The organism is Streptomyces smaragdinus, from assembly GCF_009604385.1.
In the GTDB taxonomy this organism is placed as follows: domain Bacteria; phylum Actinomycetota; class Actinomycetes; order Streptomycetales; family Streptomycetaceae; genus Streptomyces; species Streptomyces smaragdinus.
On record NZ_WEGJ01000040.1, the window covers coordinates 1 to 55,491 of the forward strand.

The window sequence follows — 55,491 nt, forward strand, 5'->3', positions numbered from 1 at the left end:
CCCGCCCAGCCCCTCCCCGCCGCCCTCCTCGAGGTGACCGACCTCCTCGTCCCCAACGAACACGAGGCCACCGCCCTCACCGGCGAGACGGACCCGTACCGGGCGGCAAGAGCCCTCCTGCGCCAGGTCCCCGAGATCGTCGTCACCCTCGGCGCGGCGGGCTCCCTCTACGCGACCCGCGACAGCGCCCCGCTGACCGTCCCGGCCCCGAAGGTCCGCGCGGTGGACACGACGGCCGCCGGCGACACGTTCGTGGGCGCCCTGGCCGCGGCGACCGCCGGGGGCCGCCCGATGCCCGAAGCCCTCCGCTGGGCGTCCGCGGCGGCGGCCCTGTCCGTACAACGCCCGGGCGCCTCCGCCTCGATGCCGGCCCGCGAGGCGATCGACGAACTCTCCCGGAGCACCCCATGACGACCGACCCGATGACAACGGCCCCGCCCCTCCAGGGCCTCCGCGTCCTCGACCTGGCCACCCTCTTCGCCGGCCCCCTCGCCGCCACCATGCTCGGCGACTTCGGCGCCGAGGTGATCAAGGTCGAGCACCCCGGCAAACCCGACCCCTCCCGCGGCCACGGCCCCGCGAAGGACGGCGTCGGCCTCTGGTGGAAGCTCCTCGGCCGCAACAAACGCGCCATCACCCTCGACCTCAAGACGGACGGCGGCCGCGAGGTCCTCCTCAGACTGGCCGCCGAATCCGACGTGATCATCGAGAACTTCCGCCCCGGCACCCTCGAGCGCTGGAGCCTCGGCTGGGGCGACCTCTCCGCCGCCAACCCCCGCCTGGTCCTGGCCCGCGTCACGGGCTTCGGCCAGTTCGGCCCGTACGCCCACCGCCCCGGCTTCGGCACCCTCGCGGAGGCGATGAGCGGCTTCGCCGCCACGACCGGCGAGCCGGACGGGCCGCCCACGCTGCCCCCGTTCGGCCTCGCGGACTCGATCGCCGCGCTGTCGACCGCGTACGCCGTGATGACGGCGCTGGCAGCACGTGAGCGGACGGGCCGCGGACAGATCGTCGACATGGCGATCATCGAACCGATCCTGACCGTGCTCGGCCCCCAGCCCATCTGGTACGACCAGCTCGGCTACGTCCAGCCCCGCACCGGCAACCGCTCGGCGAACAACGCCCCGCGCAACACGTACCGCACCCGCGACGACGGCTGGGTCGCCGTGTCGACGTCCGCCCAGTCGATCGCCGAGCGGGTGATGCGCCTGGTCGGACGGCCGGATGTGGTGGCGGAGCCCTGGTTCGCGACGGGCACCGGGCGGGCGGGGCACGCGGCGGAGCTGGACGAGGCGGTCGGCGGGTGGATCGCGCGGCACACCCGGCGGGAGGTGATCGACGCGTTCGAGAAGGCGGAGGCGGCGATCGCGCCGGTCTACGACGTACGGGACGTGCTGGCGGACGAGCAGTACGCGGCGCTCGGCACGTTCACCACCGTGCCGGACGAGGAGCTGGGCGAGGTACGGATGCAGAACGTGCTGTTCCGGCTCTCGGAGACCCCCGGCGCCATCCGCTGGGCGGGCCGCCCGCACGGCGCGGACACGGACGCGGTGCTGGCGTCGCTGGGCTACTCCCCCGAGGCGGTCGCGGCGCTGCGCTCGGGCGGGGCCTTGTGACGGCGGACCCCGATGACGTCATCCTGACCTGGCTCTACGCCCCCGGCGACCGCCCGGACGTCGTCGCCAAGGCGCTGGCCTCGGGCGCGGACGTGGTGATCGTCGACCTGGAGGACGCCGTCGCCCCCGACCGCAAGGCCTACGCCCTGGACGCGACGGCGGAGCTCCTGGCCGCCCGCCCCCCGGTCCCGGTGCACGTCCGGGTGAACGCCCTGCACGGACCGTGGGCCCGCGCGGAGCTGGCGCGGCTGGCCGGGCTGCCCGGGGTGTCGGGGGTGCGGCTGCCGAAGGTGACGGGGCCCGAGGACGTCCGGGAGGCCGCCGGGCTGGCACCGGGCGCGGCCCTGTACGCGCTGCTGGAGTCCGCCCGGGGCGTCGAGGAGGCATACGCGATCGCCCGCGCGGGCGTGCACGGCGTGGCCCTGGGGGAGGCCGATCTGCGGGCGGAGCTGGGGGCGTCGGGCGAGGCGGGGCTGGCGTACGCGCGCGGCCGGGTGATCGTCGCGGCACGGGCCGCGGGGCTGCCGGCGCCCGCGCAGTCCGTGTACCCGGACGTACGGGACCTGGCGGGGCTGGCCCGGTCCTGCGCCGCGGGGCGGGGGCTGGGGTTCCTGGGGCGGGCGGCGATCCATCCGCGGCAGCTCCCGGTGATCGAGGCGGCGTTCCTGCCGTCGGAGGCGGAGGCCGGGGCGGCCGGGGAGATCGTACGGGCGGCGGCCGGCGATCCGGGGGCGCTGGCGCTGCCCGACGGGCGGTTCGTGGACGCGGCGGTGGTGGCCGGAGCGCGCCGTACGCTGGCGCTGGCGGCGCGCCGTAAATGATCGCGCAATACCGCGCGACCTGATCATTTACCGGAACAGAAAGATCGAATTTCTCGACCCACGAGAATTCGATCATGTTTTCCGGCCAAGATCGATAAGCGAAAAGCCCGATCCGCGACCGGCGCCCCACTGGCTCCGCTCTGCACCGATTCCCCCCGCCGCCGGACCCATGCAACTTCCGCGTAACCCTCCCGGCATGCAGCTTTCACGTCGATAACGATGCCGAACTTGTTTAGACCAGGGGCTTGCAGAACTCCGTTGAAGTGACGGTATGTTCACGACCTACCGAACGCGCGCACCAGTTGTTCAAGCCATGGAACCCCTTGGGGGACCTCTCCTACGCGGAGGGTGGATGAGCACAACCGCACCAGACGTAGCGTCAGTCCGGACCGGTGAACGCACGACCGGCATCGCCCGTCGGATTCTGCGCAACTACGTCGTACGACGGGTGTTCCGCAGCCTGTTCGTGATCTGGGTCGTCACGACCGTCATGTTCTTCATGCTCCGCCTGCTGCCGGGTAATCCGGTCGACACGTACATCGCCACCCAGATGCGTGCGGGAGGCTCGTACGAGTCGGCCGCGGCAACGGCGGCGGGCCTGTTCACGTTCGATCCGTCGACCCCGCTGATCCAGCAGTACGGCGACTATCTCTGGGCCCTTCTCCACGGTGACCTGGGCAATTCGCTGACCGGCACCACGGTCGTGGAGAAGATCTCCTCGGGTCTGCCCTGGACCCTGTTCAGCGTCGGGTACGCGCTGCTGATCGCCATCGGCGTCGGCCTGCTGCTGGGCGTCCTGATGGCCTACCGGCGCGGCGGCGTCCTCGACCACACCGTCTCCGTGATCGGCTCCGTCCTGCACGCCATCCCCAACTACCTGTTCGCGATCATCCTGGTGGTGTTCGGCGGCGTACAGCTCGGCCTCTTCGACGTGGCCGACATCCGTGGCACGTACACGGCCGGCGTCGAGCCCGAACTCTCCTTCACGTTCGTGTCCGACGCCTTCTACCACGCGTCCCTCCCGGTCACCGTCTACGTGCTGACGACGTTCGGCACCTGGGCGCTGGTGATGAAGGCGTCCACCATCACCACCCTGGAGGAGGACTACGTCACGGTGGCCCGCGCCCGCGGTCTGTCGGACCGGCGTATCGGCACCCAGTACGTGGGGCGCAACGCGGTGCTGCCGATGATCGCGCAGATCGCCACCCAGGGCAGCTTCGTCTTCGGTACCGCGATCTTCGTCGAGCTGATCCTCAAGTACGACGGCATCAGCGCCGAGTTGTTCGCCGCGATCAACGACCGCGACTACGCCACCGTGCAGGGGATCCTGCTGCTGATGACGTTCGTGGTCGTCTTCTCCAATCTGCTGGCCGAGCTCGTCAACAGCGCGCTCGACCCGCGGATCCGCGAATCGGCGAACGGAGCCGGGGGATGACAGCGATCGCACCCGGCGTCGCCGAGCCGGCGCTCGCGGCCCCCGCGCCCCGTACGGACGGCGTCTGGCGCACGATGGTCCGCAGCAAGTCGGGCCTGGCCGGGCTGGTCCTCGTGGTGCTCATCACCGGGATGAGCTATCTGGCCCCGCTGTTCGTCGACGACCACAACCCCGTCGACGCGCAGAACCGCTGGCAGGGCCCCAGTGGCGAACACTGGCTGGGCACCGACCACTCCGGCAAGGACGTCCTCAAGCAGGTCGTCCTCGGCGGGCAGACCATCATCTACGTGGGCTTCCTGGCCGCGGTGATCACCCTGGGCGTGGCCGTGGTCCTCGGCTCGCTCGCCGCGTACTACCGTGGCCGGCTGGACTCCGCGCTGCTGCAGCTCACGGACATCGTGATGACCGTCCCCGCGGTGGTCCTGCTGGCCGTCGTGGGCGCGTTCTTCGGGCTGACCACGCCGACCACCCTGGCCCTGCTGCTGGGGCTGATCACCTGGCCGGTGCTGATGCGCTCGATCCGGGCCCAGGTGCTGTCGCTGAAGGAACGGGAGTTCGTCGAGGCGGCCCGGCTGCAGGACCTCGGGAACATGCGGATCATCTTCGTCGAGATCGTCCCGAACATGGCCGGCTACATCCTGATCAACTTCATCATCGCGGTCACCAACGCCATGTACGCCCTGGTCGGCCTGTACGTCCTGGGCCTCGCCCCGCTGGCGGGCGCGAACTGGGGAATCATGATCCACCAGGCCTGGACCTACGGGGCGATCTATCTGCCCGAGGGCCGCGCCTTCATCCTCGCCCCGGTGTGCGCGATCGCGCTCTTCCAGCTCGGGCTCGTGATGCTCACCCGCTCCCTGGAGGAGATCTTCAACCCCCGGCTGTCGAAGGGATGACGTGATGACCGAGACGGCACTGCTGTCCGTACGGGATCTGCGCGTCGCGTACCGCACCGGCGGCGGGCGCATGGTCGAGGCGGTGCGCGGCGTGGACTTCGACCTCTACCCGGAGCAGACCCTCGCCCTGGTCGGCGAGTCCGGCAGCGGCAAGTCGACGCTGGGCCTGGGCCTGCTGCGGCTGCTGCCGCGTACCGGGCACATCACCGGCGGCGAGGTGGTGTACCGGGGGTCGGACCCCGAGGGCACCGACGTGCTGCGGATGGAGGGCTCGCGGCTGCGGCGCTGGCGGTGGAGCGAGGTCGCCATGGTGTTCCAGGGCGCCATGAACGCCTTCAACCCGGTGCTGAAGGTGGGCGACCAGTTCGCCGACACCATGCGGGCCCACCTGCCGCGCCAGCGGCTGGGCAAGGCGCAGGTCCGCGAGCGGTCGGCGGAGAGCCTGCGCGCGGTGCGGCTGGAGCCCGGCCAGGTGCTCGACTCGTACCCGCACGAGCTCTCCGGCGGGATGCGCCAGCGCGCGCTGATCGCGCTGGCGCTGATCCTGGAGCCGCGGGTGCTGGTGCTGGACGAGCCGACCACCGCGCTGGACCTGCTCACCCAGCGGGCCATCGTGGACATGCTGCAGGAGCTGCGGGCGGAACGCGGCTTCTCGATGATCTTCATCTCGCACGATCTGGCGCTCGCCTCCGAACTCGCCGACCGGGTCGCCACGATGTACGCGGGCCGGATCATCGAGTCCGGCACGACGCCCGACCTCTTCCGCGCCCCCCGCCACCCGTACACGGTGGGCCTGATCCGCGCCGTCCCGCCGGTCCGCGCGGGCGCGGTGGAGCCGGTGTCCATCCCGGGCGCCCCACCCAACCTGGCGCAGCTGCCCCCGGGCTGCTCGTTCGCCCCGCGCTGCGGCCACGCGACGGACGCGTGCGAGGCGACGGACCCGGCGCTGCGGACGGTCGAGGCCCGCCCGGCCGGGCAGCCGTCGCACGAGGCGGCGTGCCTGCACTGGGAGTCGGTACGGCTGGACACCGCACCCGCAGCCGCACAGGACGGCACCCCGAACGACGCCCCCGCGAAGGAGGTCGCCCAGTGACCGGTGAGCCCTTGCTGTCGCTGAAGCACGTCTCGCAGACCTTCGCCTCCAAACGTGGCGACCTGCCCGCCGTCCGCGACGTCACGCTGTCCGTGGCCCGGGGCGACGTCCTGTGCCTGGTCGGCGAGTCCGGCTGCGGCAAGACGACCACCGCCCGGATGGCGGCGGGGCTGGCGAAACCCACGGCCGGCACGGTGGAGTTCGAGGGCGCGGACATCAACCGGATGGACCGGGAACGCCACCGGGCGTACCGCAAGGCCGTCCAGTTCATCCACCAGGACCCGTACGCCTCCCTCAACCCCATCCGTACCGTCTTCGCCACCCTCTCCGCGCCCCTGCGCCGGCACGGTCTGGCGAAGAATCGCGACGAGGCCTGGGAGCAGGCCTCGGACCTGCTGCGCCGGGTCGAGCTGACCCCGCCGGCGAACTATCTGGCCAAGTACCCGCACCAGCTCTCCGGCGGCCAGCGCCAGCGCGTCGCCGTCGCCCGGGCGCTGGCCCTGAACCCCCGGCTGATCATCGCCGACGAGGCCACGTCGATGCTGGACGTGTCCATCCGGGTGGGCGTGCTGCGCATGCTGACCCGGCTGCGCGAGGAGCTGGACGTGGGGTTCGTGTTCATCACCCACGATCTGGCCATCGCCCGCTACTTCGGCGCCGGCGGCCGGATCGCCGTGATGTACCTCGGCGAGGTCGTGGAGTACGGGGCGACGGCCGACGTGATCGACGACCCGCGGCACCCGTACACCCGGGCGCTGCTCTCCGCGGTACCCGACGTCGACCCGGGACCGGAGGGACGCCGCGACCCGGGACTGCGCGGCGTCGACATCCCGAGCCTGACGGCACTGCCCTCCGGCTGCACCTTCCACCCCCGGTGCCCGCTGTTCGTACCCGGTACCTGCGACACGGCGGCGCCGGCGCTGCGGGCCGTGCCCGGCGCCGGGCAGGAGGTGGCCTGCCATGTGGTCGCCGGCAAGGCGGGCGATCCGGACGCCGTCGGGCAGCCGGCCGGGAGCGGCGCCTAGTGGAGCTTCTCGCCCGTATGACGCTGACCGTGGCGTCCTTCCTGGTCGTCGGGTCGCTGCTGATGCTGGTCACGACGAAGCCCCACACCCCGGAACACACCATCACCGTGGTTGCCCTCATCGGTGGCGTCGCCGCGATGGCGGCCGCCGTGGCCCTGATCCGGTTCAGCCACCGGCGGGGACGATCTCCTCAGGAGGGGAAATGACAGGAACAGCACCATCCGACATCTCACGCCGGCGGCTCTTCCAGGTCCTGGGGCTCGGCGCGGTGGCCGTCGCGGGCGTCCCCGGGCTGGCCGCCTGCAGCAAGGCCGACCCCAAGGACGACGACAAGAAGTCGAGCGGCGAGTTCCACGGCGCGTACCCCTTCAACAAGCCGCCGGACGGCCACTTCAACCGCGGCGGCGGCCCCAACGGCCTGGCCCCGGTTGCCATGTACCTGCTTGACGGCCCGTACTCGGACCTCATCCACATGCCGGGCGCCCTGTGGGAGTGGGAGGCCAAGAAGTGGGTGTACTACCTGGCCGAGAGCTCCGAGTTCTCCGCGGACTTCTCCACCTTCACGGTGAAGCTGCGCGCGGGCCTGAAGTGGTCCGACGGCAAGGAGCTCACGTCGCAGGACTATCTGACGACGATGTACGTCCAGTGGATCCAGAACTCGCCGTCCTGGGCGTCGATCGACAAGATCGAGGCGCCCGACAAGCAGACCTTCGTGGTCACGCTGAAGTCCCCGGCGGCCATCATCGACCGCTACATCCTGAAGAGCGCCGTCATCGACACCGGCACCTACGGTGACTTCGCGAACCGGGCGAAGGCGCTGGTCGAGTCGGGCAAGGCGACCGACAGCCCGGAGGCCGTCGCGCTGAACAAGGAGTTCAACGCGTTCCGCCCGAAGGGGATCGTGGCGTCCGGCCCCTTCACGGTGGACCCGAAGCTGATCACCGCCGCCAAGCTCACGCTGGTGAAGAACGAGAACGGCTACCGCGCCGGCGACGTCAAGTTCGACAAGATCATCCTGTTCAACGGGGAGACCCCGGACGTGGCGCCCCTGGTGGAGTCAAAGGACGTCGACTACGCCACCCACGGCTTCACCCCCGCGCAGGAGAAGGCCTTCGAGAGTGTCGGCTACCGCATCATGCGCCCGCCGACGTACAGCGGCCCGGCCCTGTTCATCAACCACGACAAGGTGAAGGCGTTCTCCGACAAGCGCGCCCGGCAGGCCCTGGCGCACGTCATCAAGCGCGGCGACGCGGGCGCGGTGGCCCTCGGGGACTCCGGAAAGGCCGTGGACTTCATGGCCGGCTTCTCCGACGTCCAGGTGCCGGACTGGCTGTCGGCGGAGGACCAGGGCAAGCTCAACAAGTACGAGAACGACCTGGCGAAGGCCGAGGACCTGCTCACCCAGGCCGGGTGGAAGAAGAAGGGCGACAGCTGGCAGACGCCGGACGGCAAGACCGCCGAGTTCGTCATCTCCTACCCGTCGGACTTCGCCGACTGGTCGGCCGCCGGGGACAACGTGGCCGAGCAGCTGAGCGACTTCGGCATCAAGGTCACCCCCAAGGGCCAGAAGTTCGAGTCGTACAACCCCGAGGTCGACAAGGGGAACTTCGAGCTGGCGATCCACGCCTGGGGCGCCTCGCAGCACCCCCACCCGCACTTCTCGTTCTCGGCGGACCTCTTCGTCCACAACATCCCGATCGCGCGGAACGCGGGCGGCCGGGGCATGGGCTTCGAGCTCAAGGTGGACTCGGACACCATGGGCAAGCTGGACCTGGAGGCCGTGGTCAACGACGCGGGCCGCGGTCTGGACGAGGCCGAGCAGAAGAAGAACGTCACGAAGGCGGCGCTGGTCTTCAACGAGCTGCTGCCGATCATCCCGCTGTTCGAGCGGTACGGGAACAACCCGGTGCTCGAGGGCACCCGGGTGGCGAAGTTCCCGGCGGACAGCGACCCGATGATGAAGAACGCCCCGTACGGCGACAACGCCGTCGTGATGGGCATCCTGGGCGGCACGATCACCCCCGCCTGACAGGTACGCGAGAGGGGGCCGGCGCACGATGCGCCGGCCCCCTCTCGGTGTCCGGGTCGGGCCCCTGGCCCCGCGGATCAGGACTTGGACGCGGCGTCCGCACCCTCGTTCTCGGCGGGCGAGTCGTCGCCCTCGGCGGCGTCCTTGCCCTCGGGAGCGTCGTCGCCGTCCTCGGAGCCGGCAGCCTCCTCATCGGCGTCGTCACCCTTGGTGAGCACCACGGACTCGTCGTCCCCGTCGTCCCCGTCGTCCTTCCCGCCCGTCTCGGCGGCGGCCTTGGCGTCGGCTCCCCGCTCGGGCTCCACGACGGCCTCCCGCCCCGGACGCATCCGGGCGGAAAGGATCATGTAAACGACCGCGAGGACGAAGACGACGATCGACGTCCACACGTTCAGCCGGATGCCCAGGAACGGCTCGTGCGCCTCGTCGATCCGCAGATACTCGATCCAGCCGCGGCCGGCGCAGTACAGCGCGACGTAGAGCGCGAAGGCCCGCCCGTGACCCATCTTGAAGCGGCGGTCCGCCCAAATGACGACGAGGGCCACACCGACGCACCACAGCGACTCGTACAGGAACGTCGGGTGATACAGACCGGGCACCCGCTCACCGTCGGCGCGGGTGATCTTCAGCGCCCAGGGAAGCGTGGTCTCCCTGCCGTAGAGCTCCTGGTTGAACCAGTTGCCCCACCGGCCGAGGGCCTGGGCGAGGGCGATACCGGGCGCGACGGCGTCCGCGTACGCGGGCAGCGGGATGCCGCGCAGCCGGCAGCCGATCCAGGCTCCGACCGCGCCGAGGGCGATGGCGCCCCAGATACCGAGGCCGCCCTCCCAGATCTTGAAGGCGTCGACCCAGTTGCCGTCCTTGCCGAAGTACGGCTCGTACGTCGTGATGACGTGGTAGAGCCGGCCTCCGACGAGGCCGAAGGGGACCGCCCAGATGGCGATGTCGGTAACGGTGGTCCGCTTGCCGCCGCGCGCCTCCCAGCGCCGTCCGCCGAGCCAGATGGCGACGAAGATGCCGGCGAGGATGCAGAAGGCGTAGCCGCGGAGCGGAACGGCGCCGATGTGCCACACGCCGTTGTCAGGGCTGGGGATATAAGCGATGTCCATGGCGCTCCGACCGTATCGTGCCGGGCAGGGCCTGTGACAACCCGCCTCACAACGTCTGGATAACTCCTGCGGCCCCGCCCGGGTTCCGGACGGGGTCGCGGGACCGCAAGTGTCAGGCCTTCCCGGCCTCGGCGACGAGCGACTTCAGCCTGTCGGGGGTGAGGTCCGAGCCCTGCCCGTAAATGTTCTTGCCATCCAGAAGCACGGTCGGCGTCCCGCTGTGACCGGAGTCACGGAAGGCGTTGTCGGACCGCTTGACCCAGGAGTCGTACGTACCGTCGTCGACGCACTTGCGGAAGGCGGCGCCGTCGAGCCCGCCGGCCGTCTTCGCGAGGTCCAGCAGCTTGCCGTTGTCGGCGAAGGCGTCATCGGTCTCCGGCGGCTGGTTGGCGTAGAGCACATCGTGATAGGCCCGGAACCGCCCCCGGTCGGAGGCACAGGCGGCGGCATTGGCCGAACGCAGCGACCCCTCACCACCCAGATTGCCGTCGATCAGGGTGACCAGCCGGTACTCGGTCTTCAGCTGCCCGCTGTCCACGAGCTCGTGGATGGTCTTGCTGAAGCCCTTCTCGAACGCGGCACAGGCCGGACACCGGAAGTCCTCGTAAACGGTGAGCGTCGCAGGCGCACCACTCTTCCCGTCGAGAATCGCCAGCCGGTCCTTCCCCGTGACCCCCCGCGGATAAGCCTGGGGGCTGCCGCGCCCGTCGTCCTTGCTGTTGGTCACCACGGCGGCGGCGATCCCGGCGACCGCCAGCACACCCACGACGGACAGCAGCGCCAGCAGCGTCCGCCTCCGCCGGTGCGCAGCCGCCTGCCGCTCCCGCTCGACCGCCAGCCGCTCCCGGGCGGCCCGTTTGCCCTCGCTGTTCTTCGCACTCACGTGGGGCTCAACGAGAACGCCCCGGGCACGTCACGGCCCCCGCGCTATCGTGACGGCACGAACCGTTTGGGGGACGTGATGGCGGAGAGCCCGCAGGACGACAAGCTGCCCGACGACATATGGGCGAAATTCCAGGACGACTCCTGGGCGCGGACATCAAACGCCCCGAAGGAACCCTCGGCCAGAGCCCGCATGGTCACGGACCGCCTCCGCCACGAGGAGGCATCGACCCCCCGCCCCCGCAAACCACGCAAACCCCGCCCCCGCTACCTCCGCTGGCAGGGCGGCCTCCGCCCCTGGGCCATAGGCACGGCAGCACTGGGAGGCGTCGTACTCCTGTCCTGGCTGGCGGCGCAGATCCCCCCGCACTGGATCTTCTGACCGGAAAAACACGAACCGCACCCGCCGACGCAACAAGACGCCGGGCCGCAGCACTGCCGGAAAAGAAACAAACCGCACCCGCCGACGCAACAAGACGGCGGACCGCAGCACTGCCGGAAAGAAGCAAACCGCACCCGCCGACGCAACGAGGGGACGGGCCGCAGCAGTGGCGGAGCGTGGCCCGGCACCGAGACCAAGATCTCCACGTCCAGCGGAGCCACTGCTGCGGCCCGTCCCCGGACACACGACGCCGATCAGCCCGCCCGGCGTTTGAGGGCAAGGCGCGAAGCGCCGACGGGGTCTGGGGCGGAGCCCCAGAAACGTCACCCCCTGCGGACCCCCGCAGCAAGCTCACCGGCAAGCGCCCGAACCGCCGCCAGCCCCGCCGAACGATCGGAACCGGCGTCAAGCAACCGCGCGACAAAGGCGGAGCCCACGATCACGCCATCGGCAAACGACGCCACCTCCGAAGCCTGGGCAGCGTTGGAAACCCCCAGCCCCACACACACCGGCAACGCCGTAACGGCCCGAGTCCGCCGCACAAGATCGGCCGCCTGCTCCCCCACGGAGGCCCGCGTACCGGTAACCCCCATCAGGGAAGCCGCGTACACGAACCCCGACCCAGCAGCAGTGATCTTCGCCAGCCGCGAATCCCGGCTGGACGGCGCGACGACAAACACCGTGGCCAGCCCGAACTTCTCCGCGGCGGCCCGCCACACAGCGGACTCCTCCACCGGCAGATCCGGCAAAATGCACCCGGCCCCCCCGGCGGCCGCGAGATCTTCGGCAAACCGCTCGACCCCGTACCGGTCCACAGGATTCCAGTACGTCATCACCAGCACAGGCGCGGACGTCCGCCGATAAACCTCGGCCACGGTCCGAAGCACATCAACGATCTTCAGCCCACCCCGCAGCGCGATATCGTCCGCGGTCTGAATCACAGGCCCGTCGAGCACCGGATCGGAGTGCGGCAGCCCGACCTCGACCACATCGCACCCCCCCTCCAGCATGGCGACGAGCGCCTCGATCCCCCCGTCCACATCGGGGAACCCGGCCGGCAGATACCCGACCAGCGCCGCCCGCCCCTCGGCCGAGGCCGAGGCGAGGACCGAGTCCAGCGAAGAAATGTTCCCGCGAGTCACTGAGCCGCCCCCTCGTCGTACAGCCCGAAGTACCGGGCAGCCGTGTCCATGTCCTTGTCACCGCGCCCGGAGAGATTGACCACGAGCAGCCCCTCCGGCCCGAGCTCCCGCCCGAGCTCCAGCGCACCGGCGAGCGCGTGGGCGCTCTCGATGGCCGGAATGATGCCCTCGCTGCGCGACAGCAGCCGCAGCGCCTGCATCGCGGCGTCGTCGGTGACCGCGCGGTACTCGGCCCGCCCGGTGTCCTTCAGATACGCGTGCTCCGGCCCGACGCCCGGGTAGTCGAGGCCGGCGGAGATGGAGTACGGCTCGGTGATCTGGCCGTCCTCGTCCTGCAGGACGTACGACCGGGAGCCGTGCAGGATCCCGGGGTCGCCCTGGCTGAGGGTGGCCGCGTGTTCGCCGGTCTCGATGCCGTGGCCGGCGGGCTCGCAGCCGACGAGGCGGACGGCGGAGTCGTCGAGGAAGGCGTGGAAGAGGCCGATGGCGTTGGAGCCGCCGCCGACGCAGGCGACGGCGGCGTCGGGGAGCCGGCCGGCGCGTTCGAGGAGCTGGCGCCGGGCCTCGACCCCGATGACCCGGTGGAAGTCGCGGACCATGGCGGGGAAGGGGTGGGGGCCGGCGACCGTACCGAAGAGGTAGTGGGTGCGGTCGACGTTGGCGACCCAGTCGCGGAACGCCTCGTTGATGGCGTCCTTCAGGGTGCGGCTGCCGGAGGCGACGGAGACGACCTCGGCGCCGAGCATCCGCATCCGGGCGACGTTGAGCGCCTGGCGCTGCGTGTCGACCTCGCCCATGTAGATGGTGCAGTCGAGGCCGAAGAGGGCGCAGGCGGTGGCGGTGGCCACGCCGTGCTGGCCGGCGCCGGTCTCGGCGATGACGCGGGTCTTGCCCATCCGGCGGGTGAGCAGCGCCTGCCCCAGCACATTGTTGATCTTGTGCGAGCCGGTGTGGTTGAGGTCCTCCCGCTTGAGGAAGACCCGCGCGCCGCCGGCGTGCTCGGCGAACCGGGGCACCTCGGTGAGCGCGGAGGGCCGGCCGGTGTAGTTGACGAGGAGGTCCTCCAGCTCGGCGGCGAAGGAGGGGTCGTGCTTGGCCTTGTCGTACTCGACGGCGACCTCGTCCACGGCGGCGACGAGGGCCTCCGGGATGAACTTGCCGCCGAAGGTGCCGAAGTAGCCGCTGGGGCTGGGGACGACACCCTGTGGGTCGGGAATGAAGAACTCGGACATCCGAGGCTCCTTCTGCGCTGCATTATTCCGGGGGCAACCCCCGGACCCCCGGCCGACAAGCAGTGGTCGGCCGGAGTGATCGGAGCACCGTCACAGAAACGGGGCGACGGTGGCGTAGGGGACAGGTCTGCGGGGCGTCAGCCCCGCCGTCCCCCGCGCCATCGGCGCCCGTTGATCTGTCCGGGCTCGGCCCCGATGTGGTAGCGGACGCGCCGGCCGCGGATCCGGCGCGCGGGCGCGCGACAGCCACGGGGCCGGCAGCCCCGGGCGAGTCGCGCACAGATTCTCATACGAAAAGTCAGCTCCGCCCGTGCCGCAGCGCCGGGTGCGCGCCCGCCGCCACCAGGTCGGCGACCGCGGTGCGCGGGTCCTTGCCGGTGACCAGGGACTCGCCGACGAGGACGGCGTCCGCGCCGTCGTTGGCGTACGCGATGAGGTCGTGCGGCCCGCGGACGCCGGACTCGGCGACCGTGACGATCCCGGCGGGAATCTCGGGGGCGACGCGGCCGAAGGTCGAGCGGTCGACCTCGAGCGTCTTGAGGTTACGGGCGTTCACGCCGACGATCTTCGCACCTGCGGCGACGGCCCGTTCGGCCTCCTCCTCGTCGTGCGCCTCGACGAGCGGGGTGAGCCCGATGGACTCGGCCCGCTCGATGAGGGAGACGAGGGCCTCCTGCTCCAGCGCGGCGACGATGAGCAGCGCCAGGTCGGCGCCGTACGCGCGGGCCTCCCAGAGCTGGTAGGCGGTGACGATGAAGTCCTTGCGCAGGACGGGGATGTCGACCTTGGCGCGGACTGCCTCGAGGTCGGCGAGGGAGCCGCCGAAGCGGCGCTGCTCGGTGAGCACGGAGATGACGGCCGCGCCCCCGGCCTCGTAGTCGGCGGCGAGCGCCGCGGGGTCGGCGATGGCGGCCAGCGCGCCCTTGGACGGGCTGGAGCGCTTGACCTCGCAGATCACCCGTACCGAGTCGCCCTTCAGGGCGGCGACGCCGTCACGGGCGGACGGTGCGCGGGCGGCACGTTCCTTGAGCTCCTCGAGGCTGACCCGCGCCTGCCGCTCGGCGAGGTCCTCCCGGACGCCGTCGATGATCTCGTCGAGCACACTCACGGGAGCGGACCTCCTTGAGGGGGGTGTGGGGCATCTGTGATGGTATCCGGCCACGGGCGAAGGGCCCGCATCCGGTTGACGGCGTCCCGGGTGGTGGACACGGACGGGTGCCCCGGGGGCGGCCGGCCAGGGGGTTCAGGGGGCGAGGACATGGCCGAAGGGGAGGTTGCGTACGACGGTGAACGCGACCATGAGGGCGCCTGCCGCCCAGCCGTGCGCCGTGCGCACCGGGAGCGTGAGCTCGCGGTCGCGGGCGGCGGCCAGGGCCCAGGCGGTGAGGACGAAGAGGGTGGCGGCGACGGCGGCGAGGGCCAGCGCGTTGGCGCCGGCGGCTCCGGCGAGGTCGCCGTGGGTGAGGGCGTGCACGCTGCGCAGACCGCCGCAGCCGGGGCAGTACCGGCCGGTGAGGGCCAGGACGGGGCAGCCGGGGTAGTGGCCGGGCTCGTTCGGGTCGACGGCCGCGACATAGGCCGCGGCCCCGGCGGCCAGCGCCAGGGCCGTCCCGGGTCCCGCCAGCCGGCGGACGAGGGCGGGAGCGGGGCGGGGGGTGTCGGGCACCCCCCGATTCTCCCGCCGCACGCCTCGTACCGCTACGCGGTCGCCGCCGGCGAGGTCCCCCGGAGGGTCACTCCGCGGTGCGGACCGGGGTGGCGTCCGGCTTGCCCATGCCCGCGGCGCTCATCACGCCGCCGACGACGGCGGCGAGGCCGATGACGCCGATGCTGGCCCAGAAGCCGACCGGCGAGCCGGCGACCAGGAAGTAGCCGCCGGCGAGGAAGCCCACGAACGCGATGATCACGCCGGTCCACGCCGCCGGCGTGTGGCCGTGGTCGGTGCCGTGGCCGTTGCTGTCCGCCATGAGTGCTCCTTGCCGAGGTACGAGAAGGGTTGACGTGTGTGTCGGTCGGGGCCGGTACACGGCCCCGGTCGGGGCGGCTGTACGGCTCCCCTCTCATTGTCCCCGATCGGAGTAACGCCCCGGCCCCCGGGGGTCAGCTCGCGGCCGTCGGATCCTCGCCGCGGTCGAGTGCCTGCCACAGCTCCTCGGGGCGTGCGGGGCCCGAGGACGGGGTGGCGCGGCGGGGCGCGGGGGCGCCGGAGCGCTCGTAACGGCCGGACATCGCGGGCCAGTTCGCCCCGTGGCGCAGGGCGAGGGCGCCGGCGAGCAGGAGCAGGAGGCCGCCGGCGGCGGCGACCCAGGGCCAGGCGGTCTGTGTGAGGTTCTCCACATTCGCCCCGGTCAGTCCGGAGGTCCGGGAGGCCTTCTCGGTCAGCGCCCCGCCGTCGCCGCGGACGGCGAGGGAGACGGCGGTCACCCCGGCGCCGGAGAGCGTGAGCAGCGCGGCGACGATGCGGCGTCCGGTACGGCGGACGGCGAACACCGCGACGAGGGCGGCGAGGCCGACGACGGCGAGGGCGGCGGGCAGCTCGGTGACGTCCCGCCCGCTGGCGACGACGTGCAGCGCGCCCTCGCCGGTCACGGCGGGGGCCTCGCCCTCGATCCAGACGCGCCCGGCGGACGCGAGCACGACGGCGGCGCCCGCCGCACCGCCGAGCAGTGCGAGGGCGAGGGGCTTACGGGGGGTGGGGGGCGGGGTGGTCACGTCCTTCAGTGTGCCTCAGCCGTCCCGGGGGCCGTGGACACCCCCCGTCGGAGCGCTGAGGGAAACGTTTCACCGAATTTACGATCACCCTCTGTTCGAGCATGACATGTACGCGTAATATCCCGCCGACTGCGGGAAACCCCCGCCGACTTCCCTCACCGAGGAGACCGATGCGCACCCTCTCCCTCCCCCGCAAGCTGCTGGGCGCCACCGCCCTGGCCTGCACCCTCTCCCTCGCCCCGCTCACTACCCCGAGCGGACTGGCCGCAAGCGCCCCGACCGCCTCGGACTGCGCGCCGACCGACTCCTTGGCCCGCAAGGCGGACACGCACAAGTCGAACGGCGCGCACGAGCCGAACGAGGTGACCGAGGCCAAGGCCGCCGCGATGGACAAGGACCTCAGGGCCCGCCTCGCGGACAAGCGGCGCACGGGCGAGAGCACCGCCATGGTGGCCGCGACCGTACCGGTGTACTTCCACGTGATCCACAACGGGTCGGCCGGCAATCTGACCTCGGCGGACATAGCCGCGCAGATGGACGTGCTGAACGCCGCCTACGCGGGCGGGGGCACCGGGAACACGGACACCGGCCTGCAGTTCACGCTGGCCGGCACCGACTGGACCGACAACGCCACCTGGTACAACCTGACGGACGGCTCCACCGCCGAGCGCGCCATGAAGACGGCGCTGCGCCAGGGCGGCGCCAACGCGCTGAACGTCTACACGGCGAACCTCGGCGGCGGGCTGCTCGGCTGGGCGACGTTCCCCAGCTCGTACGCCTCCAACCCGGCGATGGACGGCGTGGTCATCCTCGACGAGTCGCTGCCGGGCGGCTCGGCCACCAACTACAACCTCGGTGACACCGCCACCCACGAGGTCGGCCACTGGGCGGGGCTCTACCACACCTTCCAGGGCGGCTGCAACGGCAAGGGCGACTACGTCGACGACACCGCGGCGGAGAAGGCTCCGGCGTACGCCTGCCCGACCGGTCAGGACAGCTGCGCCCGTCAGGCGGGCGTGGACCCGATCCACAACTTCATGGACTACACGTACGACTCCTGCATGTACCAGTTCACCCCGGGCCAGGTGGCGCGGATGCAGGCCGCCTGGACGGCCTACCGCGCCTAGGACCCCAGGCGGTTGGCCGTGTCCACGGCCCTGAGCACCGCCGCCGCCTTGTTGCGGCACTCCGTGTCCTCCGCGGCGGGGTCGGAGTCGGCGACGACTCCGGCCCCGGCCTGGACGTACGCCGTCCCGTCGCGCAGCAGCGCGGTGCGGATGGCGATCGCCGTGTCGGCGTCCCCGGCGAAGTCCAGATAGCCCACGCAACCGCCGTACAGCCCGCGGCGGGTGGGCTCGAGCTCCTCGATGATCTGCATCGCCCGGGGCTTGGGCGCGCCGGACAGGGTGCCGGCCGGGAAGCACGCGGTGAGCACGTCGAAGGCGGTGCGGTCGGCGCGCACCGTGCCGGTGACCGTCGAGACGATGTGCATGACGTGGCTGTAGCGCTCGACGGACATGAAGTCGACGACCTCGACGCTGCCCGGCTCGCAGACCCGGCCCAGGTCGTTGCGCCCGAGGTCGACGAGCATCAGATGCTCGGCGCGCTCCTTGGCGTCTCCCAGCAGTTCCTCCGCGAGCGCCGCGTCCTGCCGCGGCGTCGCGCCGCGCGGCCGGGTGCCGGCGATGGGGTGCAGCATCGCGCGCCCGTCCTCGACCTTGACCAGGGCCTCCGGGCTGGAGCCGACGACGTCGAAGCCGTCGAAGCGGAACAGGTACATGTACGGGGACGGGTTGGTCGCCCGCAGCACCCGGTAGACGTCCAGGGCGCTCGCCCGGCACGGGGTCTCGAAGCGCTGCGACGGGACGACCTGGAAGGCCTCCCCGGCGCGGATGCGCTCCTTCACGTCCTCGACGGCCTTCTGGTACTCGGATCCGCCCCACTGCGCCGTGAACTCCGGCACCACGGACGGCGGGAGCGGCGCGGCGCCGGCGGCGACCGGGCGGGCGAGGTCCGCCTCCATGGCGTCGAGGCGGGCGACGGCGTCGGCGTGGGCGTCGTCGACGCCGGTGTCGAGGTCGTTGTGGTTGATGGCGTTGGCGATCAACAGGACGCTGCCGTCCCAGTGGTCGAGCACCGCGAGGTCCGAGGTGAGCATCATCGTCAGCTCGGGCAGGCCCAGGTCGTCGGTGGCCGAGTCGCCGACGCGCTCGAGGCGGCGGACGATGTCGTATCCGAGGTAGCCCGTCATCCCGCCGGTGAACGGGGGCAGTCCGAGGTCCTGGTCGTGCAGGTCGCGCGGGGTGTGCAGGGCCTGGATCGTGGCGCGCAGGGCCTGCAGCGGGTCGCCCGAGGCGGGGACGCCGACGGGCGGGGTGCCGAGCCAGTGCGCCTCGCCGTCGCGGACCGTGAGGGTGGCGGAGCTGCGGACGCCGACGAAGGAATAGCGCGACCAGGAGCGGCCGTTCTCCGCCGACTCCAGCAGGAACGTCCCCGGGCGCTCGGCGGCCAGCTTGCGGTACAGCCCGACGGGCGTGTCCCCGTCGGCGAGCAGCCGGCGGACGACCGGAATGACCCGGCGGTCCTTCGCCAGCGTGCGGAAGGTGTCGAGGTCGGGAGTCGTCATGGCCCCAGACCTTAGCGCCCCAGCGGCAGGTCCCCTTCGTCGAAGCAGGTGCGGGTGCCGCGGTGGCAGGCGGCGCCGACCTGGTCGACCTTCACCAGGATCGTGTCGCCGTCGCAGTCCAGGGCCACGGACTTCACGTGCTGGACGTGGCCGGAGGTGTCGCCCTTCACCCAGTACTCGCCGCGGGAGCGGCTCCAGTACGTGGCCCGGCCGGTGGTGAGCGTGCGGTGCAGGGCCTCGTCGTCCATCCAGGCCATCATCAGCACCTCCCCGGTGTCGTACTGCTGCGCCACGGCGGCGACCAGCCCGTCGGCGTTGCGTTTGAGGCGGGCGGCGACGGCGGGGTCGAGGCCGGACGCGGGGGGCTGCGGCGAGGTGTGCATGGGCACATTCTGCCAACGAAAGGGGGACTCCCTGAATCGCACCTGCTCCGGGTAGGGCATGCTTCGGCCATGTCTTATCCTCCGCCGCCCGGTCCGAACGACCAACCCTCGCAGCCCCCCGCGGGCGGCTTCGGCCCGCCCGGGAGCTTCGGCCCGCCGGAGCAGCCCACGGTGCAGGCGCCCGGCGGATACGGCTACCCCGGGGCTCCCGGCGGTCCCGGCTACCCCGGGGGCGGCGGCGGTTACCCCGGTCCCGGCGGCCCGTATCCCCCGCAGCAGCCCGAGGGCGGCAACGGGCCGAAGATAGCGGCCGCGGTGATCATCGGCGCGCTGCTGGTGGCGGCGATCGTGGTCAGCGTCGTGCTGCTCACCCACACCGACGACAAGGGCGACGACGCGGACGGCAAGCACTCGCCCACCCCGACGGACACCGCGACGGGGGATCCCTCGACGGACCCCACGGACAGCGCGTCGCCGACGCCGAGCGAGTCGGAGTCCGAGACGGCGCTGCCCACCGGCGATCCGACCGACCCGTTCATCCCGTACGTCGTCCTCGAGCCCGGGACCTGCTTCGACCATCCGCTGCTGGACTCCAGCGTGAAGATCGTCGAGCGGCGCAAGTGCACCGAGCCTCACGACGGGCAGGTCATCACGAACCACACCCTGACCGGTGAGTTCAAGACGGAGAAGCTGCTGCAGGACAAGGTCCTGGAGCTGTGCAAGAAGGACGCGAACGAGCGGCTCCAGACCATCGGGGACGGACGGTTCTACTACTTCTACGCCCTCTACCCGCGGCTGGCCTCGTACCAGTACCAGAACCAGGACGTCGTCTCCTGCGCCCTGACCCTGAGCAACAGCAAGGACGGCAAGAAGCTCGATGCGCCGCTGAGCGGTTCGTGACCCGGTGGCCGGCGGGCGCCGGACGTAGGCTGGCGTCATGACCACTCACGCGAAACGCGAACGCCTTCTGCTCGCCGATCTGCTGGAGACGGCCGGGCCCGACGCCCCCACCCTGTGCGGGGGATGGACGACCCGCGACCTGGCCGCCCATGTGGTCGTCCGGGAGCGGCGCGGCGAGGCGGCGGGGATCCTGCTGCAGGCGCTCGCACCGCGGCTGGAGCGGGTGCGGCAGGAGTTCGCCGCGAAGCCGTACGGGGAGCTGCTGGACCTGGTGCGCCAGGGGCCGCCGCGGTGGTCGCCGTTCGCGCTGAAGCAGATCGACGAGGTGTCGAACACCGTGGAGTTCTACGTCCACGGCGAGGACGTCCGCCGCGCGCAGCCCGACTACCCGCCGCGGACGGTGGACCCGGTGCTGGCGGACACGCTGTGGAAGCGGCTGGAGCGGATGGCCCGGCTGATGGGCCGCAAGGCGCCGGTGGGGATCGTCCTGCGCCGCCCCGACGGCCAGACGACGGTGGCGCACCGCGGTACGCCGGTGGTCACGGTCACCGGTGAGCCGGCGGAGCTGCTGATGTTCGCGTACGGGCGGCAGCAGGTCGCGGACGTCGAGGCGGAGGGCGACAAGGACGCGGTGGCGAAGGCGTTCGGGGCGTCGATGGGGGTCTGAGGCTCACGCCCCGGGCAGCTCCGCCCGGCGGACCGCCCGCGACGACAGTCCCCCGACGACGCCCAGCGCGCTGAAGGCGCAGCCGGCGACAAACACCGGCCGTACGCCCCACTGCGCGAGCGCGGCGCCGAACAGCGGCAGGCTGAGCGGCGCCAGTCCGACGCCGGTGAGGCTCATCGCCGAGGTGACCCGGCCCAGATAGGCGGGCGCCGCGGAGGTCTGGATGAGGGCGATGGCCAGGCCGCCGCACAGCCCCGAGCACAGCCCGGAGACGAAGGACACCGCGACCGCTCCCCCGAGCCCGGGGGCGAAGACGACCGCCGCGACGGCCGCGGAGCTGACGACCAGCATCACGTTCTGCGTCAGCCCCGCCCGCGGCACCCGCCCCCGCACGGCGAGGAGGCCGGCCGTCAGGGCCTGCCCCAGCCCCGTGGCGCCGACCAGCAGCCCGTAACCACCGGCGCCCCAGCCCCGCTCGTCGCTGAGCACGATCAGCCCCACGCCGATCAGCCCCGTCAGCCCCAGCTCACTCATCGCGCCCGACACCATCAGCGGCCCGATCACCTTGTGCCGCCGGATGTACCGCAGCCCGTCCACCAGATCACCCCAGGCCCCCGTGGAAGGCGCGTCCCGCTCCGGCGGCGGCCGGTGCAGCCGCAGCGTCGTCAGCAGCGGCACGGACACGGCGAACAGCAGCCCCGCCACGCCCAGCGCGGCGGCAGCCCCGCCGTGCACCATGGCGAACCCGCCCACCGGCGGCCCCACGATGTTGCTCACCCGGATGGCCAGCAGCCGCAGCCCCTGGATCCGCCCGAACTGCTCTGTCCCCGCCAGCCGCGGCGGCAGCGCCCCGACGGCCGGCATGAACAGCGCGTCCACCACCCCGAACACCACCGCCCCCGCCACCAGCACCCACAGCCCCGGCGACCCCAGCGCCAGCGCGGCGGCGACGGACAGCACCACGACACAGCGCACCGCGTCGCTGCCCACGACCACCCGGCGCGGCCCGAACCTGTCCGCCACCACCCCGCCGCCCAGCATCAGGAGCGCCCGCGGCACCGCCCCGGCGGCCATCACCATGCCCACCTGCGTGGGCCCCGCGACCTCCTTCGCGGCGAACCCGAGGGCCACCAGACAGACGAAGTCGCCGATCAGGGAGATGGCGTAGGAGGCCAGCCAGCGCAGGACGTTGGGGTCGCGGTAGGCGGGTATCTCCCGTACCGGAGCCCCGGTCTCGTACGTCGTCACGCGGATCCCCCTCAGGGCCGGAACGGATAGCCGTACATCTGCAGCTCGACGTGCTCGCGGCCCTCGGTGTCGCCGGCCTCCTCGGCGGCGCGGCTGCGGGCGAGCCAGCGGTCCTGGAACGCCGCCGCCTCCTCGGCCATCTCCTGCAGCTCGGCGGCGGTGAGCTTGAGGAGAAAGCCGCCTCCGAAGGCCGCGGTCGCCCAGACCGTGGGCCAGGCGGCCTGGTTGTCGACGTACGCCATGAGGTTGGTCATCCGGGCGGACACGATCTGGTGGCTGGTGCCGACGTACGCGGCCACGCCCTCGGGATCGTCCGCGAAGTCCTTCCAGTGCATGTTCACGACGTCGGCCGCCGGCTGCCACCACCGCTCGCGGCCGTCGCCGCTCTGCTGCGGCGCCTCCTCGATGTAGCCGTACTCGGCCAGCTTGCGCAGGTGGTAACTGACCAGGGAGACCGGCTCGTCGACCAGATCGGCGAGCTGGGTCGCGGTGGCGCGGCCTGCCGTGGCCAGGGCCCGGTCCAGCCGGATGCGCAGGGGGTGCGCGAACGCCTTGAGCGCCGCGACATCGGTGATCTTCTTGGACGCCATGCCGTCCACCGTAGATACAAAAGAAAAACTGCGCAATATATCTTTCGCATCAGGACGGCGAAGAGGCCCGGACCGGGCGCGGTCCGGGCCTCGTCCGTATGGGCCCTAGACGTTCAGGCCGTAGCTCTCCAGCCAGGCGACCGGGTCGATCGCCGTACCCCACGCCGTCGAGGTGCGGACCTCGAAGTGCAGGTGGGGGCCGGTGACGTTGCCGGTGGCGCCGGAGAGGGCTATGCGGTCGCCGGCGTCGACGCTCTGGCCGGCCGAGACGTCGATCTGCGACAGGTGCGCGTACATCGAGATCTTGCCGTCGGCGTGTTCGATCATCACCTCGTAGCCGAAGGACTCGTCCCAGTCGGCGACGACGACCGTGCCGTCGACGGCGGCCTTCACCGTCGTGCCCACCGGTACGGACCAGTCCTGGCCCGTGTGGCTGCCGGTGGACCAGTTGGCACCGGAGTCCTCGAAGCCGGCGGTGGCGGTGCCGCCGCTGACCGGCATGACGGCCGTCGGGGCGGCGGGGGCGGCCTCCTGGGTGGAGGTGCCCGCGTCGGAGGTGTCGAGCGTGAGGGTCTCGCCGGGGCTGATGATGTCGGGGTTGTCGCCGACGACGGACTTGTTCGCCGCGTAGAGCGCCTCCCAGCCGCCGTCCACGTCCTGGTCCATGGCTATGGACGAGAGCGAGTCACCGGCCTGGACGGTGTACGAGGGGGACTCCGCGGCGAACGCGGAGGTCGCGGCGGCGCCGATCACCGGGAGGGCGAGGGTGGCGCCGGCGGCGGAGGCACGGGTGGCGATACGGCGGGTGGCGCTGGGGGCGCGCCGGCCGCGGTGGCGGTTCGGGGTGTCGTTCGGTGTCGTGGGGGACGGCATCGAGAGGTGTTCTCCTCTCCGGACGGTTGCACGGTCCGGTGGTCCCGCGAGCGCCGGGGCAGGACTCGGTGGTCCGGCGGAAGCGGTGTTCGCCTTTCGAACGCACCGCACGCTAGGGGGACCGCGGACAGGAATTCAAGCTCATCCGCCGAGCTGACCCTTGAATTCACGGACGCTCCCGGCGAGTTGCCGGTGAATTCCCTGCCGCGCTCAGACAACATCCTATTTGCCCACAATGTATTGACATCCTCCTGGAAAGGCAGAAGAATCCGCGCGCGAAGTCTCCTTGGCGGCTGATACGGGGGAGCAGACCCGGCACGGCCGCATCCCGCCCTGTCCGCACACACAGGAACGGCTCCGCCGCCCGGCCGGGCGGCGGATTCACGTACGCGCTGAGGAGCCAGTCAGATGACACCTTCGTCCTCCGCCCCCCGGACCCCCACCCGCAGACAGGCACTGGCCTCCATGGCCGGTGCCGCCGTCGCACTCGGTGCCACCCAACTGCCCGCCGCCGCCGAACCGGTGACCTCCCGGGCCCGGGCGCTGGCCCGCCGGATGACCCTGGAGCAGCAGGTCGGCCAGCTGTTCGTCCTGGAGGTGGCCGGCCGGGACGCGTACGAGATCACCGACGCGGCCAAGGCCGTCAACCGCGCCCGCTACGGCGTGGACACCCCGGCCGAGGTGGTACGGAAGTACCAGCCCGGCGGCGTCATCTACTTCGTCGCCCGCAGCGACGACAACATGGGTGACCCCCGGCAGATCGCCCGGCTGTCCAACGGGCTGCAGGAGGTCGCGGCGGGGCTGCCCGGCGCCACCCCGCTGATCATCTCCACCGACCAGGAGGGCGGTCTCGTCTTCCGGCTGCCCACTCCCCCGGCGACCGAGCAGCCGGGCCATATGGCGCTGGGCGCGACCTGGTCGCCGGCCGACGCGTACCGCAGCCACCAGATCATCGGCTCCGAGCTGCGGGCCTGCGGCATCACGGCGAACTACGGCCCGGTCGCGGACGTCAACGTCAACGCCGCCAACCCGGTCATCGGCATCCGGTCGTTCGGCGCCGAGCCCGGGGCCGTCGCGGCGCTGGTGCGGGCGTCGGTGGAGGGCTTGCACCGGGGCGGGGTCGCGGCCACCGCCAAGCACTTCCCCGGGCACGGGGACACCGACACCGACAGCCACTTCGGGCTGCCCCGGATCACGCACAGCCGGGCGCAGCTGGACGCGATCGACCTGCCGCCGTTCCGGGCGGCGATCGACGCGGGGATCGAGACGATCATGACGGCGCACATCGTGGTGCCGTCCCTGGATCCGACCCTGGTGCCGGCGACGATGTCGCGTCCGATCCTCACCGGGCTGCTGCGCGAGGAGCTCGGCTTCGAGGGGCTGATCGTCACGGACGCCCTGGACATGCAGGGCGCCAGCGCCGAGTATCCGCCGGACGTCGCGGCGGTGACGGCGTTCGGGGCGGGGGCGGACATGCTGGTGCTGTCGCCGAATCTGCCGCTGGCGTACGGGGCGCTGCTGGCCGCGGTGCGGTCGGGGGAGATCAGTGCGGCGCGGGTCGAGGAGTCGGTCGTACGGATCCTGTCGCACAAGATCCGCCGGGGGCTGTACCAGGATCCGGGGGTCAGCGAGAACCGGGCGGTGAAGGTGGTCGGGAACGCGGAGTTCCTGGCCGACGCGGACGCGATCACCGGGCGGTCCACCACGCTGGTGAAGAACGACGGCGGGCTGCTGCCGCTGGCCGCCGGGCGGCGGGTGCTGGTCACCGGCTGGGGGGTGGCCACGGTGGCGAACCTCGCGGCCGGGTTCACGGCCGCCGGGCACACCGCCTCCTCGCTGGAGACCGGTGCGGTGCCGACGCAGGCGAAGATCGCGGCGGCCGTCGCGGCGGCGGGGGACGCCGACGTGGTGGTCGTGTCGTCGAACATCCTCGCGGCCGGGGGTACGGAGAAGGGCGTCGCCCAGGTGGCGCTGGTCAACGCGCTGCTGGCGACGGGGAAGCCGGTCGTGGGGCTGGGCGTGCGGCTGCCGTACGACATCGCGCGGTTCCCCGCGGTGCCGGCGTATGTGGCGACGTACGGCTACGGACTGACGAATCTGCGGCACGGCGTCCAGGTGATCACCGGGGAGCTGAGCCCGGGCGGGCGGCTGCCGGTGGCGATCACGGCGGCGGGCGATCCGACGGCGGTGCTTTATCCGATCGGTCACGGAATGGGGCTGTGACGTGCGTCATTGATCCTGCGGGAGGCTCGGCGGCGCGTGATTGACTGCGCCGCATGAGCAATGAGAGACCCTGGAACATCGCGGTGCTCGGCCCCGGCGGAGTGGGCGGTCTGCTGGCCGCCCTGCTCTCCCGGGCCGGGCACCGTGTCGTCTGCCTCGCCGGGGAGGAGACCGCGGAGGCGCTGCGCGGCGGCGGGATCACCGTCAGCAGCAAGCAGTTCGGTGACTTCACCGCCGGCGTGTCCGCCGACACCGAGCTGCGTACGCCGGTCGACGCGGTGATCATCGCCGTCAAGGCCACCGCGATGCCGGGGGCCCTGGACCGGCTGCCCGCGTCCGCGCTGGGCGACGCGCTCGTGCTGCCGCTGCTCAACGGCATCGACCACATGGCGCTGCTGCGCGAGCGGTACGCCCCGGAGCAGGTGGTGGCCGGGACGATCCGCGTGGAGTCGACGCGTACGGCGCCGGGCGTCGTCGTGCAGGGCAGCCCGTTCGCGAACCTGGAGCTGGCCTCCGACACCGCCCCGGCGGAGCGTGTCGAGGCGCTGGCGGCGGTGCTGCGCTCGGCGGGCCTCGGGGCGACGTCGGAGGCCGGTGAGGCGGAGATCCTCTGGTCGAAGATGGCGTTCCTCGCCCCGATGGCCCTGACCACCACGCGCCACGACGCCCCGGTCGGCGTCGTCCGCTTCGCCCACCGCGACGACCTGCTGGACGCGCTGGCCGAGACGGCGGCGGTGGCCGCGGCGGACGGTGTCACGGTGGACACGGAACGGGCGCGCGCGATGTACGACGCGTTCGCCCCGGAGACCAAGTCCTCCATGCTCCGCGACGCGGAGGCGGGCCTCCCCCTGGAGCTGGACGCGATCGGCGGCGCGGTCCTGCGCGCGGCGGCCCGCGGCGGCGTGGCCGTCCCGGTGACGGCGCGGCTGGTCGCGGAGATCGAGGGAAGCTAGCACCCCCGGGGTCCACCGATCGGTGCTGCATTTTTACGGGGGATAACCCCCGTACCCCCAGCCGACGGCAGTCCTCCGCCCACGGCTGTCTCCCGGGGATGCGTTCCGGGCCCCGGGGTCCACCGATCGGTGGACCCCGGGTTCAACTGGCCGGTGCTGTCGGCGGATATGCCCCTCCGACCAGCATTGACGGCATGAAGAACACCACCGTACGTATGGCGCGCTGGAGCGCGTACCACCCCTGGCGGGCGATCGCCGGATGGTTTGTCTTCGTCGTCCTCTGCCTCGGCGCGGGAGCGGCGATCGGCGGGAATCCCGCCACCGGGAAGGACTTCGGCGTCGGCGAGGCGGGCCGCGCGGAGGCCATGGCCCTGGACGGCGGGCTGGAGCAGCGGCCCCTGGAGCATGTGCTGATCACGGCGCCGGAGGGCGGCGGCGCGCTGGACCGTACGAAGGCCATGGCGGCCGCCGCGGACGTCGCGGCGCGGATGCGGACGCTGCCCGAGGTACGGGCCGTCGCGAAGCCCGTGGCCGTGAAGGACGCCGTGCGGGTCACCGTCACCCTCAAGGGCGCGGAGCTCGACGGGAAGAAGCACGTCGAGCCGCTGCGGGCGCAGACGGAGAAGACGCAGGAGCGGTTCCCCGGGCTGCGGGTGGAGGAGACCGGCGGGCCCTCGGTCAGCAAGGGCGTCGAGGAGCTGCGCGGCAAGGATCTGTCGCGGACCGAGATGATCGCCCTGCCGGTCACCCTGCTCACCCTGCTGATCGTCTTCCGTTCCGCCTCGATGGCCCTGGTCCCGCTGCTGCTGGCGCTGTCCTCGATCGCCGCGAGCATCGGCCTGTCGATGGTCGCCTCGCACGCCTTCCCGGACGCCGGGGTCGGCGCCAACATCATCCTGCTGGTGGGGCTGGCGGTGGGCGTCGACTACACGCTCTTCTACCTGAAACGCGAACGGGAGGAACGCGCCCACGGCCGGCAGGGCGCCCGGGCCCGGGTGGAGCTGGCCGCCGCGACCTCGGGGCGCGCGGTCGTGGTCTCCGGTGTCGCGGTCGCCGCCTCCAGCGCCACGCTCTATCTGGCGGACGACGTGATCTTCTCGTCCATCGCCACCGCCGCGGTCCTGGTCACCCTGGTCGCCGTGGTCAGCTCGCTCACCGTCCTCCCCGCCCTCCTCGCGAAGCTCGGCGCCCGCGCGGAGCGCCGTGAGCGGCGGCGTGAGGCCCGCGGCAAGGCCCGGACCCGCCCCGCCGGCCCCGGCCGCCTCACCCGCGCCCTGCTGGACCGCACCCGCCGCCGCCCCGTCGTCACCCTCGCCCTGGCGACCGCCGCGCTGCTGGCCCTGGCCGCCCCGCTGCTGGGCATCAAGCTCACCGACATGGGCCGCGAGACCCACCCCCGCGCCATCCCCGAGATGCGGACGTACGACCGACTCAACGCCGCGTTCCCGGAGCTCAAGTCGATGCACCAGGTCGTCGTACGGGCCACCCCGGAGCGCGGGGCGGAGGTCGCGGACGCGCTGCGGGCGCTCGCCGCGCGGGCCGCCGGCGACCCGGCGATCACCGGCACGCCCGCCCTGCGCACCTCGCCCGACGGCCGGATCAGCCTGCTGGAGCTGCGCGTCCCGTACTACGGCAGCGATGCGCAGGCCACGGACTCCCTGGACCGGCTGCGCGACGACTACGTCCCCGCGACGGTGGGGAAGCTGACCGGCGTGGAGTCGGCCGTCACCGGTGACGTGGCCCGTTACGCCGACTATCCGGAGCACCAGAAGCAGAAGCTCCCGCTGATCATCGGCACCCTCCTGCTGGTCACGTTCGGCATGACGGCCTGGGCGTTCCGCTCGGTGGTGCTGGCCGGGGTGGGCGTGGTGCTGAACCTGCTGTCGGCGGGGGCCTCCCTGGGCGTCCTGGTCGCCGTCTTCCAGCACGAATGGGCCGAGGGGCTGCTGGACTTCACCTCGACCGGCACCATCGGCTCCCGGGTGCCGCTGTTCCTCTTCGTGATCCTCTTCGGGCTGTCGATGGACTACCAGATCTTCGTGATCAGCCGGATCCAGGAGGCGGTCCGGGCCGGCGTGCCCACCCGGCAGGCGGTGGTGGACGGGATCGGCCGCTCGGCGGGCGTGGTCACCAGCGCGGCGTTCGTGATGGTCACGGTGTTCGCCAGCTTCGTCCCGCTGCACATCATGGAGATGAAGCAGGTCGGCTTCAGCCTGGCCGTCGCGGTGCTGCTGGACGCGTTCGTGATCCGCGTACTGCTGCTCCCGGCGCTGCTGCTGCTCCTCGGTGAACGCGCCTGGTGGCCCGGGCGCACGGACCGCCCGGCGGACCGGACGTCCGACGCCCCGGCCGGCCGTGTACCGCAGCCCGTACGCTGACCGGATGCTCCAACGGCCTCGGCGCGGCGACCCGTACTGGATCTGGCTGCTGCACTCGTGGGACAGGCTCTCCTGGGCGATCGTCGGCATCCTCGCCGTCGTCACCGTCCTGGGCGACGTCCCCGCGCAGCGCAAGTACGGGTCGCTCGCGCTGCTGGCCGTCCTCGCCGTCGCCTACGCGGTCGCCCGGCGCCGCGGCGGGGCGCGGGTCGGGCACGCGTATCTGGGGCTGCTGGTCGTCGTGCTGGGGCTGCTGGCGTATCTGCGGGACGGCTACGGCGTGCTGTACAGCGTGCTGCTGGCGCAGTTCGTGGTGTACGTGAACAGCCTGCGCGCGGCGCTGGTGTCCAGCGCGCTGGGCGCCGTCGCGATCACCGTGGGCGCGGTGCTGCGCGAGGGGCCGGACTCCGGCACGATCACCCGTAACACCGTCTCGTCGCTCGCCGTCTACGCGGTGGGCGCCCTGCTCGCGCTGCTCACCCCGCGGGCGCTGGAGCTGCGCGACGAGCGGGCGAAGCTGCGCGAGGAGCTGGCCAGCACCCAGCTGGAGCTGTCCGAGGCGCTGCGCCGCGAGGGCGCCGCGGCCGAACGGGACCGCATCGCCCGGGAGATCCACGACACCCTGGCCCAGGGCTTCGCCTCGATCGTGGTGCTGGCCGAGGCGGCGCGGGCGGGGCTGGCGGAGGATCCGGGGCGCAGCGAGCGGCAGTTGCGGTCCATCGAGCACACCGCCCGGGAGAATCTGGCGGAGGCGCGGGTGCTCGTCGGCTCGGGCCCGCGGCTCGCGCCGGCGTCGGTGGCGCAGGCGATCCGGCGGACGGTGGAGCGGTTCGCGGAGGACACGGGGCTGGTGGTGGACGCCGACCTCCCGGACGTGGACTGCGACCAGCCGGCGCGGATCGCGCTGCTGCGGTGCGCGCAGGAGTCCCTGGCCAACGTCCGCAAGCACGCGGCGGCGTCCACGGTCGGGGTGGTGCTGGCCGAGCAGCCGTACGGCGTGGAGCTGGAGATCACCGACGACGGCCGCGGCTTCACCGTCGCGGACGCCCCCGGATTCGGCCTGGACGGCATGCGCCGCCGCCTCGCGGAGCTGGGCGGGGACCTCACGGTCACCAGCTCGCCGGGGGACGGGACACGGATACTCGCGGTTCTCCCTCTGAAGGGTCAGGTGTGACATGGCGGACAGCCTCCGCGTCATCGTGATCGACGACCACACCGTCATGCGCGCCGGCGTCGTCGCCCTGCTCGCGGCGGAGGACGGCATCGAGATCGTCGGCGAGGCGGCCGACGGGCGCGCCGCGGTGGCGCTGGCGGAGGAGCTGCGGCCCGACGTGGCGCTGATGGACCTGCGGATGCCCGTCCTGGACGGCGTCGCGGCCACCGGGCGGATCGTCGCCGGCCCCGCCCCGACCCAGGTGCTGATCCTCACCACGTACGACACGGACACCGACATCGAACGCGCCGTGGAGGCGGGCGCGATCGGCTACCTCCTGAAGGACGCCACCCGCGAGCAGCTCGCCGACGCCATCCGCTCCGCCGCCCGCGGCGAGACCGTGCTGGCGCCGCGGGTCGCGCAGAAGCTGGTCGCGAAGCTGCGCCGCCCGGCGCAGGTGCCGCTCACGCCGCGCGAGGTGGACGTCCTGAACGGGGTGGCGGACGGGCTGTCGAACGCGGAGATCGGCGAGCGGCTGTTCATCGGTGAGGCGACGGTGAAGACGCATCTGCTGCGGGTGTTCGCCAAGCTGGACGTCTCCGACCGCACCCGGGCGGTGGTCGTGGCGATGGAACGGGGCCTGCTCGTACGGTGATCAGCCCCGGCCCACCAGCCGGCGCGCCGTCAGGGCCAGGGAGAGCTCCACCAGGTCCTCGGGGCGGTTGAGGTCACGGCCGCTGAGGTGTTCGTACTTGCGGATCCGGTTGAGGACCGTGTTGCGGTGGCAGTAGAGCCGCGTCGCCGCCCGCTGGGCCGAGCCGCCGTCCGCCAGCCAGGCGTCCAGGGTGTCCAGGATCAGCGCCCGGTCGGCGGGCGTCAGCTGGGCCAGCGGGGCCAGCAGGCGGTCGGTGAGGGCGGCGCCGAGCTGCGGGGCCGAGAGGACCAGCGCGGCCGGCAGATGCTCGTCCAGCCGGGCGGCGGACCCCGGCGCGCACACCCGCAGCGCCGTCTCCGCCAGCCGCCGCCCCTCACCCAGCGCGGCGAGGGTGTCCACGGGGGTGCCGATGCCGATCCGTACCCCGGCGGGCGCCGGCGTGAGGGCGTCCGCGAGCCCGTCGACGGACTGCCCCGCGAGGTGGGCGACCGCGAAGTCGGGGCCGCTACCGCCCGGTTCGGCGGCGTGCCACAGCAGCCGGATCCCCGGGGGGTCGTCCGCGGGGCGGACCAGCGCGCGGCGCCGTCCGGTGACGGCGATCACGGCGTACGACCCGCGCTCCGGCAGCCCCAGCCGCGCGGCGACGGCGGGCAGTTCGGCGACCGGGGTGCTGCCGTCCAGCAGCGTGCGTACGGCGGCCCGCAACCGTTTCTCCTCACGCCAGGCCGTCTCCCGCTCGACCTGGCGGTAGGTGTCGGCGATGACCATGCAGTGGTGGTCGACGAAGTTCCACACGTTCGCGGCGATATGGATCAGCCGCCGTACGTCCTCCGGATCGCGGCGCCCCGCGGACTGCAGCAGCCGCTCCCACACCAGCACCCCGCCGAGGCGGAAGGCGTGCAGCACCGCGTCCAGGGGGAAGTCGGCGCGGGCCTTGGCCATCGCGATGGAGCGGGTGACGTCCAGGGCGCGTTCGCGGCAGGCGCGGGTGGGGATGAGGGAGCCCACGTTGTGCCGCAGCGACTGGTGGACCTCCTGCCACAGCTCCTCGGGCGCCGCGTCGTGCGCCGCCCGGTAGGCGGGCTGTTCCTCGCACAGCCGCTCCACCACCCGGTCCGTCATCTCGGCGAGCTCCGCGACGAGGGTGCGCGCGCAGCGGTGCAGTACGGCCAGCGCGTGGACGTCGAGTCGTTCGTCGGGGCGGGGGGCGGTGTGGCCGGTGCGGGCGGGCAGTTCGGTACGCATCAGGACCTCCGCGCTCGGTACGGGCGGTGCGGGCGTCCGTCGAGGATGACACGGGTGAACACCCCGTGACACGGGGTCGTCGGGCGCCGCTTCGGGCCGGTGCCTCACGCGTCCGTGTCCGCGTCGTGGACGAGGCGGGCCAGTTCCACCCGGGAGCGGACGCCGAGCAGGGCGAAGGCGTTGCGCAGATGGTGGTCGACGGTGCGCGGGCTCACCGACAGGCTGCGGGCGATCTCCCGGTTGGTGGAGCCCTCGGCGACCTGGCGGGCGATCCGGGCCTGCTGCGGGGTGAGCCGGCCCAGCTGTCCGGGGTCGGCGCGATCCGTGGCGCCGCCCGTCGCGCGCAGTTCGGCGCGGGCGCGGGTGGCCCAGCCGCCGGCGCCGCAGCGTTCGAAGGCCAGCAGCGCGGCGCGGAGCTGGTGGCGGGCCTCACAGGGGCGGCGGGCGCGGTGCAGGGTACGGCCGAACAGCAGCTGGGTACGGGCCCGTTCGAATCCGGCGCCGGGTCCCTGGGCGTCGTGCAGGGCGAGGGCGCGCTCGAACAGGGGGCGGGCGGCGGCGGGGTCGGGGGCGATCAGGGCGCGGCAGCGCAGGAGGCGGGCGGCGGCGCGCGGGTCGTGGACGGCGTGGCGTTCGTACGCGGCGACGGCGGCGCGGGCGGCGTCCGTCTCGCCACAGAGGGCGGCGGCCTCGGCGCAGCAGGGGAGGGCCAGGGTACGCAGGGCGAAGTGGCCCTCGTACGGGCCGGGGAGCACCAGGGGTACGAGGCGGGCCGCGGCGGCGTCCGCGTGTCCCGTCAGCAGCTCCGCGCGGGCCAGCGCCCAGGTGGCGAGGGTGGCGGCGGCGCCCTGGCCGTGGGGGCCGGCGGCGTGGGCGTGCCGGGCGGTGGCGGGGGCGTCGCCGGTGGTGGCCGCGGCGAGGGCCAGGAGGGCGTGGTGGCGGGCGGCGAGGGCGGGCTGGCCGGTGCGCTCGGCCAGGCGCAGGCCCTCGCGGGCGTGGCGGGCGGCGGTACGGAAGTGGCCCAGGCGCAGCTCGGCGCCGGCCAGCAGCTCCAGCGCGCGGGGCTCGCCGGCCCGGTCGGCGGCCTCCCGGACGGCGTCGAGCATCCGCCGGGCCAGGTCGCGGGCGATGGCGGGGTCACCGCGGAGCTGGGCGTGGACGGTGGCGTGGGCGAGGCGGGCGGGGTCGGCGTGACCCCCGGCGCCGGTGAGGCCCGCCCGCCGCACCGCCGTCCGCCACGCCCCCGCGTCCCCCACCGCCCAGGCCGCCTCCGCCGCGTACACCCACGCGGTCGGCGACCCCCCGCCCGTACCCGCCGCCCGCACCAGCAGCCGCAGCCCGTCCTCCGCGCTCCCCGCCCGCGTCTCCACCACCCCCCGCAGGAGCAGCGCCCGCCCGTCGTCACCGCCACAAGCCTCCCGCAGCAGCCCCCGCCCATCATCGTCACCACCGCCACAAGCCTCCGCCGCCGACTCCCCCTCCCCCAGCAGCCCCCGCCCGTAGTCGCCGCCACAAACCTCCCCCAGCACCCCCCGCCCACCGTCACCACCACCACAACCCTCCGCCGCCGACTCCGCCTCCCGCAGCAGCCCCCGCGCCCGTCCCGGGTCCCCGCCCCGCCACGCGTGCTCCGCCGCCGTCAGCAGCCGCCCCCGTCGCACCCCCGGCGTGGTCGCCAGGCCCGCCGCCAGGGCGTACGCCTCCACCCGCAGCGCGCCCGGCAGGGTGGGCGCGGCGGCCGCGAGGGCGTCTCCGAGGGCCGGCGCCGGGGCGGCGACCGCGCGGTGCAGGAACCGGCGCGGGTCGTCGCCCAGCACCGCGGCCAGCGCGGCGTGCGCCAGCGCACGGTGGGCGAAGGGGCGCCCCTCGTAGGCCTCGGCCCGGACCGCCGCCCCCGTGAACCGGATCCGCCCGTCGGCCACCCGGATCACGCCCGCGCGCTCCGCCGGCAGCAGGCAGAAGGGCCCGGCGCCGGCCGCCCGCAGCAGCCCGACGGGCGCGCCGTCCGGGTCGAAGCGCTCCGCCGCCGCGGCGAGCAGCAGCGCGCGCCGGGTGGCCCCCGGCACCTGACCGGGGCGATCCGCGAGCCGGCCGCGCAGCTGTGTCCCTGCCGTCACGCGGTCACCGTAGGACGGCGCCGGGGGCCTGGAAAGCCCCGCCCGCTACCTCCGGGTAGGGCGGTGTGCACGCCTTTGACCGGCCCGGATCCGCCCGCCGGCGCCCGAAAATTGTGCACCGTCGCCGTCCGCCCCGGGGCAACGCTGTGCGGGCGCACAAGGCGCCTACTTCTCCGGCGTGTACCGCAGCAGCACGAACGCCGAGTCGTCGTGGATCTGCGGCGCCCACGCCTCCAGATCCCGCCGCAGCGCCGCCAGGACGGCCGCGGGCGGCCGGTCGCGGGGCGCCGTCGCGTACCGCCGGATGAGCGGGAAGAACTGCCCGCGGCTGTCCCGCGCCTCCAGCACCCCGTCCGTCACCAGCAGCAGCTCGTCCCCCGCCGCCAGCGACACCGTCACCATGTCCGGCGTGGGGTCGGGCACGTACAGCCCGATGCCCAGCGGCACACCGGACTGCATCCGCACCTCCCGCACGGCCCCCGCGGCGGTGCGCACCAGCGGGCACGGATGGCCGAAAGTGAGCCCTGTCCACACCCCGTCGTCGCCGGCGTTGAAGACCAGCACCGTGGAGAAGCCCTCCGGGCCCGTGTCGCGGCCCAGGCTGCGGTCCATCCACGCGGCGACCTGGGCAAGGTCCTCGCTCTCGTGGGAGGCCTCGCGGAAGACGCCGATGGCCATGGCGGTGGTACGGACCGCGCTCAGCCCGTGGCCGCGCACGTCGCCGATGACGCCCCGGGTGCCGAAGCCGGTCGCCTGGACCTTGTAGAAGTCGCCGCCGATCTTCGCCTCGTCCGCCGCCGCCTCGTACGAGACCGCCACGGCGTACGGCCCCACCCGCTCCGGCTGCTCCGGCAGCACGGCCCGCTGCACGGCGTCGGCCACCCGGGTGACCTGGGTGAGCTTGCGTTCGCGCACGAGGCGCTCGCGCAGTGCGTACAGGGCGATCACGGTGGCGCCGACGACCGCCACGATCCGGCCGCCGGTGGTGACCTGGAACAGGTCCTCGGCCCGCGCGCTCATGACCAGGGTCAGGGCGAGAGCGATCGTCCCGGCCACCCACACCGCCGGTGCCCGGCCGTTGATCGCGACCAGCAGCGGCAGGACGGAGTAGGCCGCGGCGGTGGAGTGGTCCGGGTCCGAGGTCAGGTCGATCGCGGTGACGAACACCGTGATGATCCCCGCGGCCCAGTAGGGCCAGTAGGTCCAGTAGGACCACTTCCGCAGCACCTGCACCCCACCAGCCTCGCGGCTGCGGACCCGCCCCGCGACTCAGGGGCCGCCGGGCCCGGATGTCCGGCGGCCGGCCGGACGGGGAATGATCGGCCAACTCCTCGCGGGGGTCTGCCGTTTGACGCGGACACGTCCTATCGTTGCTCGCCGTGACCACACCAAACCCTCGCCGCCGCACGGTGGTCAAGGCAGCCGCCGCCACCGCCGCGCTCGCCACCGCCGCCACCACGTCCACCGCCCACGCCGCGGACACCCCCGCGTTCCTGCACGGTGTCGCCTCGGGTGACCCGCTCCCCGACGGCATCCTGCTGTGGACCCGTGTCACCCCGACGCCCGCAGCCGTACCCGGTTCGGGGCTGGGCGCCGACACGACCGTGAGCTGGGAGGTCGCCGAGGACGCGGCCTTCACCCGGATCGTCGTCCGGGGCTCCGGCACCTCCCGCGCCGCCTCCGACCACACCGTCAAGGCCGACATCCGGGGCCTGCGCCCCGCCACCGCGTACTACTACCGCTTCACCGCGGGCGGCGTGACCTCGCCCGCCGGCCGCACGAAGACCGCGCCGCCGCTCGACGCGTCCGTGGCGGGACTGCGCTTCGGCGTGGTGTCCTGCGCGAACTGGGAGGCCGGCTACTTCTCCCCGTACCGGCACCTCGCGAACCGGGGTGACCTGGACGCGATCCTGCACCTCGGGGACTACATCTACGAGTACGCGACCGGCGACTACGCCACCCGGGGCGGTCCCGTCCGGGTGCACGCGCCCACCCACGAGATCCTCACGCTCGCCGACTACCGCACCCGGCACGGCAAGTACAAGACGGACGCCGACCTCACCGCCATGCACGCGAAGCTGCCGGTCATCGCCATCTGGGACGACCACGAGGTCGCCAACGACGCCTGGTCCGGCGGGGCGGGCAACCACGACCCCGCCACCGAGGGCTCGTACGCCGCCCGGGCCGCCGCCGCCAGGCAGGCGTACTTCGAGTGGATGCCGGTCCGGCCGTCCGTCGCGGGCACCACGTACCGGCGCATCCGCTTCGGCAACCTCGCCGACCTGCACCTGCTGGACCTGCGGTCCTTCCGCTCGCAGCAGGCGTCCATCGGCTCCGGCGACGTCGACGACCCGGACCGGACGATCACCGGGCGGGCCCAGCTGGACTGGCTGAAGTCGGGGCTGTCCGCCTCCTCCACCTCCTGGCAGCTCGTCGGCACGTCGGTGATGATCGCCGACACGGCGTTCGGCTCGGTGCCGGCGTATCTGCTCGCGCCGCTCGCGGAGCTCCTCGGACTGCCCTCGGAGGGGCTCGCGGTCAACGTCGACCAGTGGGACGGCTACACCGACGACCGCCGTGAGCTGCTGGCGCACATCCAGTCGCAGGGCATCCGCAACACGGTCTTCCTCACCGGCGACATCCACTCGGCCTGGGCGAACGACGTCCCCATGCACGCCGCCACCTACCCGGACTCCGGCACGGCGGGCGTGGAGTTCGTCGTCACGTCCGTCACCTCGGACAACATCGACGAGATCACCGGTCTGCCGGCCGGCACGGTGTCCTTGATCGCGGAGGCCGCGATCAAGGCGGCGAACGGTCACATCCAGTGGCTGGACCTGGACTCGCACGGCTACGGCGTGCTGTCCGTGACGCCGCAGAGCTCGCAGATGGACTACTACAAGGTCTCCGACAAGAAGAGCCCGACGGCGACCTCGAAGTGGCTCCGCTCGTACCGCACGCTGAGCGGCACCCAGACGGTGGAGCGGGCGAGCGCCCCGGTCGCCTGATCCCGCCCGCCGCCCGCCCTCCTCTCCGGGACCCCGGGGAGGGCGGGCGGCGACGGATCGTGGACGACACATCTCGCTGCGTGGACCGGCCGGACAAGCGCGGCCCGCGGTCTGACACACTTGACCACGTGATTTCCCGAATCGATCTGCGCGGCGCCGCCCTCCCCGAGGGTGCGGCCCTGCGCTCCGTGCTGCCCCGTGCCGACTTCGACGTCGCGGCCGCCCTGGAGAAGGTGCGGCCGATCTGCGAGGACGTGCATCATCGCGGGGACGAGGCGCTGATCGAGTACGCGGAGAAGTTCGACGGCGTGCGGCTGGACCGGGTCCGGGTCCCGGCCGAGGCGCTGACGGAGGCCCTGGCGTCGCTGGACCCGCAGGTCCGGGCGGCCCTGACGGAATCCATCCGCCGGGTGCGGATCGTCAGCCGCGAGCAGCGCCGGCAGACCTCGGTCACGCAGGTCGTGCCCGGCGGGACGGTCAGCGAGAAGTGGGTGCCCGTGGACCGGGTGGGGCTGTACGCCCCCGGTGGCCGCGCGGTCTACCCGTCCTCGGTGATCATGAACGTGGTGCCGGCGCAGGAGGCCGGTGTGCCGTCCATCGCGCTGGCTTCCCCCGCGCAGAAGGAGTTCGGCGGTCTGCCCCACCCGACGATCCTGGCGGCCTGCGAGCTGCTGGGGATCGACGAGGTGTACGCGGCCGGCGGCGCCACCGCCGTGGCGATGTTCGCGTACGGCACCGAGAGCTGCGCCCCCGCGTCCATGGTCACCGGTCCCGGCAACATCTGGGTCGCCGCCGCGAAGCGCTACTTCACCGGCGTGATCGGCATCGACGCCGAGGCCGGCCCCACCGAGATCGCCGTCCTCGCCGACGACACCGCGGACCCGGCGCATGTCGCCGCCGACCTGATCAGCCAGGCCGAGCACGACCCGCTGGCCGCCGCCGTCCTGGTCACGGACTCGCCGGCCCTCGCCGACGCCGTGGACAAGGAGCTCGTCCCGCAGGTCGCCGCCACCCGGCACGTCGAGGACCGGATCGCCCCCGCGCTGGGCGGCCGGCAGTCCGCGATCGTGCTGGTCGACGGCCTGGACGAGGGGCTGGCCGTGGTCAACGCGTACGGCGCCGAACACCTGGAGATCATCACCGCCGACGCCGCCGCGGTCGCCGACCGGGTCCGTAACGCGGGCGCGATCTTCGTCGGCGCGTACTCCCCGGTGTCCCTCGGCGACTACGCCGCCGGGTCCAACCACGTGCTGCCCACCGGCGGCTGCGCCTGCCACTCCTCGGGGCTCAGCGTGCAGTCGTTCCTGCGCGGCATCCATGTCGTGGACTACTCGCGCGACGCGCTCGCGGAAGTCGCCGCGCATGTGGTGACCCTGGCGGAGGCGGAGGACCTGCCGGCGCACGGAGCGGCGGTCAAGGCTCGATTCGACTGGACGGTGCCCGGGACGTGACCCGTATCGACGACCTGCCGATCCGGGACGAACTGCGCGGGAAGTCGCCCTACGGCGCCCCGCAGCTCGACGTCCCCGTCCGGCTGAACACCAACGAGAACCCGTACCCGCTCCCCGAGGAGCTCGTCCGCCGGATCGGCGAGCGCGTCACCGAGGCGGCCCGCGAGCTCAACCGCTACCCCGACCGCGACGCCGTCGAGCTCCGTACGGAGCTGGCCGCGTACCTCAGCCGCACCGCCGGGCTGCCGGTCACGGTCGACAACGTGTGGGCGGCCAACGGGTCCAACGAGATCATCCAGCAGCTGCTGCAGACCTTCGCCGGCCCCGGCCGGACGGCGATCGGCTTCGAGCCCTCGTACTCGATGCACGCGCTCATCTCGCGCGGCACGGGCACGGGCTGGATCAGCGGGCCCCGTCACGACGACTTCACCATCGACGTCGAGGCCGCCGAGCGGACCATCGCCGAGCTGGAGCCCGACGTGGTCTTCGTCTGCTCGCCGAACAACCCCACCGGCACGGCGGTCGACAAGGACACCGTGCTGCGGCTGTACGACGCGGCGCTCGCCGCGAAGCCGTGCGTGGTGATTGTCGACGAGGCGTACGGCGAGTTCAGCCACCAGCCGTCGCTGCTGCCGCTGCTCGAGGGCCGGCCGACGATGGTGCTCACCCGCACCATGTCGAAGGCGTTCGGCGCCGCGGGCCTCAGGCTCGGCTATATGGCGGCCGACCCGGCCGTGGTCGACGCCGTCCAGCTGGTGCGGCTGCCGTACCACCTGTCGTCCGTCACCCAGGCCACCGCGCTGGCCGCGCTCGAGCACACCGATACGCTGCTGCGGTACGTGGAGCGCCTGAAGTCCGAGCGGGACCGGATCGTCGCCGAGCTGACCGCCCTGGGCTGCGAGGTCACCGCGTCCGACGCGAACTTCGTGCAGTTCGGCCGGTTCGACGACGCCCACGCCATGTGGCAGCGCCTGCTGCGGCACGGGGTGCTGGTCCGCGACAACGACGTACCGGGTTTCCTGCGGGTCACCGCCGGCACCCCGGAGGAGAACGACGCGTTCCTGGAAGCGGTACGCGCCAGTCTTAAGGAGAGGGACGCATGAGCCGCACCGGCCGTGTGGAACGTACGACGAAGGAGACGTCCGTCGTCGTCGAGATCAACCTCGACGGCACCGGACAGGTCGATGTGGCGACCGGGGTCGGCTTCTTCGACCACATGCTCGACCAGCTGGGCCGGCACGGCCTGTTCGACCTGACGGTGAAGACCGACGGCGATCTGCACATCGACTCCCACCACACCATCGAGGACACCTCCCTCGCCCTGGGCGCCGCCTTCCGCCAGGCCCTCGGCGACAAGAAGGGCATCGTCCGCTTCGCCGACGCGTCCGTCCCGCTGGACGAGTCCCTGGCGCAGGTCACGGTGGACCTCTCCGGCCGCCCGTACCTGGTGCACACCGAGCCCGAGGGCATGGCCCCGATGATCGGCGCCGAGTACGACACGACCATGACCCGGCACATACTGGAGTCCTTCGTGGCCCAGGCGCAGATCGCGCTGCACGTGCACGTGCCGTACGGCCGCAACGCGCACCACATCGTGGAGTGCCAGTTCAAGGCCCTGGCCCGGGCGCTGCGCTACGCCAGCGAGATCGACCCCCGCCAGCCCGGTATCCCGTCCACGAAGGGCGCCCTGTGAACGGCCTGTCCACCGTACTGATCGTCGTCGGCCTCTTCTTCGCCGGCGGCGTGTACTCGTTCGCCAAGCAGGGCAAGCCCAAGGGGCCCATCGTGGTCCTGGGCCTCGCCGCGGTGCTCGCGCTGGCCGCGGGGCTGCTGCGCGTCGACTGGTAGGGGGACCGGTGAGCCAGAAGAAGGTCGTCGTCTTCGACTACGGCTTCGGCAACGTCCGCTCCGCCGAACGGGCCCTGGCCCGCGCGGGAGCCGACGTCGAGATCACCCGTGACTACGACACCGCGCTGAACGCGGCGGGCCTGCTGGTCCCCGGCGTCGGCGCGTTCGAGGCGTGCATGCGCGGGCTGCGCGGCGCGCGCGGCGACTGGATCGTCGAGCGCCGGCTGGCCGGCGGGCGCCCGGTGCTGGGCATCTGCGTCGGCATGCAGATCCTCTTCGCCCGCGGTGTGGAGCACGGGGTGGAGACCGAGGGGCTGGACGAATGGCCCGGCACGGTCGAGGCGCTGCGCGCGCCGGTCGTCCCGCACATGGGCTGGAACACCGTCGAGTCCCCCGCGGGCTCGCGGCTCTTCGCCGGGGCGGACGAGGAGGCGCGCTACTACTTCGTGCACTCCTACGCCGTGCGGGACTGGACGCTCGAGATACACAACCCGCGGATGACCCCGCCGCTCGTCACATGGGCCACCCACGGCGAACGGTTCGTCGCCGCGGTCGAGAACGGGCCCCTGTGGGCCACCCAGTTCCACCCCGAGAAGTCCGGCGACGCCGGCGCCCAGCTGCTGACCAACTGGATCGGAACCCTGTGATGCCTGCCCTTGAGCTCCTCCCCGCCGTCGACGTCCGCGACGGCCAGGCCGTCCGCCTGGTGCACGGCGAGTCCGGCACCGAGACCGGCTACGGCGACCCCCTCGAGGCCGCCCTGGCGTGGCAGCGCTCGGGCGCCGAGTGGCTGCATCTGGTCGACCTGGACGCGGCGTTCGGCACCGGCGACAACCGCGCCCGGATCGCGGCCGTCGCCAAGGCCATGGACATCAAGGTCGAGCTGTCCGGCGGCATCCGCGACGACGCCTCCCTGGCCGCCGCCCTCGCCACCGGCTGCACCCGCGTCAATCTGGGCACCGCCGCGCTGGAGAGCCCCGAGTGGGTCGCCAAGGTCATCGCCGAGCACGGCGACAAGATCGCGGTCGGCCTGGACGTGCGCGGTACGACGCTGCGCGGCCGGGGCTGGACCCGCGACGGCGGCGACCTGTACGAGACCCTGGCGCGGCTGGACTCCGAGGGCTGCGCGCGGTACGTGGTGACGGACATCGCCAAGGACGGCACGCTGCAGGGGCCGAACCTGGAGCTGCTGCGGAACGTGTGCGCGCGCACCGACCGCCCCGTCGTGGCCTCCGGCGGCGTGTCGTCGCTGGACGATCTGCGGGCGCTCGCCACGCTGGTGTCCGAGGGCGTGGAGGGCGCGATCGTGGGCAAGGCTCTGTACGCCAAGGCGTTCACCTTGGAGGAGGCTCTGGAGGCGGTGGGGTAGATGGCCGGAATCGAGCGTGTCCCGGGCGAGGCCTGGGAGGACGCCATGGGCTTCTCCCGGGCGGTCGCGGCCGGGGAGCGGGTGGTCGTCTCGGGCGGTATCCCGTTCACGGGCGGGGTGCTGCAGGGCGAGGGGGATCCGTACATACAGGCCAAGGCCGCGTTCGGTAACGCGCTCGACGGCATCGGGGAGCTGGGCGCGGGCATCGGGTCGGTGATCCGCACCCGGATGTACATCGCGCACGCCAGGGACGTCGACGAGGCGGGGCGGGCGCACAAGGAGCTGTTCGACGCGGTACGGCCGGTGGGAACGCTGGTCGTGGTCTCCGGGTTCATCGACTCGCGGATCCTCGTCGAGGTCGAACTCGAGGCGTATCGAGGAGAGTCGTAGGTCATGACCCTTGCGGTCCGAGTCATCCCCTGTCTGGACGTCGACGCCGGCCGGGTGGTCAAGGGCGTCAACTTCCGCGACCTGCGCGACGCCGGCGACCCGGTGGAGCTGGCGAAGCGGTACGACGCGGAGGGTGCCGACGAGCTGACGTTCCTCGACATCACCGCCTCCTCCGGCGACCGGGAGACGACGTACGACGTGGTGCGGCGCACCGCGGAGCAGGTGTTCATCCCGCTGACGGTGGGCGGCGGCGTCCGCACCCCCGACGACGTCGACCGTCTGCTGCGCGCGGGCGCGGACAAGGTGGGCGTCAACACGGCGGCGATCGCGCGCCCGGAACTCCTGCGGGAGATCGCGGAGCGCTTCGGCCGCCAGGTGCTGGTCCTGTCGGTGGACGCGCGGCGCTGCGGCGGCGGGACGCCATCGGGTTACGAGGTCACGACGCACGGCGGCCGCCGCGGCACGGGCATCGACGCGGTGGAGTGGGCGCACGAGGCGGCGGAGCTGGGGGCGGGGGAGATCCTGCTCAACTCCATGGACGCGGACGGCACGAAGGACGGCTACGACCTCGAGATGATCGCGGCGGTACGCAAGCACGTCACGGTCCCGGTGATCGCTTCGGGCGGCGCGGGCAAGGTCGCGGACTTCCCCCCGGCGGTCTCGGCGGGCGCGGACGCGGTGCTGGCGGCGTCGGTGTTCCACTTCGGTGAGCTGACGGTCGGCGAGGTGAAGTCGGCGCTGCGGACCTCCGGGTACCCGGTTCGTTGACGGCGTCCTGGGAGGAGCGCCTGGGCTGGACCCGGGGGCTCCTCTCGCCCGACCCTGCTGCCCGCGCGACGGCGCTGCGCCGGCATCGGGCCGCGCAGGAGGCGGTGGGGGCGGCGATCACCGCGTACAACCGCCACTGGATCCAGCCCCGCACGCCGGCCTGGCAGGCGGCGCTGGACGGATGGCGTGCGGCGGACGCGGTGGCGTTCCCGAACGGCCTGTGGCGGTCGATGTACGACCGCCGGCGGGGGTTCACGGATCCGGAGGCGGTCCCGTACGCGCTGACGTTCCTGGAGTGGGAGGCGCGCGACCCCGCCGTCTGGACGACGCACGCCAAGAAATGGGGCACGAAGTCCCTCCTGATACGGGCCCTGTCCCGCCACTGCCCCGGCACCGCCCACCGCGCCCGCCTCACGACGCTCGTGGAGCTGGCGCTGACCCGCCCGTACCGCTGCAAGGACCGCCGCTACACGGCGGCCGCCCGCACGGTGGACAGCCCGGCACTGCGGGCCACGCTGACGCGCCTGGCGGAGTCCGACAACCCGTGGGCCCGCCTGACGGCCCCGTACGTCCTGTCCCGCCTCGAGGACCCCACGCTGCCGGACACCCTCCCCGCCTGGCGGCGGTACCTGAACGGCCGGGCTATGCCCCCGCGTTGAGACGGCCGTTCGGAAGATCACCGGTCGTCCTATACAGTGCCGTGGCGAGGGTGATGCCCAACTCTGCCCGTACGCAGCGGTACTCGGCCACCACGGCGACCGTCCCGGCCACCCGACAGGAGCGACTCACGGTGAACAGCCGCGAAGAACAGACCCAGCTGCAGAAGCACACCATGAGGCCGATCATGTACGCCCTCGGGGTCAACGCGGTGGCCATCATCGGCGGGATGCTCCTGGCCGGACTCGCCCATGACGTATACGCGTCGATCGGCGGCGGATGGACGGTCACCGGCGTCGTGGTGGTGAGCACGCTCGTGGGGACCGCCCTGTACATGGGCCGCGTCCGACGCCTCCAGATGACACAGGACGATCTGCGTAAACCTCAGGCATGACAACAACGGTTGCGGCCAGTCAACCGCACTGACCTGCAGGTTTCCTTGAGTGAGCGGTCCGGTTGAGTGCTGTCGCGGCCAACCGCGTTCGCCCTTGCTGACGAGTTGAGCAGGGAGCATCCTGATCTCGCTCGTCAGGTGCTGCCGGTGGCTCCCGACGGCAAGTCGTTGGCGTTCGCCGACACCAGCGGCCGGGTCGTGCAGGACTGCTACCAGGAGGACAAATGGAATGGCCCCGGAGTTATCAGCGGCTCCGCTGACCGGCAGGACCACGGTCCCTCCCCCCGTGGATCGGACGGGCAGAGGGACCGGCCTGTTCCCGGAGCACCGGCCCCGGGAGGGGGTGTCATCCGGCCGGGAACTCCCCGCGCCGGACGGCGGCGACGAACGACGACCACGCCGCGGGTTCGAAGGTCAGGGCCGGGCCCTCGGGGTCCTTGCTGTCGCGGACGGGGACGATGCCGGAAGCCGCACGGGACGGGGCCCATTCGACGCAGGCTCCACCACCGTTGCTGCTGTAGCTCGACTTGATCCACTCGGTGTCGACGGGACTCATGTCGGCAGTTCCTCCCTCACGGATCGAATGAAGTCCGCCGATTCGCGCGGCGTCAGGGCGGACATCCTCTGCAGATCGTACGACCGTTGCAGACGAACGGCACTCTCCAAGTCTTCATACAGCGTTGACGTCATGACGCCTTCGTCGGCGAACACACGCGTGCCTTTGTCCATCGTCATCAGCGTGAGGAAGCCACCGGCCAGCGGATGTCCCTCCAGATCGAACGGAAGGATCTGGATCGTCGTCCTCGGGGTGAGCGTCAGGTCGATGAGGTGATCGAGCTGCGCCCGCATGACCTCCGGCCCGCCGAAACCTCGCCGGAGCGTGGCCTCGTCCAGGACGGCCGAGTAGTCCATGAGCGTCCCGGCCGTGAACACCGCCTGCCTGCTCATCCGGGCCACCACCAGCTCCTCGACCTCACCTTTGGACGCCCAGGGCTGCCCCGCCCGGAACTGCGCCCGCGCGTACGCCTCCGTCTGCAGAAGCCCCGGGATGATCTGGCTGGCGTACTCACCGATGACCTGCGCCCGCCGCTCGAGCTCCATCCGCCGCTTGAACTGATCCGGATGGATCTCCTTGCTCGCGAGCCCGTACAGCTCCTCGAAGATCCCGTCCGTCCCGAACGCCGCGTCCAGCCTCCCCGGCAGATCCGGCGGCGGCATCGCCTGGGCCGTCTCGATCCGCGCCAGATGACTACGGCTGATGTTCACGACCCCCGACAACCCCTCGAGACTCATCCCGGCCCGCTCCCGGCAGGCCCGCATCTTCGCCCCGAACAGATCACGGGCACTCCGGTCGGGCGTCAGTTCACGCGGACGAGCGGACATGCGGCGGCTCCCATCTCCCGGTGACGGCACGGGACATGAGTCCCTGTCGGCGACCGCTACCGGAGTGCGACGATCTCGCAACGCAAAGTATCCGATCCCCCTTGCGGAGGTGGCTACATCCGCGGTCAGTCACCCGGGAGGGTAAGCCGATGCCCGGGACGCGGGCGACGGAAATCCCACCGCCCGTGTCCCGGGCACCTCGGCGGAGAGGGACGGAGCCAACGGACTCAGTGGTTGAGTACGAAGTCCGTCACCAGGCGGTTGAACTCGTCCGCGTGCTCCAGCTGGGCCCAGTGGCCGCACCGGTTGATGAAGTGGGCGCGGGAGTCGGGGATGTGGGCGTTGAGCATCAGCGACCCCTCCATGGTAGCGACGCGGTCGTCCCGGCCGTGGATGAGCAGGGTCGGGGCGGTGATCTCGCCGAGCCTGGACTGGTCGACCCAGATCGGGATGGGCGCGAAGGGGATCCTCTTCGCGACGTTCTCGAGGTGCTCGGGGCGCTTGAGGGCGTTGGCGGAGCGTTCCCGCATCAGTTCGGGGCTGGCGAACCGTTCCTTGTCGAAGACCATGATCTGGACAAGCCGCTCGAACATCTCCGGGCTGGGGTCGTGGTAGGTGCCGTACATGGTCTTGATGCCCTCGCTGGGGCCGCCCGCTCCGAACAGGAAGGGCTTGGGCTGGACCGGCGGGCCCATGGTGATCAGGTGCGAGACCCGTTCGGGGTGCTCGATGGTGAAGCGGATGGAGTTGTGCCCGCCCATCGAGTTCCCGACGATCGCCGCCTTGTCGATGCCGAGCGCGTCGAAGAGCTCGACGAGAACCTCGACGTGGTCGATCGTGTCGAAGTCGACCGGGTCGGAGTCGCCCCATCCGGGCATGTCGGGCGCGATGACGCGGAAGTGCCGGGAGAGTGCCTCGATGTTGGGCTGGTAGTTGCTCCAGCCGGTCGCGCCGGGGCCGCCACCGTGCAGGAGGACGACGGGGTGACCCTGGCCGGCCTCGTAGTAGTGGATCTTCCAGTTCGGCGTCCGGACGTCCTTGCCGATCAGGTTCGGGTCGAGTGCCATGTCAGTGTCCGATCTTCGAGTTGGCGGCGCCGGCGGCGAGCATCTCCGCGACGGGACCGGCGGGCAGGTGGCCCCAGCTGTTCAGCTGGTCGAGGGTCTTGACCTCCCAGGTCGCGTCGTCGATGAGGAGGCCGCCCCAGCCGTACTCGACGTTGAACCCCGAGGGCGTCTCGACGTAGAAGCTGAACATCATGTCGTTCGGGTGCATGCCCAGGGTCATGTGGAAGGGCTGGTGGGCGGCGAGGCACCGGTCCCAGGCCAGACCGACGTCGCGGATGTCGGAGACCTCCACCATGAAGTGGTGGTTGCGTTTGGGGAACGGCATGTCACCGAGCGCGACGGAGTGGTGGCGCGGGTTGCAGTGCAGGAAGATCAGGTCGGCGAAAACGCCGGGGGCGACTTCCTCGACGATGATGTCGCTGGTCCGGAAGCCCAGCAGATCGTTGTAGAAGTGCAGGTAGTCCTCGCGGCCGACCCCGCCGGAGAGCAGCACCTGATGGCCGGCGCCACCCGTGCCGGTGACGAAGCCGCCGAGCAGGCGCTCGGACTCGAAGGGCGTGCCGGCGTCGGCGAAGCCGGTGACGAGCTCGATCCGGTTGCCCATCGGATCGGTGGTGATCACGATCCGGTCCACCTTGCGCTCGGCGGCGAGCGCGGCGTCACCCTCGGTGACCGCCACGCCGTCGGCGCGCAGCTTCCCGGCGAGAGCGTCGAGTTCGGCGGCCGAGGCCACCGAGTAGCCGGACGCGACGAGATCGTCCTCGGCACCCTCCTCGATGACCCAGCGGTGGGCCTTGTCGTCCGTGCGCAGGGTGAAGCCCCTGGTGGTCTTCCCGCCGTACTGCATGCCGAGCAGCTCGACGCCGAAGCGTTCCCAGTCGGCGAGGTCGCTGACCTCGTACACGACGTAGCTGAGTTCGGTCACTCCGCTCATGGTGGTTGTCTCCTTGGTGCGGGGGGTGTCGATCGTGGTGCCGGCGCGGTGCCGCTCAGCGGTCGAGGATCTGCCGGAGGACGTCGACGAGACGGCTCGCGTGCGTCGAGTCCTGGGCGCGCCACCCGACCATGTGGTCGGGCCGGACCAGCAGGGCGCCGTCCTCGGCGATGCCGGCGTGGCGGCCGAAGGTGCCGTAGGTGTCCTGGTACTCGGCGCCCAGGCCGATGGTGTGTACGGTCACCTCCAGCCCGAGCTTGTCCTGGACCAGGGCGGCGGCGGACGTCCAGTCCGCCGCCCCGGAGGGCCCGGTGAGGACGGTGAACCGGCCCTTGCCGACCAGGTCGATGAGCGGCACCTTGCGCTGGTCGCGGGTGAGCCAGATGTGGATCAGGTGGTGGCCGGGGAACGTGGAGGGGAAGTACCAGAACTCCGGGTCCTTCTCCGGCCGCGGGGCCGGCAGGCCGTCGGTCACGACCGCGGTGGAGTCGTAGATCTGGTTCATCTCCATCCCATGGGTGTGGAAGATGGGCAGCGTTCCCAGGACGGCGTCGGCGAGTTCCCTGCGCTGGGCCGCGTTCTCCTTGGTGGGCACCTGGATGGCGGCCAAGGCGGCGTCGTAGGCGTCCCGGTCGGCAGTGGGGGGCAGCCGCAGGGCCCGGAACATCGGCGGCACCACGCCGAAGGTCCGGTGCACCCGGCCGACGAGCTTGCGGGCGACGGGCACCCGCTCGGCGCGGTAGGTCTCGAGCAGGCCGGGGCCGGCCAGGCCCTTGAGCACGTGGGCGAGTTTCCAGGCGAGGTTGAAGCTGTCCTGGACGGAGGTGTTGGAGCCCAGGCCGTGCATCGGGGTGTGCCGGTGGGCGGCGTCGCCGGCGACGAAGACCCGGCCGGACATGTTGTCGGTGACGTTCATGTGGTTGACCGACCAGAGCGACACGGACTCGATCGTCACCGGGACGGTGTCGTCGCCGATGAGCTGGTGCGCGATCCGGGTGCCGAGCTCGTCGGTGAGCTCCGGGGTTCCCTCGGCGGGGTCGTAGCCCCAGGTGGCCATGAAGCGCTTGTACGGCTGGATCATCCGGAGCACCCCCAGCCCGAGCCCGCCGTGACCGGTGCCGGGCTGGATCATCCAGATCATGTCCGCCGGGCGGTGGGCCAGCAGATGGCTGAGGTCGGCCTCGAAGACGACGTTGATGTTGCCGCCCTCACCCATCTCGCCCTCCAGCGGGAGGCCGAGCTGCTCGACGACGGCGGAGCGGCCGCCGTCGGCGCCGATGAGGTACTTGGCCCGGATCTCGTAGGTGTGGCCGGTCACCCGGTCCCTGACCTGCGCGGTCACGCCGTCGGCGTCCTGGGTGAAGGTGAGCAGCTCGGTCTTGAGCAGCTGGGTCGTGCCGCGCAGGCCCGCCGCGCTGACCAGGATGGGCTCCAGCCGGTCCTGCGGGAGGTCGCAGATGGCGGTGGCGGACGCCAGGTCGTGCTGGCCCTTCCACTCGGGGTGGGTGTACCAGCCCCGCAGCCGGCCGAACTCCATGCCGGTGAGGCTCGAGGCCCACACCGTGGTCCCCATCATCTCCTGGTCCATCGCCCAGGCCTTCGCCTGGTCCTCCAGGCCGAGGTCGCGCAAGACCTCCATGGTGCGCTGGTTCGTGATATGGGCGCGCGGGCTGTTCGCGACGCTGCCGTACCGGTTCAGCATGATGGTGGGGATGCCCTGCGAGGAGAGCAGTGCCGCCGCGGTAGCGCCCGCGGGACCGGATCCGACGACCAGGACATCGGTCTCGACAGTGGTCATGTGTGCGTCCTTCACAGGGACCAGTTTGTGGAAGCTGACTGACCGGTCGGTCAATCAGCTCCACGGTCACAGGAAATACGATCGTCGTCAAGCCGTAACGTGGAAACCCGGTAGTCTTCGCGCGATGGCAGGCACGAATCGCACCCGGTTGCGCGGCGAGAAATCACGCGAGGAGATCCTCGACGCCGCCCTGCGTCTGATGGGGGAGCGCGGCTACGACGGCACGTCCGTCGCGGCGGTCTCCGCGGCGGTCGGCGTCCCCAAGAGCCTGGTCTTCCACCACTTCGGTTCCAAGCTCGGCCTGCTGTCGGCGGTGATGATCCGCGGCGCCTACCGGTTCTTCGACGCCATGAAATCCGCCCGGGCGGACGTGCCCGAGGGGGGCACCCACGTCAAACGGCTGACCTGGCTCCTCAGCCGCACCGCGGAGGCGTTCGACACGCACCACGATTTCCACCGGCTGCACACCATCCTGATGATGACCTCGGACGCGGCCGAGCCCGAGGTGCAGCAGGCCATCGACCAGGTACGCACCGAGGGGCGGGTCCAGATGCACCGTCTGGTGAGTCTCGCCTTCGCCGACCTCGGTCCCGGGGTCGCCCGGGCCGTGGCCGACGAACTCGACGACTTCGGCATGCTCGGCTTCGACGGTGGATTCATCGCCGAGCGGGGAGACGGCACTCCACTGGTGAGTCAGATGGGACGGTTCGCCAGGGCCATGGCGGCCATCGGCGAAGGCAGGGCCGCCGAACTGGCCGCCGATGAAGCCACGCCCACCGACCGGCGGGCCTGAGACAGCCGACGTACCCTTGCCGTCGGCTTTCCCGAAGAGATGGACCCGAGATGCGTGCGATGGTGATGGAGCGGTTCGCGGCCCCGCCGACGGTGTGCGAGGTCCCCGACCTCACCGCTCCGGACGGTGGTGTGGTGGTGCGGGTCCTCGCGACCGGACTGTGCCGCAGTGACTGGCACGCGTGGGCCGGGCACGACGACGACGTGCGCCTGCCGCACGTGCCCGGTCACGAACTCGCCGGGGTGGTGAGTGCCGTCGGCCGGGGCGTGACCCGATGGCACCCCGGTGACCGGGTCACCGTGCCGTTCGTCGAAGGCTGCGGGCAATGCGAGTGGTGCCGCTCCGGCAACGCGCAGGTCTGCCCCGCCCAGCGGCAGCCGGGCTTCACGCACTGGGGTTCGTTCGCCGAGCACGTCGCGCTGCACGCCGCGGACACCAATCTCGTGGCCGTTCCGGACGGTGTCTCGTACGAGGCCGCCGCCGCCCTCGGCTGCCGCTTCGCCACCGCGTACCGCGCTCTCACCGGCCGGGCCGGTCTGCGGGCGGGTGAGTGGGTCACCGTCGTCGGCGCCGGGGGCGTGGGGCTGTCCGCGACGATGATCGCCAAGGCGATCGGGGCGAAGGTGATCGTGGTCGACCGCAACGCCGGCGCCCTCGACGTCGCCATGGACGTCGGTGCGGACCACGTCATCGTCAGCGACGGCACACCCGTTCCCGACGCGGTCGCCGACCTCACCGGTGGCGGCAGCCACGTCGCCGTCGACGCGGTGGGGAGCGAGCAGACCGCCGCCGACTCGATCCTGAGTCTGCGCCGGCTCGGCCGGCACGTGCAGATCGGACTGCTGCCGCCGGCCGGCGGCCACCCCCGTATCCCGATGGCGCGGGTGATCGCCTGGGAGCTGGCCCTTCTCGGCAGCCACGGCATGGCCGCGGCCGACTACCCCGCCATGCTCGCCCTGATCGAGAACGGCACGTTGCGCCCGCAGTCGTTGATCGGGAAGGTGATCGGTCTCGGCGAAGCGGCGACCCTGCTGCCCACCTTCGACACCGCGTCACCCGTCGGCATGACCGTGATCGATCCGCGCCGGCCCTGACCCCGGGCCCGTGGTGACGCGCGGGAGGGCGTACGGGTGGTGCTCCACCAGCCACGCGATCAGGGCCTCCCGGACCTCGCAGCGCAGGCTCCAGACCGCGTCCGCGTCGCGGGCCGTGACCAGGGCGCGGACCTCGATCGTCGTGGGGGTGGTGTCCGTGACGACCAGGTTCCAGTTGCGGTGGTCCCAGTGGGCGCTGGCCTCGACGATCTCCCCGAGGTGTGCGCGCAGGGCCGGGACCGGGGTGGTGTGGTCGAGCTGGAGGAATACCGTGCCGGTGATCTCCGGGCCGCCGCGGGACCAGTTCTCGAAGGGGCGGGAGGTGAAGTACGAGACGGGGACCGTGTAGCGGCGTTCGTCCCAGGTCCTGACCGTGAGGAACGTGAGGGTGATCTCCTCGACCGTCCCCCACTCCCCCTCGACGACGACGGTGTCCCCCAGCCGTACGAGGTCGCCGAACGCGATCTGCAGACCGGCGAAGAGGTTCCCCAGGGTCGACTGCGCCGCGATGCCGGCGATGATGCCGATGATCCCGGCGGAGGCGAGCATCGAGGTGCCGACGGCCCGCATCTGCGGGAACGTCAGCAGCATCGCGGCGACGGTGACGACCACGACGGAGAAGTCGACGACCCGCTGCACCAGCGTCAGCTGCGTCCGCACCCGCCGCAGCCGCGCGGCCTCGCGCGAGCGGGCGGAGTAGCGGGTGAAGGTGACCTCCACGACGACGTTCACGATCCGGATGACGAGCCACCCCACGCTCGCGAGCATGGCGAGCGTCAGCCCCTGCTCGACGACCCGCTCGTGCCCCCGGGCCAGCCGCGACTGCCCGTACGTTCCGAGCAGCAGCGCCGTCAGCACCACCCACTGCAACGGCACCCGGCACCGCCGCAGCAGCCCCCAGAGCGGCGTCTCGGGATGCCGCGCGTCGGCCCGGCGCAGCAGGAGGTCGACGGCGGCCCCCAGCACCAGGGTGACGACAACGGATCCACCGGTGACCAGCAGCGGTCGCAGCACGTCCTGCGTCGACACGGGGGAGCCCTCCTTCGGGTCGGCTCCGTACGACGATAACGGCCCCACCGAATCCCCGTACGATCCCCGTCCTCCGGTTCGCGAAGCCGCTACGCGGCGGTGCCGCTCCCGTGGGCGGTGAGGGTGATCACCGGCTCGTCGGCGTCGTCGTCGATGTCGATGTGGAACGTGCCGTCCAGCCCCCGGGAGAGCTTGTACAGCAGCGCCAGCGTCGGCACCGCGTCACTCCCCTCGATCCGGGAGATCTTCCCCTGGTCGAGGCCGCACCGCTCAGCGGTCTCGGCCTGCGTCAGCCCCAGCTCCGTACGCCGCTGATACACGACGACGGCAAGCGCCATGGCCAGCAGATTCTCCCGTCGCGCCTGCGCCCGCTCGGCGCTCTCCCCGTATCCGCCCCTGAGCCGCTTGTCACGGAGCGTCTTGAACTTCTGGTGCCCGCTCATCGGTGATCTCCCGTCCGTGGTCGCGCGGTGAAAACTGCCGCTCGCCGGCTCGTGCTCGGCCTCACACTGTTTTCGGGCGAGAACCGCGCGGTCGATCTGCTTCTCCTCGTGCTGCCGGGTCTTACGGAACCACGTGAGGAACACGATCCGTCGGCCCGGCGCGAACCAGTAGGTGATCCGCGCGTTGGTGTCGCCGAGTGCGAGCCGGAGCTCCCAGACGCCGTCCCGTAACGGCCTCGCGATCGGCATGGGGGTGGTTGGCCCCAGCTCGGCCAGGAGACCGGCGGTATCGTCAATCTTGTCGAAATGCTTCGTCGACAGACTTTCGGGCCACGCCGCGACTTCCGGCTCCAGCTCGATCTCATAGAACTCGCTCACCTCCGCGACGCCATATGTCGTCGACACCATATTCGGGGGATGATGCCCGGCGGAACCCGAACGTGTGAACCTGCATCATGGACCCATGACGATCGTTCTCTTCCACTCCGCCTACGGCCTCCGCCCCGCCGTCCACGAAGCCGCCGAGCAGCTGCGCGAAGCCGGGCACGAGGTGGTTGTCCCCGACCTCTACGACGGGCGTACCACCGAGACCGTCGAGGAGGGGATGGCGATCCGGGAGGAGATCGGGAGCGATGAGCTGCTGCGGCGGGCCGTCGTCGCCGCCGCGCCGTACTCCGACGGCGGGGTGGTGTACGCCGGGTTCTCCCTCGGGGGGTCCCTCGCGCAGAATCTGGCGCTGGCCGACGGGAAGGCGCGGGGGCTGCTGATGTTCCACGGGACGTCCGACATCGCGGAGGACACCGTGGCGGCCGTCGACGAGCTGCCCGTACAGCTGCATGTCGCCGACCCGGACCCCTTCGAGACGCACGACTGGCTGAACGCCTGGTACCTGCGGATGGGCCGCGCCGGGACGGAGCCGGAGATCTTCCGGTACCCGGGGGCCGGGCATCTGTTCACCGACCCGGAGCTGGACGACTACGACCGCGAGGCGGCGGAGACCGCGATGCGCCGGGCGGTGGCGTTCCTGGACGAGCTGCGGGACGGCGGGGAGGGCTGAGAGCCCCGCCCCGCCGCCCCGGCGGAGGTCACTTCAGCTTGGCGGCGATCGCCTTGTCGAACTCGTCGCCCGTCATCGGCGTCTGGTCCGTGCCCTCGGTCGTCAGCTTCTCGCCGTTGAGCACGAGGGTCGGGGTGCCCTGCTGGTCGAAGGTGGCGGCCATCTTCGTCGCCCAGGTGTCGTACGTACCGTCCTCGACGTCCTTCTTGAACGCCGCGTTGCCCTTGAGCGCGTCGACCGTGTCGGCGATCTTGAGCAGGTAGGAGTCGTCGTTGAACTTGTCGTCCGCCTCGTCGGGGTGGAAGGCCTTGGAGTACAGGGCCGTCTTGTACTCGAGGAAGGCGTCGGGGCTGACGTTGAGGGCGGCGCCCAGCGCGTTCAGCGCGTTGCTGGAGCCGTGGCCGGCGGCGCCGTCGCGGTCGAGGAAGTTGGCGAGCGTGAACTGCAGCCGGTACTTGTTGTCCTTCATGCCCTTGAGCACGTTCTCGCCGGCGGACTGCTCGAAGCTGGCGCAGACGGGGCAGCGCGGGTCCTCGTAGACCCGCAGGGTGTTCTTCGTGTTGTCGCCGATGAACACGTCCGTGCCGTTCTTGCCGGCGGTGTTCGCCGGCTTGACCAGCGGCCCGGTGTCCTCGTCGCCGCCCAGGCTGTTGACCGCGAAGATTATGCCGCCGGCGACCGCGAGGACCGCGAGGACCGCACCGCCGACCAGCAGCTGGCGGCGGGTCTTCTCCTTCTTGGCCTGCAGCTCCCGCTCGATCCGCAGCCGGTCGCGGGCGGCTCGCTTGGCTTCCTGGCTGTTGCGCTTGCTCATGGTGATGGGTGCTCTCTGCTCGATGTGGGGTGTGGGGGTGTCGCCGGTCCGCCGCTCAGGCGGCGGGTGCGGGAACCGGCGGCCCACGCCGGGCCAGGGAGTGCGAGAGCAGGGCGAGGCGTGACGGCGCCGCGGGCGCCGGGGTGCGCCACGTCGTACAGGGGCGCACGGCCGGCCGCGTACGCACGGCGGCGACCGCCAGCAGCAGCGGCCGGAACGCCATCACCGCCGCGGCCCGCGCCAGCCCCGCGAGCGCGGCCTCCCCGCGCGCCAGCCACGCCGCGCCGACCAGCCCCACGGCGAGATGCGCCGCGAGCAGCAGCCACGGCGACACAGCCCCCGCCGTCAGCAGCGAATCCCCCCGGGCCGTCATCCGCGCCAGCGGGGTCCCGAGGTCGCCCCCGCCGCACAGCAGGTCCACGCCCAGCGAGCGCAGGGTGCCCGCGATCGGGCCGCCGGAGGCGCCGTAGCAGGCGTGCTGGCCGGTGGTGAAGACCGTGTCCGCCGCCAGCTCCAGCGGCACCAGCAGCGCCGCGATCCGCAGGAAGCCGCGCTCCCGGGTCCCGGCGAGGGCGAAGGCCAGGGCGAAGACCCCCGCCGTCAGCCAGCCGACCGTGACGGCCGGCAGCGGCGCGGCGGAGAGCAGGACATGCGCGCCGGCGGACAGCACGACGCACAGCGCGGTGAAGAGCGCCGCCCGTACTGCCCGGATGCGTATGTCTGCCGTGTCCATCGCCGCCGAGTCTCCCACGGAGGGGCGTAAAGGGTCACTAAGGAACGGACCTCAGTCGAGTCCCGCAATCCGTCCG

The 55,491-nt window shown here is 72.2% G+C and carries 59 protein-coding genes (1 of these 59 only partly in view); 32 read left to right on the top strand and 27 right to left on the bottom strand.

Features of this window, described 5'->3' with window-relative positions:
• From SRB5_RS30105 to SRB5_RS30145, 9 genes are all read left to right on the top strand, one after another.
• A partial coding sequence (locus SRB5_RS30105) for a PfkB family carbohydrate kinase (protein ID WP_194293072.1) occupies positions 1-411 on the top strand: 411 nt, incomplete at its 5' end.
• Complete coding sequence (locus tag SRB5_RS30110) at positions 408-1,616, top strand: CaiB/BaiF CoA transferase family protein (protein WP_153456631.1); 1,209 nt, start codon at positions 408-410, stop codon at positions 1,614-1,616. The genes SRB5_RS30105 and SRB5_RS30110, both read left to right, overlap by 4 nt.
• Positions 1,613-2,437: an HpcH/HpaI aldolase/citrate lyase family protein gene (locus SRB5_RS30115; protein WP_323378724.1), complete on the top strand. Its 825-nt coding sequence runs from the start codon at positions 1,613-1,615 to the stop codon at positions 2,435-2,437. The genes SRB5_RS30110 and SRB5_RS30115 overlap by 4 nt, the downstream gene beginning before the upstream one ends.
• A 352-nt stretch (positions 2,438-2,789) precedes the next feature.
• The gene (locus tag SRB5_RS30120) at positions 2,790-3,872 is read left to right on the top strand and encodes an ABC transporter permease (RefSeq protein ID WP_153456632.1); all 1,083 of its coding nucleotides are present in this window, start codon (positions 2,790-2,792) and stop codon (positions 3,870-3,872) included.
• A complete protein-coding gene (locus SRB5_RS30125) occupies positions 3,869-4,768 on the top strand; it encodes an ABC transporter permease (protein ID WP_153456633.1) in 900 nt (299 codons plus the stop codon). The genes SRB5_RS30120 and SRB5_RS30125 overlap by 4 nt, the downstream gene beginning before the upstream one ends.
• Before the next feature lie 4 nt (positions 4,769-4,772).
• Entirely contained in the window at positions 4,773-5,861 is a 1,089-nt protein-coding gene (locus SRB5_RS30130; protein ID WP_153456634.1) for an ABC transporter ATP-binding protein, read from the top strand.
• Entirely contained in the window at positions 5,858-6,886 is a 1,029-nt protein-coding gene (locus tag SRB5_RS30135) for an ABC transporter ATP-binding protein (RefSeq protein ID WP_323378725.1), read from the top strand. The genes SRB5_RS30130 and SRB5_RS30135 overlap by 4 nt, the downstream gene beginning before the upstream one ends.
• A 17-nt stretch (positions 6,887-6,903) precedes the next feature.
• Complete coding sequence (locus SRB5_RS30140) at positions 6,904-7,092, top strand: hypothetical protein (protein ID WP_153456635.1); 189 nt, start codon at positions 6,904-6,906, stop codon at positions 7,090-7,092.
• A complete protein-coding gene (locus tag SRB5_RS30145; RefSeq protein ID WP_153456636.1) occupies positions 7,089-8,915 on the top strand; it encodes an ABC transporter substrate-binding protein in 1,827 nt (608 codons plus the stop codon). The genes SRB5_RS30140 and SRB5_RS30145 overlap by 4 nt, the downstream gene beginning before the upstream one ends.
• Positions 8,916-8,992: 77 nt before the next feature.
• Here SRB5_RS30145 and lgt read toward each other — a convergent pair whose 3' ends face one another.
• The gene (gene lgt / locus SRB5_RS30150) at positions 8,993-10,024 is read right to left on the bottom strand and encodes a prolipoprotein diacylglyceryl transferase (RefSeq protein ID WP_153456637.1); all 1,032 of its coding nucleotides are present in this window, start codon (positions 10,022-10,024) and stop codon (positions 8,993-8,995) included.
• A gap of 112 nt (positions 10,025-10,136) precedes the next feature.
• Positions 10,137-10,907 carry a DsbA family protein gene (locus SRB5_RS30155; protein ID WP_323378726.1) on the bottom strand — a complete coding sequence of 257 codons (771 nt, stop codon included), beginning with the start codon at positions 10,905-10,907 and terminating at the stop codon, positions 10,137-10,139.
• 78 nt (positions 10,908-10,985) lie between these two features.
• On the opposite strand from SRB5_RS30155, the gene SRB5_RS30160 reads away from it, so the two are divergent.
• Positions 10,986-11,288, top strand: coding sequence for a hypothetical protein (locus tag SRB5_RS30160; RefSeq protein WP_153456638.1), 303 nt, complete (start codon positions 10,986-10,988; stop codon positions 11,286-11,288).
• Between the two features lie 323 nt (positions 11,289-11,611).
• Here the strand turns inward: SRB5_RS30160 and trpA are convergent, their stop codons facing one another.
• The 7 genes from trpA to SRB5_RS30190 form a co-directional block, all read right to left on the bottom strand.
• A complete protein-coding gene (gene trpA, locus SRB5_RS30165; RefSeq protein WP_323378727.1) occupies positions 11,612-12,430 on the bottom strand; it encodes a tryptophan synthase subunit alpha in 819 nt (272 codons plus the stop codon).
• On the bottom strand, positions 12,427-13,662 hold the full coding sequence (trpB, locus tag SRB5_RS30170; protein WP_153456639.1) for a tryptophan synthase subunit beta: 1,236 nt from the start codon (positions 13,660-13,662) through the stop codon (positions 12,427-12,429). Before trpB ends, trpA begins: the two co-directional genes overlap by 4 nt.
• A gap of 137 nt (positions 13,663-13,799) precedes the next feature.
• Entirely contained in the window at positions 13,800-13,952 is a 153-nt protein-coding gene (gene trpM, locus SRB5_RS37790) for a tryptophan biosynthesis modulator TrpM (protein ID WP_407704002.1), read from the bottom strand.
• Positions 13,953-13,960: 8 nt separating this feature from the next.
• Positions 13,961-14,770, bottom strand: a complete 810-nt coding sequence (trpC, locus tag SRB5_RS30175) for an indole-3-glycerol phosphate synthase TrpC (protein ID WP_323378728.1) — start codon at positions 14,768-14,770, stop codon at positions 13,961-13,963.
• A 135-nt stretch (positions 14,771-14,905) separates the two neighbouring features.
• Entirely contained in the window at positions 14,906-15,328 is a 423-nt protein-coding gene (locus tag SRB5_RS30180) for a DUF2752 domain-containing protein (RefSeq protein WP_323378729.1), read from the bottom strand.
• Positions 15,329-15,395: 67 nt separating this feature from the next.
• A complete protein-coding gene (locus SRB5_RS30185; protein ID WP_153456640.1) occupies positions 15,396-15,629 on the bottom strand; it encodes an HGxxPAAW family protein in 234 nt (77 codons plus the stop codon).
• Positions 15,630-15,762: 133 nt separating this feature from the next.
• Positions 15,763-16,374 (bottom strand): TIGR02234 family membrane protein, encoded by a 612-nt coding sequence (locus SRB5_RS30190; protein WP_323378730.1) that lies wholly within the window; start codon positions 16,372-16,374, stop codon positions 15,763-15,765.
• A 170-nt stretch (positions 16,375-16,544) separates the two neighbouring features.
• Here SRB5_RS30190 and SRB5_RS30195 point away from each other — a divergent pair, with 170 nt between their 5' ends.
• The gene (locus SRB5_RS30195; protein ID WP_153456642.1) at positions 16,545-17,501 is read left to right on the top strand and encodes a zinc metalloprotease; all 957 of its coding nucleotides are present in this window, start codon (positions 16,545-16,547) and stop codon (positions 17,499-17,501) included.
• Here the strand turns inward: SRB5_RS30195 and SRB5_RS30200 are convergent.
• Both SRB5_RS30200 and hisI read right to left on the bottom strand, forming a co-directional pair.
• A complete protein-coding gene (locus SRB5_RS30200; RefSeq protein ID WP_153456643.1) occupies positions 17,498-19,000 on the bottom strand; it encodes an anthranilate synthase component I in 1,503 nt (500 codons plus the stop codon). The genes SRB5_RS30195 and SRB5_RS30200 overlap by 4 nt on opposite strands.
• An 11-nt stretch (positions 19,001-19,011) precedes the next feature.
• Complete coding sequence (hisI, locus tag SRB5_RS30205) at positions 19,012-19,383, bottom strand: phosphoribosyl-AMP cyclohydrolase (protein ID WP_153456644.1); 372 nt, start codon at positions 19,381-19,383, stop codon at positions 19,012-19,014.
• Positions 19,384-19,452: 69 nt separating this feature from the next.
• Between hisI and SRB5_RS30210 the strand changes: the two genes are divergently transcribed.
• Both SRB5_RS30210 and SRB5_RS30215 read left to right on the top strand, forming a co-directional pair.
• Positions 19,453-20,283 carry a hypothetical protein gene (locus SRB5_RS30210; protein ID WP_153456645.1) on the top strand — a complete coding sequence of 277 codons (831 nt, stop codon included), beginning with the start codon at positions 19,453-19,455 and terminating at the stop codon, positions 20,281-20,283.
• Between the two features lie 37 nt (positions 20,284-20,320).
• Positions 20,321-20,950, top strand: coding sequence for a TIGR03085 family metal-binding protein (locus tag SRB5_RS30215; RefSeq protein ID WP_153456646.1), 630 nt, complete (start codon positions 20,321-20,323; stop codon positions 20,948-20,950).
• Positions 20,951-20,953: 3 nt separating this feature from the next.
• Here the strand turns inward: SRB5_RS30215 and SRB5_RS30220 are convergent, their stop codons facing one another.
• The 3 genes from SRB5_RS30220 to SRB5_RS30230 all read right to left on the bottom strand — a co-directional run bounded on the left by SRB5_RS30220 (position 20,954) and on the right by SRB5_RS30230 (position 23,661).
• Positions 20,954-22,198 carry an MFS transporter gene (locus tag SRB5_RS30220; protein ID WP_323378731.1) on the bottom strand — a complete coding sequence of 415 codons (1,245 nt, stop codon included), beginning with the start codon at positions 22,196-22,198 and terminating at the stop codon, positions 20,954-20,956.
• Positions 22,199-22,209: 11 nt separating this feature from the next.
• On the bottom strand, positions 22,210-22,788 hold the full coding sequence (locus SRB5_RS30225) for a helix-turn-helix domain-containing protein (RefSeq protein ID WP_153456647.1): 579 nt from the start codon (positions 22,786-22,788) through the stop codon (positions 22,210-22,212).
• Positions 22,789-22,893: 105 nt separating this feature from the next.
• Entirely contained in the window at positions 22,894-23,661 is a 768-nt protein-coding gene (locus SRB5_RS30230) for a peptidoglycan DD-metalloendopeptidase family protein (protein ID WP_153456648.1), read from the bottom strand.
• A gap of 408 nt (positions 23,662-24,069) precedes the next feature.
• Here SRB5_RS30230 and SRB5_RS30235 point away from each other — a divergent pair, with 408 nt between their 5' ends.
• The 5 genes from SRB5_RS30235 (at position 24,070) to SRB5_RS30255 (ending at position 31,023) form a co-directional block, all read left to right on the top strand.
• Positions 24,070-25,884 carry a glycoside hydrolase family 3 protein gene (locus SRB5_RS30235; protein ID WP_153456649.1) on the top strand — a complete coding sequence of 605 codons (1,815 nt, stop codon included), beginning with the start codon at positions 24,070-24,072 and terminating at the stop codon, positions 25,882-25,884.
• 53 nt (positions 25,885-25,937) lie between these two features.
• Positions 25,938-26,837, top strand: coding sequence for a ketopantoate reductase family protein (locus SRB5_RS30240; protein WP_153456650.1), 900 nt, complete (start codon positions 25,938-25,940; stop codon positions 26,835-26,837).
• A gap of 194 nt (positions 26,838-27,031) precedes the next feature.
• Positions 27,032-29,215: an MMPL family transporter gene (locus SRB5_RS30245; protein WP_153456651.1), complete on the top strand. Its 2,184-nt coding sequence runs from the start codon at positions 27,032-27,034 to the stop codon at positions 29,213-29,215.
• Positions 29,216-29,219: 4 nt separating this feature from the next.
• Positions 29,220-30,389 (top strand): sensor histidine kinase, encoded by a 1,170-nt coding sequence (locus SRB5_RS30250; RefSeq protein ID WP_153456652.1) that lies wholly within the window; start codon positions 29,220-29,222, stop codon positions 30,387-30,389.
• A 1-nt stretch (position 30,390) separates the two neighbouring features.
• Complete coding sequence (locus tag SRB5_RS30255; RefSeq protein ID WP_153456653.1) at positions 30,391-31,023, top strand: response regulator; 633 nt, start codon at positions 30,391-30,393, stop codon at positions 31,021-31,023.
• On the opposite strand, the gene SRB5_RS30260 is transcribed toward SRB5_RS30255, so the two are convergent.
• The 3 genes from SRB5_RS30260 to SRB5_RS30270 all read right to left on the bottom strand — a co-directional run bounded on the left by SRB5_RS30260 (position 31,024) and on the right by SRB5_RS30270 (position 35,618).
• Positions 31,024-32,268, bottom strand: a complete 1,245-nt coding sequence (locus tag SRB5_RS30260) for a PucR family transcriptional regulator (RefSeq protein WP_153456654.1) — start codon at positions 32,266-32,268, stop codon at positions 31,024-31,026.
• A gap of 104 nt (positions 32,269-32,372) precedes the next feature.
• Positions 32,373-34,385, bottom strand: coding sequence for a LuxR C-terminal-related transcriptional regulator (locus SRB5_RS37630; RefSeq protein ID WP_153456655.1), 2,013 nt, complete (start codon positions 34,383-34,385; stop codon positions 32,373-32,375).
• A gap of 165 nt (positions 34,386-34,550) precedes the next feature.
• A complete protein-coding gene (locus SRB5_RS30270) occupies positions 34,551-35,618 on the bottom strand; it encodes a PP2C family protein-serine/threonine phosphatase (protein WP_323378733.1) in 1,068 nt (355 codons plus the stop codon).
• Positions 35,619-35,764: 146 nt separating this feature from the next.
• On the opposite strand from SRB5_RS30270, the gene SRB5_RS30275 reads away from it, so the two are divergent.
• The 11 genes from SRB5_RS30275 to SRB5_RS30325 all read left to right on the top strand — a co-directional run bounded on the left by SRB5_RS30275 (position 35,765) and on the right by SRB5_RS30325 (position 44,270).
• Complete coding sequence (locus SRB5_RS30275) at positions 35,765-37,393, top strand: alkaline phosphatase D family protein (RefSeq protein WP_323378734.1); 1,629 nt, start codon at positions 35,765-35,767, stop codon at positions 37,391-37,393.
• A 128-nt stretch (positions 37,394-37,521) separates the two neighbouring features.
• Positions 37,522-38,844, top strand: coding sequence for a histidinol dehydrogenase (gene hisD / locus SRB5_RS30280; protein ID WP_323378735.1), 1,323 nt, complete (start codon positions 37,522-37,524; stop codon positions 38,842-38,844).
• Entirely contained in the window at positions 38,841-39,947 is a 1,107-nt protein-coding gene (locus tag SRB5_RS30285; RefSeq protein ID WP_323378736.1) for a histidinol-phosphate transaminase, read from the top strand. The genes hisD and SRB5_RS30285 overlap by 4 nt, the downstream gene beginning before the upstream one ends.
• Positions 39,944-40,537, top strand: coding sequence for an imidazoleglycerol-phosphate dehydratase HisB (hisB, locus tag SRB5_RS30290; protein WP_153456658.1), 594 nt, complete (start codon positions 39,944-39,946; stop codon positions 40,535-40,537). The genes SRB5_RS30285 and hisB overlap by 4 nt, the downstream gene beginning before the upstream one ends.
• Positions 40,534-40,692: a hypothetical protein gene (locus SRB5_RS30295; RefSeq protein ID WP_153456659.1), complete on the top strand. Its 159-nt coding sequence runs from the start codon at positions 40,534-40,536 to the stop codon at positions 40,690-40,692. Before hisB ends, SRB5_RS30295 begins: the two co-directional genes overlap by 4 nt.
• An 8-nt stretch (positions 40,693-40,700) precedes the next feature.
• Positions 40,701-41,339, top strand: coding sequence for an imidazole glycerol phosphate synthase subunit HisH (hisH, locus tag SRB5_RS30300; protein WP_323378737.1), 639 nt, complete (start codon positions 40,701-40,703; stop codon positions 41,337-41,339).
• Positions 41,339-42,061, top strand: a complete 723-nt coding sequence (priA, locus tag SRB5_RS30305; RefSeq protein ID WP_153456661.1) for a bifunctional 1-(5-phosphoribosyl)-5-((5-phosphoribosylamino)methylideneamino)imidazole-4-carboxamide isomerase/phosphoribosylanthranilate isomerase PriA — start codon at positions 41,339-41,341, stop codon at positions 42,059-42,061. The genes hisH and priA overlap by 1 nt, the downstream gene beginning before the upstream one ends.
• The gene (locus SRB5_RS30310; protein WP_153456662.1) at positions 42,062-42,451 is read left to right on the top strand and encodes a Rid family hydrolase; all 390 of its coding nucleotides are present in this window, start codon (positions 42,062-42,064) and stop codon (positions 42,449-42,451) included.
• Positions 42,452-42,454: 3 nt separating this feature from the next.
• Positions 42,455-43,219: an imidazole glycerol phosphate synthase subunit HisF gene (hisF, locus tag SRB5_RS30315; protein WP_153456663.1), complete on the top strand. Its 765-nt coding sequence runs from the start codon at positions 42,455-42,457 to the stop codon at positions 43,217-43,219.
• Positions 43,216-43,878 (top strand): hypothetical protein, encoded by a 663-nt coding sequence (locus SRB5_RS30320; protein ID WP_153456664.1) that lies wholly within the window; start codon positions 43,216-43,218, stop codon positions 43,876-43,878. Before hisF ends, SRB5_RS30320 begins: the two co-directional genes overlap by 4 nt.
• 131 nt (positions 43,879-44,009) lie before the next feature.
• Positions 44,010-44,270: a hypothetical protein gene (locus SRB5_RS30325; protein WP_194293073.1), complete on the top strand. Its 261-nt coding sequence runs from the start codon at positions 44,010-44,012 to the stop codon at positions 44,268-44,270.
• A gap of 346 nt (positions 44,271-44,616) precedes the next feature.
• Here SRB5_RS30325 and SRB5_RS30330 read toward each other — a convergent pair whose 3' ends face one another.
• From SRB5_RS30330 to SRB5_RS30350, 5 genes are all read right to left on the bottom strand, one after another.
• Entirely contained in the window at positions 44,617-44,826 is a 210-nt protein-coding gene (locus SRB5_RS30330; RefSeq protein ID WP_153456666.1) for a DUF397 domain-containing protein, read from the bottom strand.
• Positions 44,823-45,653 carry a helix-turn-helix domain-containing protein gene (locus SRB5_RS30335; RefSeq protein ID WP_153456667.1) on the bottom strand — a complete coding sequence of 277 codons (831 nt, stop codon included), beginning with the start codon at positions 45,651-45,653 and terminating at the stop codon, positions 44,823-44,825. The genes SRB5_RS30330 and SRB5_RS30335 overlap by 4 nt, the downstream gene beginning before the upstream one ends.
• Before the next feature lie 227 nt (positions 45,654-45,880).
• On the bottom strand, positions 45,881-46,720 hold the full coding sequence (locus tag SRB5_RS30340) for an alpha/beta fold hydrolase (RefSeq protein ID WP_153456668.1): 840 nt from the start codon (positions 46,718-46,720) through the stop codon (positions 45,881-45,883).
• A 1-nt stretch (position 46,721) separates the two neighbouring features.
• Positions 46,722-47,654 (bottom strand): VOC family protein, encoded by a 933-nt coding sequence (locus tag SRB5_RS30345; RefSeq protein WP_153456669.1) that lies wholly within the window; start codon positions 47,652-47,654, stop codon positions 46,722-46,724.
• Positions 47,655-47,709: 55 nt separating this feature from the next.
• Complete coding sequence (locus SRB5_RS30350) at positions 47,710-49,452, bottom strand: FAD-dependent oxidoreductase (protein WP_153456670.1); 1,743 nt, start codon at positions 49,450-49,452, stop codon at positions 47,710-47,712.
• Positions 49,453-49,576: 124 nt separating this feature from the next.
• Between SRB5_RS30350 and SRB5_RS30355 the strand changes: the two genes are divergently transcribed.
• Together SRB5_RS30355 and SRB5_RS30360 are read left to right on the top strand one after the other, a co-directional pair.
• Positions 49,577-50,245 carry a TetR/AcrR family transcriptional regulator gene (locus SRB5_RS30355; protein ID WP_194293074.1) on the top strand — a complete coding sequence of 223 codons (669 nt, stop codon included), beginning with the start codon at positions 49,577-49,579 and terminating at the stop codon, positions 50,243-50,245.
• Positions 50,246-50,295: 50 nt separating this feature from the next.
• Positions 50,296-51,339: an alcohol dehydrogenase catalytic domain-containing protein gene (locus SRB5_RS30360; protein ID WP_153456672.1), complete on the top strand. Its 1,044-nt coding sequence runs from the start codon at positions 50,296-50,298 to the stop codon at positions 51,337-51,339.
• On the opposite strand, the gene SRB5_RS30365 is transcribed toward SRB5_RS30360, so the two are convergent.
• Together SRB5_RS30365 and SRB5_RS36825 are read right to left on the bottom strand one after the other, a co-directional pair.
• Positions 51,298-52,368 carry a mechanosensitive ion channel family protein gene (locus tag SRB5_RS30365; protein WP_323378738.1) on the bottom strand — a complete coding sequence of 357 codons (1,071 nt, stop codon included), beginning with the start codon at positions 52,366-52,368 and terminating at the stop codon, positions 51,298-51,300. The two genes, SRB5_RS30360 and SRB5_RS30365, sit on opposite strands and share 42 nt — an antisense overlap.
• Before the next feature lie 89 nt (positions 52,369-52,457).
• Positions 52,458-53,189 carry a type II toxin-antitoxin system RelE/ParE family toxin gene (locus SRB5_RS36825; protein ID WP_323378739.1) on the bottom strand — a complete coding sequence of 244 codons (732 nt, stop codon included), beginning with the start codon at positions 53,187-53,189 and terminating at the stop codon, positions 52,458-52,460.
• Positions 53,190-53,274: 85 nt separating this feature from the next.
• Between SRB5_RS36825 and SRB5_RS30380 the strand changes: the two genes are divergently transcribed.
• Positions 53,275-53,868 (top strand): dienelactone hydrolase family protein, encoded by a 594-nt coding sequence (locus SRB5_RS30380; RefSeq protein WP_153456673.1) that lies wholly within the window; start codon positions 53,275-53,277, stop codon positions 53,866-53,868.
• Positions 53,869-53,896: 28 nt separating this feature from the next.
• On the opposite strand, the gene SRB5_RS30385 is transcribed toward SRB5_RS30380, so the two are convergent.
• The 3 genes in view from SRB5_RS30385 to SRB5_RS30395 are tightly spaced (at most 55 nt apart) and all read right to left on the bottom strand, a layout consistent with a single transcriptional unit that may run on beyond the window.
• Entirely contained in the window at positions 53,897-54,682 is a 786-nt protein-coding gene (locus SRB5_RS30385; protein ID WP_153456674.1) for a thioredoxin domain-containing protein, read from the bottom strand.
• Positions 54,683-54,737: 55 nt separating this feature from the next.
• Entirely contained in the window at positions 54,738-55,415 is a 678-nt protein-coding gene (locus SRB5_RS30390; RefSeq protein WP_153456675.1) for a hypothetical protein, read from the bottom strand.
• A 51-nt stretch (positions 55,416-55,466) separates the two neighbouring features.
• Positions 55,467-55,491, bottom strand: the end of a protein-coding gene (locus SRB5_RS30395; protein ID WP_153456676.1) for a DUF2252 domain-containing protein. 1,295 nt of this gene lie beyond the right edge of the window; 25 of the gene's 1,320 nt are visible here — the last part of the coding sequence; its start codon lies off the right edge, out of view; it ends in the stop codon at positions 55,467-55,469.

Coding starts and splice junctions, on each gene's coding strand:
- SRB5_RS30110 (WP_153456631.1), top strand. CDS start 408: ATGACGACCGACCCGATGACAACGGCCCCGCCCCTCCAGGGCCTCCGC.
- SRB5_RS30120 (WP_153456632.1), top strand. CDS start 2,790: ATGAGCACAACCGCACCAGACGTAGCGTCAGTCCGGACCGGTGAACGC.
- SRB5_RS30125 (WP_153456633.1), top strand. CDS start 3,869: ATGACAGCGATCGCACCCGGCGTCGCCGAGCCGGCGCTCGCGGCCCCC.
- SRB5_RS30130 (WP_153456634.1), top strand. CDS start 4,773: ATGACCGAGACGGCACTGCTGTCCGTACGGGATCTGCGCGTCGCGTAC.
- SRB5_RS30140 (WP_153456635.1), top strand. CDS start 6,904: ATGACGCTGACCGTGGCGTCCTTCCTGGTCGTCGGGTCGCTGCTGATG.
- SRB5_RS30145 (WP_153456636.1), top strand. CDS start 7,089: ATGACAGGAACAGCACCATCCGACATCTCACGCCGGCGGCTCTTCCAG.
- lgt (WP_153456637.1), bottom strand. CDS start 10,024: ATGGACATCGCTTATATCCCCAGCCCTGACAACGGCGTGTGGCACATC.
- SRB5_RS30160 (WP_153456638.1), top strand. CDS start 10,986: ATGGCGGAGAGCCCGCAGGACGACAAGCTGCCCGACGACATATGGGCG.
- trpB (WP_153456639.1), bottom strand. CDS start 13,662: ATGTCCGAGTTCTTCATTCCCGACCCACAGGGTGTCGTCCCCAGCCCC.
- trpM (WP_407704002.1), bottom strand. CDS start 13,952: ATGAGAATCTGTGCGCGACTCGCCCGGGGCTGCCGGCCCCGTGGCTGT.
- SRB5_RS30185 (WP_153456640.1), bottom strand. CDS start 15,629: ATGGCGGACAGCAACGGCCACGGCACCGACCACGGCCACACGCCGGCG.
- SRB5_RS30195 (WP_153456642.1), top strand. CDS start 16,545: ATGCGCACCCTCTCCCTCCCCCGCAAGCTGCTGGGCGCCACCGCCCTG.
- SRB5_RS30200 (WP_153456643.1), bottom strand. CDS start 19,000: ATGACGACTCCCGACCTCGACACCTTCCGCACGCTGGCGAAGGACCGC.
- hisI (WP_153456644.1), bottom strand. CDS start 19,383: ATGCACACCTCGCCGCAGCCCCCCGCGTCCGGCCTCGACCCCGCCGTC.
- SRB5_RS30210 (WP_153456645.1), top strand. CDS start 19,453: ATGTCTTATCCTCCGCCGCCCGGTCCGAACGACCAACCCTCGCAGCCC.
- SRB5_RS30215 (WP_153456646.1), top strand. CDS start 20,321: ATGACCACTCACGCGAAACGCGAACGCCTTCTGCTCGCCGATCTGCTG.
- SRB5_RS30225 (WP_153456647.1), bottom strand. CDS start 22,788: ATGGCGTCCAAGAAGATCACCGATGTCGCGGCGCTCAAGGCGTTCGCG.
- SRB5_RS30230 (WP_153456648.1), bottom strand. CDS start 23,661: ATGCCGTCCCCCACGACACCGAACGACACCCCGAACCGCCACCGCGGC.
- SRB5_RS30235 (WP_153456649.1), top strand. CDS start 24,070: ATGACACCTTCGTCCTCCGCCCCCCGGACCCCCACCCGCAGACAGGCA.
- SRB5_RS30240 (WP_153456650.1), top strand. CDS start 25,938: ATGAGCAATGAGAGACCCTGGAACATCGCGGTGCTCGGCCCCGGCGGA.
- SRB5_RS30245 (WP_153456651.1), top strand. CDS start 27,032: ATGAAGAACACCACCGTACGTATGGCGCGCTGGAGCGCGTACCACCCC.
- SRB5_RS30250 (WP_153456652.1), top strand. CDS start 29,220: ATGCTCCAACGGCCTCGGCGCGGCGACCCGTACTGGATCTGGCTGCTG.
- SRB5_RS30255 (WP_153456653.1), top strand. CDS start 30,391: ATGGCGGACAGCCTCCGCGTCATCGTGATCGACGACCACACCGTCATG.
- SRB5_RS30260 (WP_153456654.1), bottom strand. CDS start 32,268: ATGCGTACCGAACTGCCCGCCCGCACCGGCCACACCGCCCCCCGCCCC.
- hisB (WP_153456658.1), top strand. CDS start 39,944: ATGAGCCGCACCGGCCGTGTGGAACGTACGACGAAGGAGACGTCCGTC.
- priA (WP_153456661.1), top strand. CDS start 41,339: ATGCCTGCCCTTGAGCTCCTCCCCGCCGTCGACGTCCGCGACGGCCAG.
- SRB5_RS30310 (WP_153456662.1), top strand. CDS start 42,062: ATGGCCGGAATCGAGCGTGTCCCGGGCGAGGCCTGGGAGGACGCCATG.
- hisF (WP_153456663.1), top strand. CDS start 42,455: ATGACCCTTGCGGTCCGAGTCATCCCCTGTCTGGACGTCGACGCCGGC.
- SRB5_RS30330 (WP_153456666.1), bottom strand. CDS start 44,826: ATGAGTCCCGTCGACACCGAGTGGATCAAGTCGAGCTACAGCAGCAAC.
- SRB5_RS30335 (WP_153456667.1), bottom strand. CDS start 45,653: ATGTCCGCTCGTCCGCGTGAACTGACGCCCGACCGGAGTGCCCGTGAT.
- SRB5_RS30340 (WP_153456668.1), bottom strand. CDS start 46,720: ATGGCACTCGACCCGAACCTGATCGGCAAGGACGTCCGGACGCCGAAC.
- SRB5_RS30345 (WP_153456669.1), bottom strand. CDS start 47,654: ATGAGCGGAGTGACCGAACTCAGCTACGTCGTGTACGAGGTCAGCGAC.
- SRB5_RS30350 (WP_153456670.1), bottom strand. CDS start 49,452: ATGACCACTGTCGAGACCGATGTCCTGGTCGTCGGATCCGGTCCCGCG.
- SRB5_RS30355 (WP_194293074.1), top strand. CDS start 49,577: ATGGCAGGCACGAATCGCACCCGGTTGCGCGGCGAGAAATCACGCGAG.
- SRB5_RS30360 (WP_153456672.1), top strand. CDS start 50,296: ATGCGTGCGATGGTGATGGAGCGGTTCGCGGCCCCGCCGACGGTGTGC.
- SRB5_RS30380 (WP_153456673.1), top strand. CDS start 53,275: ATGACGATCGTTCTCTTCCACTCCGCCTACGGCCTCCGCCCCGCCGTC.
- SRB5_RS30385 (WP_153456674.1), bottom strand. CDS start 54,682: ATGAGCAAGCGCAACAGCCAGGAAGCCAAGCGAGCCGCCCGCGACCGG.
- SRB5_RS30390 (WP_153456675.1), bottom strand. CDS start 55,415: ATGGACACGGCAGACATACGCATCCGGGCAGTACGGGCGGCGCTCTTC.